This is a genomic window from Vibrio sp. 1457 (assembly GCF_033340195.1).
Taxonomy (GTDB): Bacteria; Pseudomonadota; Gammaproteobacteria; order Enterobacterales; family Vibrionaceae; genus Vibrio; species Vibrio alginolyticus.
Genome location: NZ_JAWOWA010000008.1, coordinates 173015 through 230685 on the forward strand (window position 1 = coordinate 173015; position 57671 = coordinate 230685).

Annotated in this window: 56 protein-coding genes and 4 pseudogenes (2 of these 60 running past the window's edge); 21 read left to right on the plus strand and 39 right to left on the minus strand. The window is 46.6% G+C overall.

Features of this window, described 5'->3' with window-relative positions; all coding sequences use genetic code 11:
- From R7Z41_RS11065 to R7Z41_RS11085, 5 genes are all read right to left on the minus strand, one after another.
- On the minus strand, window positions 1–1135 hold the 5' portion of the coding sequence (locus tag R7Z41_RS11065; protein WP_005380131.1) for a NupC/NupG family nucleoside CNT transporter. It extends 149 nt beyond the left edge of the window; only the first 1135 of its 1284 coding nucleotides appear in the window; the start codon lies at window positions 1133–1135; the stop codon falls past the left edge of the window.
- 204 nt (window positions 1136–1339) lie between these two features.
- Complete coding sequence (locus R7Z41_RS11070) at window positions 1340–2113, minus strand: TatD family hydrolase (RefSeq protein WP_005380129.1); 774 nt, start codon at window positions 2111–2113, stop codon at window positions 1340–1342.
- A complete protein-coding gene (locus tag R7Z41_RS11075) occupies window positions 2100–2297 on the minus strand; it encodes a DUF5363 family protein (RefSeq protein WP_005380125.1) in 198 nt (65 codons plus the stop codon). Before R7Z41_RS11075 ends, R7Z41_RS11070 begins: the two co-directional genes overlap by 14 nt.
- A gap of 94 nt (window positions 2298–2391) precedes the next feature.
- Complete coding sequence (gene prfC, locus R7Z41_RS11080) at window positions 2392–3981, minus strand: peptide chain release factor 3 (RefSeq protein WP_005391671.1); 1590 nt, start codon at window positions 3979–3981, stop codon at window positions 2392–2394.
- A gap of 256 nt (window positions 3982–4237) precedes the next feature.
- Window positions 4238–4885 (minus strand): LexA family protein, encoded by a 648-nt coding sequence (locus tag R7Z41_RS11085; RefSeq protein WP_000854920.1) that lies wholly within the window; start codon window positions 4883–4885, stop codon window positions 4238–4240.
- 117 nt (window positions 4886–5002) lie between these two features.
- On the opposite strand from R7Z41_RS11085, the gene R7Z41_RS11090 reads away from it, so the two are divergent.
- Genes R7Z41_RS11090 through eexR form a run of 7 tightly spaced genes read left to right on the plus strand, consistent with a single transcriptional unit; the run spans window position 5003 to window position 8678 of the window.
- The gene (locus R7Z41_RS11090; RefSeq protein WP_000451746.1) at window positions 5003–5254 is read left to right on the plus strand and encodes a helix-turn-helix domain-containing protein; all 252 of its coding nucleotides are present in this window, start codon (window positions 5003–5005) and stop codon (window positions 5252–5254) included.
- Window positions 5255–5309: 55 nt separating this feature from the next.
- Window positions 5310–6179 (plus strand): hypothetical protein, encoded by an 870-nt coding sequence (locus R7Z41_RS11095; protein WP_318136361.1) that lies wholly within the window; start codon window positions 5310–5312, stop codon window positions 6177–6179.
- Complete coding sequence (locus tag R7Z41_RS11100) at window positions 6166–6828, plus strand: DUF6475 domain-containing protein (RefSeq protein ID WP_318136360.1); 663 nt, start codon at window positions 6166–6168, stop codon at window positions 6826–6828. Before R7Z41_RS11095 ends, R7Z41_RS11100 begins: the two co-directional genes overlap by 14 nt.
- Window positions 6815–7363, plus strand: coding sequence for a lytic transglycosylase domain-containing protein (locus R7Z41_RS11105; protein WP_318136359.1), 549 nt, complete (start codon window positions 6815–6817; stop codon window positions 7361–7363). Before R7Z41_RS11100 ends, R7Z41_RS11105 begins: the two co-directional genes overlap by 14 nt.
- A complete protein-coding gene (locus R7Z41_RS11110; protein WP_000210563.1) occupies window positions 7360–7659 on the plus strand; it encodes a flagellar transcriptional regulator FlhD in 300 nt (99 codons plus the stop codon). Before R7Z41_RS11105 ends, R7Z41_RS11110 begins: the two co-directional genes overlap by 4 nt.
- Window positions 7656–8189: a FlhC family transcriptional regulator gene (locus tag R7Z41_RS11115; protein ID WP_213916420.1), complete on the plus strand. Its 534-nt coding sequence runs from the start codon at window positions 7656–7658 to the stop codon at window positions 8187–8189. The genes R7Z41_RS11110 and R7Z41_RS11115 overlap by 4 nt, the downstream gene beginning before the upstream one ends.
- A 57-nt stretch (window positions 8190–8246) precedes the next feature.
- Complete coding sequence (gene eexR / locus R7Z41_RS11120) at window positions 8247–8678, plus strand: entry exclusion protein EexR (protein ID WP_213916419.1); 432 nt, start codon at window positions 8247–8249, stop codon at window positions 8676–8678.
- A 32-nt stretch (window positions 8679–8710) separates the two neighbouring features.
- Here eexR and R7Z41_RS11125 read toward each other — a convergent pair whose 3' ends face one another.
- The 4 genes and pseudogenes from R7Z41_RS11125 to R7Z41_RS11140 form a co-directional block, all read right to left on the minus strand.
- The gene (locus R7Z41_RS11125) at window positions 8711–12280 is read right to left on the minus strand and encodes a conjugal transfer protein TraG N-terminal domain-containing protein (RefSeq protein ID WP_213916418.1); all 3570 of its coding nucleotides are present in this window, start codon (window positions 12278–12280) and stop codon (window positions 8711–8713) included.
- Window positions 12281–12283: 3 nt separating this feature from the next.
- Window positions 12284–13672, minus strand: a complete 1389-nt coding sequence (locus R7Z41_RS11130; protein ID WP_064376462.1) for a conjugal transfer protein TraH — start codon at window positions 13670–13672, stop codon at window positions 12284–12286.
- A gap of 2 nt (window positions 13673–13674) precedes the next feature.
- Window positions 13675–14619 carry a thioredoxin family protein gene (locus R7Z41_RS11135; protein WP_064376461.1) on the minus strand — a complete coding sequence of 315 codons (945 nt, stop codon included), beginning with the start codon at window positions 14617–14619 and terminating at the stop codon, window positions 13675–13677.
- A 290-nt stretch (window positions 14620–14909) separates the two neighbouring features.
- Window positions 14910–15814 (minus strand): annotated as a pseudogene (locus R7Z41_RS11140) (IS3-like element ISVpa2 family transposase); the annotation flags it as partial.
- 36 nt (window positions 15815–15850) lie between these two features.
- Between R7Z41_RS11140 and R7Z41_RS11145 the strand changes: the two are divergent.
- The 9 genes and pseudogenes from R7Z41_RS11145 (at window position 15851) to R7Z41_RS11185 (ending at window position 25311) form a co-directional block, all read left to right on the plus strand.
- Window positions 15851–16609, plus strand: a complete 759-nt coding sequence (locus tag R7Z41_RS11145; protein WP_236716940.1) for an MIT C-terminal domain-containing protein — start codon at window positions 15851–15853, stop codon at window positions 16607–16609.
- A 932-nt stretch (window positions 16610–17541) separates the two neighbouring features.
- A complete protein-coding gene (locus R7Z41_RS11150; protein WP_064376459.1) occupies window positions 17542–19125 on the plus strand; it encodes an L-lactate permease in 1584 nt (527 codons plus the stop codon).
- Window positions 19126–19256: 131 nt separating this feature from the next.
- The gene (locus R7Z41_RS11155; RefSeq protein WP_064376458.1) at window positions 19257–19976 is read left to right on the plus strand and encodes a (Fe-S)-binding protein; all 720 of its coding nucleotides are present in this window, start codon (window positions 19257–19259) and stop codon (window positions 19974–19976) included.
- A 10-nt stretch (window positions 19977–19986) separates the two neighbouring features.
- The gene (locus tag R7Z41_RS11160) at window positions 19987–21402 is read left to right on the plus strand and encodes a LutB/LldF family L-lactate oxidation iron-sulfur protein (protein ID WP_010447336.1); all 1416 of its coding nucleotides are present in this window, start codon (window positions 19987–19989) and stop codon (window positions 21400–21402) included.
- Window positions 21403–21412: 10 nt separating this feature from the next.
- On the plus strand, window positions 21413–22168 hold the full coding sequence (locus R7Z41_RS11165; protein ID WP_064376457.1) for a lactate utilization protein C: 756 nt from the start codon (window positions 21413–21415) through the stop codon (window positions 22166–22168).
- 139 nt (window positions 22169–22307) lie between these two features.
- Window positions 22308–23210, plus strand: coding sequence for a LysR family transcriptional regulator (locus tag R7Z41_RS11170; RefSeq protein WP_010447341.1), 903 nt, complete (start codon window positions 22308–22310; stop codon window positions 23208–23210).
- 73 nt (window positions 23211–23283) lie between these two features.
- Window positions 23284–23451, plus strand: a pseudogene (locus R7Z41_RS11175) (carboxymuconolactone decarboxylase family protein); the annotation flags it as partial.
- A gap of 51 nt (window positions 23452–23502) precedes the next feature.
- Entirely contained in the window at window positions 23503–23838 is a 336-nt protein-coding gene (locus R7Z41_RS11180; protein ID WP_064376456.1) for a zinc ribbon domain-containing protein YjdM, read from the plus strand.
- Between the two features lie 147 nt (window positions 23839–23985).
- On the plus strand, window positions 23986–25311 hold the full coding sequence (locus tag R7Z41_RS11185; RefSeq protein ID WP_064376455.1) for an IS4 family transposase: 1326 nt from the start codon (window positions 23986–23988) through the stop codon (window positions 25309–25311).
- Window positions 25312–25352: 41 nt separating this feature from the next.
- Here the strand turns inward: R7Z41_RS11185 and R7Z41_RS11190 are convergent.
- The 11 genes and pseudogenes from R7Z41_RS11190 to R7Z41_RS11240 all read right to left on the minus strand — a co-directional run.
- A pseudogene (locus R7Z41_RS11190) lies at window positions 25353–25715 on the minus strand (Crp/Fnr family transcriptional regulator); the annotation flags it as partial.
- Between the two features lie 842 nt (window positions 25716–26557).
- Window positions 26558–27727 (minus strand): annotated as a pseudogene (locus tag R7Z41_RS11195) (hypothetical protein); the annotation flags it as partial.
- Window positions 27728–27796: 69 nt separating this feature from the next.
- On the minus strand, window positions 27797–28237 hold the full coding sequence (locus tag R7Z41_RS11200) for a hypothetical protein (RefSeq protein ID WP_032469941.1): 441 nt from the start codon (window positions 28235–28237) through the stop codon (window positions 27797–27799).
- Window positions 28238–28298: 61 nt separating this feature from the next.
- Window positions 28299–29252, minus strand: a complete 954-nt coding sequence (locus R7Z41_RS11205; RefSeq protein ID WP_064376454.1) for a DUF3150 domain-containing protein — start codon at window positions 29250–29252, stop codon at window positions 28299–28301.
- Window positions 29253–29350: 98 nt separating this feature from the next.
- Complete coding sequence (locus R7Z41_RS11210; RefSeq protein ID WP_064376453.1) at window positions 29351–30118, minus strand: hypothetical protein; 768 nt, start codon at window positions 30116–30118, stop codon at window positions 29351–29353.
- Window positions 30118–31077 (minus strand): AAA family ATPase, encoded by a 960-nt coding sequence (locus tag R7Z41_RS11215; RefSeq protein WP_001959209.1) that lies wholly within the window; start codon window positions 31075–31077, stop codon window positions 30118–30120. The genes R7Z41_RS11210 and R7Z41_RS11215 overlap by 1 nt, the downstream gene beginning before the upstream one ends.
- Window positions 31078–31286: 209 nt before the next feature.
- Entirely contained in the window at window positions 31287–32303 is a 1017-nt protein-coding gene (locus tag R7Z41_RS11220; RefSeq protein WP_064376452.1) for a YqaJ viral recombinase family protein, read from the minus strand.
- A 60-nt stretch (window positions 32304–32363) separates the two neighbouring features.
- Complete coding sequence (locus R7Z41_RS11225) at window positions 32364–32507, minus strand: hypothetical protein (RefSeq protein WP_173646013.1); 144 nt, start codon at window positions 32505–32507, stop codon at window positions 32364–32366.
- Window positions 32508–32589: 82 nt separating this feature from the next.
- The gene (gene bet / locus R7Z41_RS11230) at window positions 32590–33408 is read right to left on the minus strand and encodes a phage recombination protein Bet (RefSeq protein WP_064376451.1); all 819 of its coding nucleotides are present in this window, start codon (window positions 33406–33408) and stop codon (window positions 32590–32592) included.
- Window positions 33409–33486: 78 nt separating this feature from the next.
- Complete coding sequence (locus R7Z41_RS11235; RefSeq protein ID WP_078456759.1) at window positions 33487–33906, minus strand: single-stranded DNA-binding protein; 420 nt, start codon at window positions 33904–33906, stop codon at window positions 33487–33489.
- Between the two features lie 15 nt (window positions 33907–33921).
- Window positions 33922–34248, minus strand: a complete 327-nt coding sequence (locus R7Z41_RS11240) for a plasmid-related protein (RefSeq protein ID WP_138942752.1) — start codon at window positions 34246–34248, stop codon at window positions 33922–33924.
- Between the two features lie 367 nt (window positions 34249–34615).
- Between R7Z41_RS11240 and R7Z41_RS11245 the strand changes: the two genes are divergently transcribed.
- Window positions 34616–35218, plus strand: coding sequence for a hypothetical protein (locus R7Z41_RS11245; RefSeq protein WP_064376448.1), 603 nt, complete (start codon window positions 34616–34618; stop codon window positions 35216–35218).
- Window positions 35219–35311: 93 nt separating this feature from the next.
- Here the strand turns inward: R7Z41_RS11245 and R7Z41_RS11250 are convergent, their stop codons facing one another.
- The 9 genes from R7Z41_RS11250 to R7Z41_RS11290 all read right to left on the minus strand — a co-directional run bounded on the left by R7Z41_RS11250 (window position 35312) and on the right by R7Z41_RS11290 (window position 46337).
- Window positions 35312–35974 (minus strand): hypothetical protein, encoded by a 663-nt coding sequence (locus tag R7Z41_RS11250; protein WP_138944027.1) that lies wholly within the window; start codon window positions 35972–35974, stop codon window positions 35312–35314.
- A 30-nt stretch (window positions 35975–36004) separates the two neighbouring features.
- Window positions 36005–36337: a hypothetical protein gene (locus R7Z41_RS11255; RefSeq protein WP_064376446.1), complete on the minus strand. Its 333-nt coding sequence runs from the start codon at window positions 36335–36337 to the stop codon at window positions 36005–36007.
- A 230-nt stretch (window positions 36338–36567) separates the two neighbouring features.
- On the minus strand, window positions 36568–40260 hold the full coding sequence (traN, locus tag R7Z41_RS11260; RefSeq protein WP_318136358.1) for a conjugal transfer protein TraN: 3693 nt from the start codon (window positions 40258–40260) through the stop codon (window positions 36568–36570).
- A gap of 2 nt (window positions 40261–40262) precedes the next feature.
- The gene (locus R7Z41_RS11265) at window positions 40263–41291 is read right to left on the minus strand and encodes a TraU family protein (protein WP_262678502.1); all 1029 of its coding nucleotides are present in this window, start codon (window positions 41289–41291) and stop codon (window positions 40263–40265) included.
- Window positions 41275–42399 (minus strand): TrbC family F-type conjugative pilus assembly protein, encoded by a 1125-nt coding sequence (locus R7Z41_RS11270; protein ID WP_136250077.1) that lies wholly within the window; start codon window positions 42397–42399, stop codon window positions 41275–41277. Before R7Z41_RS11270 ends, R7Z41_RS11265 begins: the two co-directional genes overlap by 17 nt.
- A 10-nt stretch (window positions 42400–42409) precedes the next feature.
- A complete protein-coding gene (locus R7Z41_RS11275) occupies window positions 42410–42922 on the minus strand; it encodes a S26 family signal peptidase (RefSeq protein ID WP_188708039.1) in 513 nt (170 codons plus the stop codon).
- Window positions 42906–43253, minus strand: coding sequence for a hypothetical protein (locus R7Z41_RS11280; protein ID WP_001044650.1), 348 nt, complete (start codon window positions 43251–43253; stop codon window positions 42906–42908). The genes R7Z41_RS11275 and R7Z41_RS11280 overlap by 17 nt, the downstream gene beginning before the upstream one ends.
- Window positions 43246–45645: a type IV secretion system protein TraC gene (gene traC, locus R7Z41_RS11285; protein ID WP_262678507.1), complete on the minus strand. Its 2400-nt coding sequence runs from the start codon at window positions 45643–45645 to the stop codon at window positions 43246–43248. The genes R7Z41_RS11280 and traC overlap by 8 nt, the downstream gene beginning before the upstream one ends.
- The gene (locus tag R7Z41_RS11290; RefSeq protein WP_001228924.1) at window positions 45645–46337 is read right to left on the minus strand and encodes a DsbC family protein; all 693 of its coding nucleotides are present in this window, start codon (window positions 46335–46337) and stop codon (window positions 45645–45647) included. Before R7Z41_RS11290 ends, traC begins: the two co-directional genes overlap by 1 nt.
- Window positions 46338–46678: 341 nt before the next feature.
- Here R7Z41_RS11290 and R7Z41_RS11295 point away from each other — a divergent pair, with 341 nt between their 5' ends.
- The 3 genes from R7Z41_RS11295 (at window position 46679) to R7Z41_RS11305 (ending at window position 48950) form a co-directional block, all read left to right on the plus strand.
- Entirely contained in the window at window positions 46679–47617 is a 939-nt protein-coding gene (locus R7Z41_RS11295; protein WP_168710937.1) for an Abi family protein, read from the plus strand.
- A gap of 569 nt (window positions 47618–48186) precedes the next feature.
- A complete protein-coding gene (locus R7Z41_RS11300; protein WP_000212004.1) occupies window positions 48187–48453 on the plus strand; it encodes a DUF1778 domain-containing protein in 267 nt (88 codons plus the stop codon).
- Entirely contained in the window at window positions 48444–48950 is a 507-nt protein-coding gene (locus tag R7Z41_RS11305) for a GNAT family N-acetyltransferase (RefSeq protein WP_055464769.1), read from the plus strand. The genes R7Z41_RS11300 and R7Z41_RS11305 overlap by 10 nt, the downstream gene beginning before the upstream one ends.
- Window positions 48951–48990: 40 nt before the next feature.
- Here the strand turns inward: R7Z41_RS11305 and traA are convergent, their stop codons facing one another.
- The 6 genes from traA to traL form a co-directional block, all read right to left on the minus strand.
- On the minus strand, window positions 48991–49377 hold the full coding sequence (traA, locus tag R7Z41_RS11310; protein ID WP_136249862.1) for a TraA family conjugative transfer protein: 387 nt from the start codon (window positions 49375–49377) through the stop codon (window positions 48991–48993).
- The gene (gene traV / locus R7Z41_RS11315; protein WP_213916552.1) at window positions 49374–49946 is read right to left on the minus strand and encodes a type IV conjugative transfer system lipoprotein TraV; all 573 of its coding nucleotides are present in this window, start codon (window positions 49944–49946) and stop codon (window positions 49374–49376) included. Before traV ends, traA begins: the two co-directional genes overlap by 4 nt.
- Before the next feature lie 74 nt (window positions 49947–50020).
- On the minus strand, window positions 50021–51310 hold the full coding sequence (locus R7Z41_RS11320; RefSeq protein WP_262678516.1) for a TraB/VirB10 family protein: 1290 nt from the start codon (window positions 51308–51310) through the stop codon (window positions 50021–50023).
- On the minus strand, window positions 51310–52209 hold the full coding sequence (locus tag R7Z41_RS11325; RefSeq protein ID WP_262678632.1) for a type-F conjugative transfer system secretin TraK: 900 nt from the start codon (window positions 52207–52209) through the stop codon (window positions 51310–51312). Before R7Z41_RS11325 ends, R7Z41_RS11320 begins: the two co-directional genes overlap by 1 nt.
- Window positions 52193–52819 carry a TraE/TraK family type IV conjugative transfer system protein gene (locus R7Z41_RS11330; RefSeq protein ID WP_119908964.1) on the minus strand — a complete coding sequence of 209 codons (627 nt, stop codon included), beginning with the start codon at window positions 52817–52819 and terminating at the stop codon, window positions 52193–52195. Before R7Z41_RS11330 ends, R7Z41_RS11325 begins: the two co-directional genes overlap by 17 nt.
- Window positions 52816–53097 carry a type IV conjugative transfer system protein TraL gene (gene traL / locus R7Z41_RS11335; protein WP_000433891.1) on the minus strand — a complete coding sequence of 94 codons (282 nt, stop codon included), beginning with the start codon at window positions 53095–53097 and terminating at the stop codon, window positions 52816–52818. Before traL ends, R7Z41_RS11330 begins: the two co-directional genes overlap by 4 nt.
- 233 nt (window positions 53098–53330) lie before the next feature.
- Between traL and R7Z41_RS11340 the strand changes: the two genes are divergently transcribed.
- On the plus strand, window positions 53331–53627 hold the full coding sequence (locus tag R7Z41_RS11340) for a HigA family addiction module antitoxin (protein ID WP_262678522.1): 297 nt from the start codon (window positions 53331–53333) through the stop codon (window positions 53625–53627).
- Between the two features lie 194 nt (window positions 53628–53821).
- On the opposite strand, the gene R7Z41_RS11345 is transcribed toward R7Z41_RS11340, so the two are convergent.
- The 4 genes from R7Z41_RS11345 to traD form a co-directional block, all read right to left on the minus strand.
- Window positions 53822–54928: a Fic family protein gene (locus R7Z41_RS11345; RefSeq protein WP_262678524.1), complete on the minus strand. Its 1107-nt coding sequence runs from the start codon at window positions 54926–54928 to the stop codon at window positions 53822–53824.
- A 137-nt stretch (window positions 54929–55065) separates the two neighbouring features.
- Window positions 55066–55701 (minus strand): DUF4400 domain-containing protein, encoded by a 636-nt coding sequence (locus R7Z41_RS11350; RefSeq protein ID WP_262678526.1) that lies wholly within the window; start codon window positions 55699–55701, stop codon window positions 55066–55068.
- Window positions 55688–56248 carry a conjugative transfer protein gene (locus R7Z41_RS11355; protein WP_262678528.1) on the minus strand — a complete coding sequence of 187 codons (561 nt, stop codon included), beginning with the start codon at window positions 56246–56248 and terminating at the stop codon, window positions 55688–55690. Before R7Z41_RS11355 ends, R7Z41_RS11350 begins: the two co-directional genes overlap by 14 nt.
- Window positions 56249–56257: 9 nt before the next feature.
- Window positions 56258–57671: the 3' portion of a conjugative transfer system coupling protein TraD gene (traD, locus tag R7Z41_RS11360; protein WP_213916557.1), read on the minus strand. 407 nt of this gene lie beyond the right edge of the window; 1414 of the gene's 1821 nt are visible here — the last part of the coding sequence; its start codon lies off the right edge, out of view — the gene reads right to left on this strand; it ends in the stop codon at window positions 56258–56260.

A 57671-nucleotide genomic window follows, 5' to 3' on the forward strand; every position in this document is an offset into this window, starting at 1 on the left:
CGATAGAAGAAAGGTTCGCGAAACCACATAGTGCGAATGAGATGATAGCTGTTGTCTTCTCAGACATTACTTCACCAGTTGCCGCGATTACTTGAGCGTTTTCACCTAGATATGGTGTGAAGTTCAAGTAAGCAACGAATTCGTTCACTACGATTTTCTGACCGATGAATGAACCAGCTGTTACAGCTTCTGCCCATGGAACACCGATTAGGAATGCTAGTGGAGAGAACGCGTAACCTAGGATTAGCTCTAGTGTTAGTTCTGGCATGCCGAACCAACCACCGATGCCACCTAGCATACCGTTGATTAGCGCGATTAGACCAACGAATGCGATTAGCATTGCACCTACGTTAAGCGCAAGTTGTAGACCAGAAGCCGCACCGCCCGCAGCTGCGTCGATTACGTTAACTGGTTTGTCGTCACCGCCGTCCATCGCTTCTTCGATACTTTCGTGAGGCTGGTCAGTCTCTGGGTGAAGGATTTTAGCGAACAGTAGACCACCTGGTGCTGCCATGAATGATGCCGCAACTAGGTACTCTAGTGGAACACCCATAGATGCGTAACCAGCTAGTACACCACCAGCAACAGAAGCTAGACCACCACACATTACCGCGAATAGCTCTGATTGAGTCATTTTTGGAACGAATGGGCGAACAACTAGAGGTGCCTCAGTTTGACCTACGAAAATGTTAGCTGCCGCTGACATTGATTCCGCACGAGAAGTGCCTAGCGCTTTTTGTAGTGCGCCACCAAGAATCTTGATAACCCATTGCATAACGCCAATGTAGTAAAGAACTGAAATCAGTGCAGAGAAGAAGATCAGTGTAGGAAGAACACGGAATGCGAAGATGAAACCGCCGCCGCCGAATACTTCGAACATCTTGTCAGAAACAAGACCACCGAACAGGAATGATGAACCATCGTTACCGTAGTTGATAACGTTAGAAACACCTGAAGAGAAACCGTTTAGTAGATCACGGCCCCAAGGTACATACAGAACAAATGCACCTAATGCGAATTGGATAGCGAATGCGCCACCCACAGTTCTAAAGTTGATAGCTTTTCGGTTGTTAGAAAATGCCACTGCAATCGCAAGAAGCACTACCATACCGATTAGGCTCATAAACAGGCTCATAGTTTATGACTTCCTTATAAGTTATTTATTGGCGTGTTACAAAATGGAGCTATAAAGCGGGGGCAATTATACTCATGCAGAATCAATTAAAGTAATGCCAGCCTCACACTTTCCTATAAGATTCATGATTGATTCAACCAGCTTTGTGAGTTAATTCACAATAAGCAGGAAAACGTTTTCGATTTCAAACCACATCTTTAGATTTTATTCACATATCGAGAAAGCAAAATTGCTATTTTTCCACAGTTGAGAGGCAATCGATTGCTTTCGGCCGTTATGCAACTCTACGAGCTCATTAAAGACGTGAATGAGTTTGGCTGGGTGATTTGACTCCCCTTGATATCCAAGTATAGGCATATCTGGTGCGTCTGTTTCGATTACTAAGTTTTCGAGTGGTAATTTTTGAATTGCGTCGCGTGTTTTCTTGGCTCTTGGGTAGGTAATCGTTCCTCCTACACCGATAAAAAAACCTAATTTGACCCACTCCATGGCTTGCTGATAACTCCCAGAAAAAGCGTGTAGCACACCACCTCTAGGGAGATTCGCCGCTTTCACCATTTGAATGAGGCGATTGTGCGCTTTTCGGCTATGTAAAATAACTGGGAGTTCGAAGCGTCTAGCCAGCTCAAATTGAACTTCAAGTATCTTTTCTTGCAACTGTGGATCAACATCAATGGCAAAATCTAAACCACACTCTCCTATTGCCACGCACTGCTGCCCTTTTTGATTTAGATAGCCTTCTAGCTCTGTAAGGTGCTGCTCAACGTTATCTTCAAGAAAATACGGATGAAAGCCGAGCGCATAATACAAATTGGCATGTTGCTCTGCCAAAGTTTGAATACGAGCCCAGTTTTGCGGACCGACGGAAGGAATCAAAATTCTTGCGACGCCTTGCGTTTGAGCAAGCTCAAGTTGATGTGCAAAGTCATCTTGAAACACATCAAAATCAAAGTGGCAGTGCGTATCAAAGAGCTTCATCTTGACGCTTTTTATCTGTATCTGCGGGCAGAAAATCAGAGGATGGTTGGGCTTCACTCTTCTCTTCAGTTTGATGGGCTGGGTCTTTTCGATATGGGACACAACTGCGTTTCTGATCGGGAGTTAACCCCATCTCTTTACACCAGTTGTCGTAACGCTTTAGCCCACGTTTAAACCAATTCATATCTTATCCTTATATAAAAACGCCCTTGGCTAAGTTTATAGCCAAGGGCGTTTTAAAATCTAGTTTGCGTTAAGGCTTACCCTAACCGCGCAAATTAGTGCTCACGCGTCGCACGGAAATCAACGTCAGGGAAACGCTCTTTCGCCAAGTTTAAGTTAACCATTGTTGGAGCGATATACGTTAGGTTATCACCACCATCCAATGCTAAGTTCGCTTGATTCTTGCGTTGGAACTCATCCAGTTTCTTCGCATCACCACACTCAACCCAACGAGCAGTTGCAACGTTAATGCCTTCATAAATCGCTTCAACGTTATACTCAGATTTCAAACGAGCCACAACAACATCGAACTGAAGTACACCAACGGCACCAACGATCAGATCGTTGTTCTGTAGAGGACGGAATACCTGTACCGCACCTTCTTCTGATAGCTGAACCAAACCTTTGAGAAGCTGCTTCTGCTTTAATGGATCTTTCAGGCGAATACGACGGAATAGTTCCGGAGCGAAGTTCGGAATACCAGAGAACTTCAGTGATTCACCTTGCGTAAAGGTATCACCAATCTGAATAGTGCCGTGGTTGTGTAGACCAATGATGTCACCGGCGTAAGCGTGTTCTGCACGTGCACGGTCACCAGCCATAAAGGTTACTGCATCAGAGATACTCACTTGCTTGCCAAGACGAACGTGGTTCATCTTCATACCTTGCGTGTAAGTGCCCGATACAATACGCATGAATGCGATACGGTCGCGGTGTTTTGGGTCCATGTTCGCTTGGATCTTAAATACGAAACCAGAGAACTTCTCTTCAGTCGCTTCAACTTCACGTTCAACCGCTTGACGAGTTTTCGGCGCTGGAGCCCATTCAGTTAGACCGTCTAGCATATGATCCACACCAAAGTTACCTAATGCAGTACCGAAGTAAACTGGCGTAAGATCACCGGTTAGGAACATTTCCAAATCAAACTCAGGGCAAGCACCCATGACAAGCTCAAGCTCTTCTCGAACACTTTCCGCAAGGCCTGCACCAACTTTTTCATCAAGCTCTGGGTTATCGAGACCTTTGATGATTCGAACTTCTTGAATCTCATGACCGTGACCTGATTCGTATAAAATCGTTTCATCACGGTGAATGTGGTACACACCTTTAAATTCTTTACCACAGCCGATTGGCCATGTAATTGGCGCACACATCATGCCCAACTCGTTTTCTACCTCGTCCAATACTTCCATTGGATCACGAACGTCACGGTCAAGTTTGTTCATGAAGGTTACGATTGGCGTGTCACGCAGACGCGTTACTTCCATCAGCTTACGTGTACGATCCTCGACACCTTTCGCCGCATCAATAACCATCAAACACGAGTCTACTGCCGTTAACGTACGGTATGTATCTTCCGAGAAGTCTTCGTGTCCAGGCGTATCAAGTAGGTTTACCAGACAGTCATTGTAAGGGAACTGCATTACAGAAGTGGTTACCGAGATACCACGTTCTTTTTCCATTTCCATCCAGTCTGATTTTGCGTGCTGTGCGTTACCACGACCTTTAACCGTACCTGCTTTTTGGATCGCGTTTCCGAATAAAAGGACTTTTTCAGTAATGGTGGTTTTACCCGCATCCGGGTGAGAGATGATAGCAAAGGTCCTTCGCTTATTGATTTCATTAAGAAAATCTTGGTTTGCCATGTATAAATTCTTTTAGTTTGTACACGGATTTGTACACACTTTTGGAAGTACTCTCTTTTCAGTTCTTCGCTTGTCAAATCCGTCGTGTTAATCGTAATTGGCCGCTATTTTCGCTGATCTTGACTTTATAAACAATCAATGGTTATCTAATCGGTTACCATTTACTCTCAGCGTGCGCCAATGCTCAGTTGTAGCTGTTTGCAATCGTTGCTTCTTCAGCTCATGAACAACTGTGGCTAAACCACAAATTCCTTCGCTACCAAAAATCGATGATAGCTTGTCGTACTACACCAATGATGGTGCAGTTGCCGTTGATCGGTATTGCAGGGTATTGGGGGTTCAAAGGTTTTAGGTACTTCTGTTCACCGTCAATGACCAACTGCTTAAAGGTTGCTTCTTTCGAATCATCCAAACGCGCAACAACCAATGAACCTGAAGAGTACGGTAACTCGGGATCAACAACGATCACTGCCCCCTCAGGTATGGATTTTTTCCCGCTTGGATTTTCCATACTGTCGCCTTTTACGCGAAGTGCGAAACAACCCTCATGTGCTTTCCCAGTGACTTCACGCCACTCTTCAGCATCTTCATGGGCAAATCCCTCCGCTATTTCAGTCCAATCACCAGCCTGAACCCAGTTAATGAGAGGAATTCTTCCCTTAATGTCAGGCCCAACTTCTACATTACCGACCCCCAAGCCAATCTCGCCATCACCTGTGGCGAGCCAATGAGCATTCACGCGAAGCGCCTCCGCGATCTGCATGGTGTAACGAGACCTAGCCGATTTACCAGAGCAAATCTGGCTGATCGACTGCTGTTTGATACCAATGCGACGAGCCAACTCAGACTGAGTCACCCCAGTAAGCTGCAAGGCATGGTTTAGTCGTTCGGATAAAGTTTTCATAAACCCGTATTCTACAAATAAAACTGTAGCCTTTCAACAATTTTAACTGTTGACTAATCTACAGTTTAAACTGTAACATCCAATCTTGTAACAGTTATTATTGTAACAGGAGACGGTATGGAAGTGTTCAACACAACACAAAAACATCTCCGCCGTGCCATTGACTTGGTAGGCGGGCAATCAGCATTAGCACGAGCCATCAACTCAAAACAGCAAAACGTCTGGTTTTGGTTGAATAAATCAGGGCGTGTTCCCGCTGAATTCGTTTTACCCATCGAACAAGCTACGCAAGGACAGGTAACCCGATCCCAGTTAAGACCGGACATCTACCCCGAATGCCCAAGCGAGCTGAAAGCCAGTAACCAGTAGGATTAAGGGCAAATAATGGTCAGCATTTTACGTAAACACAAAAGCGAGATCCTCCATGCGTGATTATGGAAAGGTCTATACCCGCTTTTGGCTAAAGCAAAACGTTTTGTCTTGGAGTGACTCAGCGAAGTTGCTAGGACTGTATTTGCTTACATGCCCACATTGTAATTTGCTTGGCTGCTTTCGATTGCCGATTGGTTACGTTGCTTCTGACTTGAACTGGGATGAGCAACAGGTTGCCAAGGCTCTAAATGAGTTAGAACAAGATCAGTTCCTCATTCGTTGCGAGGAATCCGGTTGGACTTTGATTCGGAGCTTTCTGAAGCACAACCCAATCGAAAACCCAAACCAAGGTAAAGCAGCCTTTCGGTTGCTTAAAGATGTACCTGCCGACTTCATTGGTATGGCATCGCTTTTGAAATCTCTTGCCGCTTTTCAAGCTCGGCTACCAGAAGAATTTTCATCATTGTTTATGCCTGATGGCAACCCGGTAAGGGACTCTCAACGGTCGGATGACTCTGAGAGAAGCAATAAACCAACAGTTAAAACTGTTAACCACATACAGTTTGAAGACTTCTGGGATGTACAAATACGCAAAGAAAAAAAAGCGAAAGCCAAAGAAGAATGGCTACGCATGGGCCTCAATGAAGACCATGAACTCGCCTTGGAAGTGCTAACACGCTGGAAAGAGCAACGAGACAACCGATTGCAGTATCAAGATCGGACTAAGACCCCTATGCCACATAACTGGCTTTTAAACCGGCAATGGGAAGACGAGTACGTTCGCATTGATGAAGTACAGCAATCATCGACGAGCCTAAAAAGCAGCAATCACCAGTTGAACATTGAAGAAAGCAATCGCCGCATTGCTGAAAGCTGGGCCGGACCAGGTATTCGGGAGGTTCGTTCAAGTGCAGGAGGTTGATAAACGCGAGTTTGCTGAAGTTTGGGGAGCTGCTTGGGCCATGTATGGCAAAAGCGTATCACCACAATTGCTATCCATCGCATTTGAAGCCCTTCGTGCTTATAGCATTGAAGAAGTGCGAATCGGTCTGACTCGGCATATTCAATCACCGGATACTGGGCAATTTTTTCCAAAGCCCGCTGACGTCATCAAGCATATCGATGGCAACTCGGGTTCAAGAGCCATGGTTGCTTGGAACAAAGTTGACAAGGCTGTTCGTCAGGTTGGCGCTTGGACATCCGTGATGTTTGACGATGCGCTTATTCACCGCGTTATTTCAGACATGGGGGGATGGGTTGAACTCTGCAAGGTAGATGACAGGGAATACCCCTTTAAACAAAAAGAGTTTTTAACACGCTACCAGGCTTACTTGTTGCGGGACGAAGTGGGTGAATACCCAAGGCTATTACAAGGTATTGCAGACCATCAGAACCAGCAAAAAGGATTTGATATGCAAGCGCCGGTTGCCGTGGGCGACTGGTCAAAAGCAGTACAAGTTTATACAAGAGGCATCACCGGCTTTAGCGCAGTGCCTTTGAAAAGAATAAGCCCGAAAGCCATTCAGGCGCTTCTCGGAAATCAATTAGAGGACAAAAATGAAAACGATTAAAGCAAAAACCTTTGCCCTAGTGATAGCCATGTCCGCAAGCACTTCAGTCTATGCGTTTCCGGGCTATCAGTGGGAAAAAGCAGCACAAAGCGTTGGTATTGATCCAGTCATGCTCTACGCCGTTGCCTTGGCTGAGTCGGCCTCACATCGTGGTCTCAACATGACCAGTCCATGGCCATACGCAATTCGCAATGGTTCAAACGCAACCTACGCCAAATCTAAGACAGAAGCAGAGCAACTGTTAAACCAGGCACTGCAAGAGACTGAAAAATATCAGCTCGATATTGGCCTTATGCAAATCAATTTGCATTGGCATGGGCATCGGGTGAGCTCAGCAGCAGAACTGCTAGACCCCATCACCAACCTTAAGGTCGGCTCAAGTATTTTGGCCGAAGCAATCAAGTCTTCACCAAATGATTTAGAGCTTGGCATAGGCCGCTATCACAGTTGGAACGAAGAGCGTGCACGCTGGTATGGGCAAAGAGTGCTTTCTATCTATCGCAATATTTTACATGAACTGGAGGTCCGTCAATGACAACCAATCAACAAGACTTCTATCAATTAAATTTGGCGTACCTACACGCAGCACGAGAATTAGCGCGAATTGATCCGCAAGAGGCCGTCTTGCGCTTTGGACTTACACGCGACGTGGTTGATGCTCTGATTAATGCTGGTGTTGATGACCTGCAACGAGTGGCGACCTCATCATTCATGCTGTTTCAACCAAGGGGTAACCAAAGCCAACTGATTGAGATGGTGAAGAGCAAAGGCACAGGTATCCCAAGAATCGCTTATTTATTATCAACCCTAAACAACAAGGGGGATGCATGATTGATAACCTGTCCAAAAGTGAGCTATTTACCCGAGCCTCGATGCTTATTAAATACGGGTTTCGAACAACCATTATCGCGCTCGATACAGGTTTGCCAATCCACATTATCAGAAGGCTGCACAAAGAAGTGACTGGTAAGTCACCTTGTCCTGGTCAATTACCAGAATCTGATGCCATTGTTAAAAGCAGAAGAGCCCTAGTTGAAGGCTCCCTGCTGATGGCGCTTTATGTCAATATTGGTGGTGATAATGTCTACAAGCAATTAAATATCGATGCTTTGATGAAGGCTTACGATGCGTATTTGGTTGCAAGAGAAGAAGCAGATCTTCCAGCTGAGATCCCCTGGAAAAAACTGACCATCAATGAAGGTTGGGTTCTAGCTCGTGATTTAAGATCACAGCTTGCATCCTTACACCGGTGTCGATGCGGCAGTCTGTATTTGACGGTATCACAACAGCGCATTCAGCTTAAATGCCCTGTGTGTGAGATTATGGCCGAGCAAACCACTAGAGCACTTTTTGAGAACTAACATGCTGATGCATGATTTGATTGTGCACCGTCTGTGCACTTTGAGAGTACTAAGAAGATGACAAACTTACTTAAATCTTTACCAGCACGCTGCTGGTTTATATCACTGGGGCTTTTTCTGGCGACTTTGGCAGCGGCTCATTTTTTTCCATCAGAAATATTTACGGTATCTGCCAAGTTAGCGGCTTTGCCATTTCTGATTTGCACCATCGTTTTTTTCAGCTACTTGGGATTCAAAGCAACTGCTAGTCCTATCGGCCTTATAACCATCACCACTATGTGTTTAGCAATCGCATATTGGCAAGCGAGTTGGGCAATTTTATGTGTCGGTTTAGCTTTCTTAGGCTTAAGCGGACTAATCCATTTATTTCAAAGACAACTGAAAGATACCGGTCGAGAACTAAGCCTGAGCGAAAAAAAATATTGGTACTGGGTAAACGAATTTGCAGACGGTCGCTCATCTATCCTCCCCAAAAGGCCAAAAAAATAGCCAGCCCATCACAAGCTGGCTACCTTCTGTTTTTAGTTCCTTCCTGAAGCCTGGTTATAGGCCCTAATATCGATCAAGTTGTTCTGAGCATAATCTCCAGCAAGGGATGCATTTGAGATCACTGCAATCTGCTTATCCACAAATGCTTTATCTTCTTCGGACACACTGTCAGGAATGTAAGCACCGCTCTCATCTTTTTGACGATACTCATTTAGCATTTGCTCCCTTAGACCAAGCATTTCAGGCGACCAACTCGATGAGTCTTCAGAGTTGAAAACGCGCCCCGCCAAACCTTCATTGAAAGCTTGAGCAAACACTTGACTTTGAATCGGGGTCAATCCCATTCTCTGCCCTTCGCTGTATGCTTCCTGTTTAAAATCATCGGCATACTGTTCTAAGAACTCACCATATCGATTGTTAACTGCCGCACCGAATGCCCCAGCCAACATGGCTTCAGACTTAGTACCCCAGTTTACTTCGGAGGCATACTGCGAACTCGATCCACTGTATGCATCATTAAACGCCGTCAATGGGTTTTCCAAAGAGGTTCCGGCGTCAACGGCTGCTTTTAAGCCATCCCAGGTTGATTTGCTGGCCACCGTTGCATTGTGCAAGAAACCTCGTGAGCCAGGATCTTCAAGCGCTTGTTCTTTGTAACTCTCATAGTCTTCGCCAAAGTGATTCAAGGTATGTAGTGCTGCATCAGTATGCTTGCCACTGAAATCACCAATAGCACTGGCGCTGTTGAAGAACATTTCAGCACCAGAAACTCCACTATCATCAGCCATAATGCGAGATCGCCACTGAGAGCCAGCTTCACTGTTTAGTCCAGATTGATAGGTACTTGTGTCAGAAGCTACGGCCTGCTGGGCTTGTTGCTGATGCGCATTCAGCTGTCCATCTACACCAGACAGATTGGCTTGGTAAGCTGATTGAGCTGCGTTGAACTGAGTTTGAACAGTTGCAGCATCCTCGTAGCCGCCCAATACCCCCGATTCCACTTGGCTTTGAGTGCCGCCAAAAGTAGGTGCAGCTGATGACAAGCCTTCATTTGAGCGCGGTTGAATTGATCGTAAATCGGCTCCAGTAGCCATGGCCATAACAGTCATTGCTGCTTGATAATCATTGTCTCGTTCAGCGGGCGTTGAGGAGTTTCTATAGGTTAAAGACTCCATAGCTGCGGCCACATACGCCTGATTATCATCAGGTAGCAAGCGTTGATACATTGGAAGGTTTTCACGTAATCGGTTACCGGCTTCAACATGCTGGTTCATATAGCGACCCAAATAATCCATGACTTCAGGATTATCCGCTGCTAATCGAGTTAACGTCGCACCATCCGTATTCCTTTGTCCTGATAGACTGTAGCTGGCCTGATCAAGCTCACTAAAGCGGTTTGATGCAGTGATAACGTCTTGTGCTGAACTCTGAAGAGACTGATAGTCTTGGTTAGACAAGGACATCTCAACGCCAGAACGTCTTGAATCTGAAAGGTCCTTAACCATTGCATCGCGATACTCAGCACGTCGTGAATCACTTGATGCCAAGCTTTGCATCTCCCCAGTGAGCGTATTTGCGGTCGTTGACCGAGAACTGCCCTCTGATGACTCAACTTGGCCACTAAAGTTACCACCTAGATCCAACCCAGCTCGTAACCGTGATATTTTTGGCACTCTTGTGGATTCAGGCTTATCGACTCCAGGCAAGCTACCTTGTGGGGAGTCATTCCCCCCTGTACCAAGTAATCTTCCCAAGAACCCTTTGTCTGCTACTTCTTTATCACCGGTATTTGTAATAGTTCCATCGCCACCGACCCTTAGGCCTCCCGATAACACGCCAGATACCAAGCCACGTACAGCGTCTTTTTTATCGTCTCCGAAACCATACCGTGTTTGCAGGTCATCAGTAACCTGATTAACAACGGCGCTAGAAGCGGAATTAGAAGAACCGATCTGACGTCCAACCGAAGAAAGGTTGTCGTAACTTAGCTTTTCACCAAAAGTTCGACTCATGGTATTGCCAACCTGACGGCTAAAGGCTTGAGTTGCCTGAGTCATGGATTCTTTTGCAGAGCCGACCATTGAACCCACTGCGTTTCCGACAGAGAAACTGCTTAGTAAGTTTGACGCACCGGTCATTGCAGAACCCGTAAGGGCTGAATTTTGGAACATTGACTGTGATTGCATCACCGGGGCATTTTTCGCGACATCTGGACTTGCCATCTTTTCATCAATGGCATCACCGTTTTGAAGACGTCCAGCCAAGTGGGTAGCGGTTATTGCTGAGCCATACACAAGCATGAGCGAAATCGCCGGAACACTCGACGCCAACATGCCGCCAGTAGCTATCCAGGTTTGCAGCACTGAATCCATCTGCATCATCCCAGCAAAAGATGGCACTTCTGTACCTGCAAAGGCATCAAGAGCCGACATTTTCCCTGCAACGGTTAAATGAATATACAGGTTAATGATGGCCATGACAGGCATCCAAAGTTGAATCCAAAGCAGGATTAACAAGTACTTCCCGGCCATTCGCATCCCGATTTGGCCAAGAGCTATCACAAAGGCCATCAAAGGGGTGATGGCGTAAATGAACCCCTCAAAAAACGTCATCATCGGACGAACGATACTTTGGAACAGGGTCTGCTCCGCCGCCCATTGCGTATTGCGCTGCTCAATCGCTTGGTTAACCATGACGGCTGCGGTGAAAGCTTGATCATCCATATACTTGCCCGTCACGCTTTGCTCATAAATAGGTAAAAGCACCGACGCGGTCATGTATTCTTGGGTGTTAACTGAAGCCAAACCAAGGTTATTCAGTGCATTTCGGATCACGTCATCAGTGTCCGTTGCTGACGAAGTCCCCAATGAGGCTGACAGAACCTGTTTAAGCCTTGGAATGAAGGTTGATTCTGTCATGAGTTTCAGTTGGCTGTAGGCGTCGGTGCAGTCCAGATCGCTACTGCTACCACTGAGCATGATTCGAGTGCCATAAATGCGCGAATCAAACCTAATCGCAGTCATCGGGTTAGGATCACTCAGCACCTGATCGAGGTTCTTTTGGCCAATGTCGATACCAATCAAGGTGCACTCTTTGATGTAGTTAAACCACGATTGCTCGATGTCCGAACCGGCGACACGATTTGCATCACCCAAACCAGAGCGATCCATCACCTGTTTTCTCACTTTAATCAGTGACTGTAAACTGGATGCAAAGCCGTATTCCGTCATGGCGGGAGTTGAGAACGCCGTTTCAAACAATCGCGTGATTTGAAAGCCAACAGTCGAAATCGTACTGCCTGCGGCAGCAACACCGATGGGCACATTATCAACCACTCGAACTTGTCCCGTGTACGCATCCTCAATGCTCACTCGGGTACTGGGCCCAAACATGGTTGCAAAGACTAGCCATGAGACTAAAACGTGTTGAAAGTTAATCCCACGACCACCTTGCATTAAGGCCTGAACAGAGACCATCAATACCCCAATTAGCAAGCCAATCCGAACCATTGAAGTAAAGTCGCCTGTACCAGTGATCATCGCGACAGCATTCAGGACCTGCTCTAAAAAAGCCGAATCCCCGATGGAATAGATTTCCCACATTATCTATTCCCCCAGCGCCGTAGATTTAACGGTGTAATAACGCTGTTTGCGAATGGTCTGAATCACCTGATTAAAATGCGCCAGTAATTCTTGCTCTGAGCCGTATCTTCGCTGTAACGCGGCGTACTCCTCATTGATTTGGCGACGTGCACGTTCAAGGTCTTCGGTTAACAACTTCGCATAGGCATGATCTTCGACACCAGAGGTGCTTCTAGCTGCGTTGAGCATGTCTTCAACCAATGCTCGGGCCATCTCAACAGCAATAAATGGTGCTGCTCGTGAAGCAAACGACCTAGCGGCACCTTCATTTAATGCAGAAAGTGTTCGAATCATGCCGCCAATGCTCGCGGGAGCCGAGGCCATAAAAGCCTTTTCGGTGGTGCTAGCTGCCCCAGTATTTCGAGCAAACTTAAAAATAATGCCGTTACTAGAACCTGTACCAAGAAGTAAATTTTCGACCTGAGTTGATAACCCGGTTAGGGTCACGTTAGTGATTGTCGGATTTAGACAGCCGTCTTGTGTCACTGTGTCACATCGGTACATAGCGACGTTACCGCCATGAATTAGATGCTCAATAGTCACTTTATTGCCATTCAGTCTGGTCAGTTTTGGGGCTTTACCTTGACCATCAGCCGCATTCGCTAAATCACCAACGATGATCGAGCCCGTCACGGACATAACCGCTTCAAGAAAACGGTCATCCCCAGATGCAAACCAGCTTGATGCCGAGTGACGTTTCAATGCTCGCCAAACCAAATTACCTTTAATCGTTTTGTTCACATCAGATGCCGCGACACTTGAAGCGTTCTCATATGGGTTCTTACCATTGGATTCACTCCAACTGGTAAAAACGTCTCCAGCCCCTTTAAGTGAGCTCAACATGCTGGCTTCTGTTTGCCCCTTTTTACCAAAAGCAGCCAGGGTATCGTTCACGACTCCCTGAGCCATTTGACAGGAATTGCCAAAATACTCGTTCAACTGCTGGATTTTCTTTTGCAGAGTCTCCATGTGCTGGGAACATTTCTCACACATAGCACTGAGCGCCAATTGGAATGCGTATCCCTTGGCGTTTGCAGCAACAGAACGAAGTAATTGAACAAACTGATCTGCATTAACAAATGACAAACTTCCAGCGAACATATCAATGCCGCCACAACCGGCTTGGAATGACGGAGGCACCATAGAGACGAGGTTCTCGTTCATGATCCTGTTACGAACAACAACGCTTCCGCCAGATATCACACCACGCCGTTGACTCTCGAATACACCAGGCGCAGTGGTGTTGGTCATTGAACCAAACAACTGATTCATCTCCTGTTGCAAGCTTGCTTGGCTCATAGATGAAAAACCAATCGCACAGGCGATTAGCGATACTTGGAATACTTTTTTCATCGTTATAACCCTCCTTGTGCACGCAGATAGCGAACAAGGAACTCAGGGTCCTGTAATATCTTTTCGTTAAGCTCTTGGGCTGACATCGCAAGTGACACGCCGGGTTGAACAGGTCTGGTGGCATAGTAAGTTTGATCGTCAATCCAACCGGCTTGATGGGCTGCGAGAATAATTCGATTATTGAGCTCATCAAGGCTCATTGCACCTTGGCCAATGGGAGTGATGACATTAGGTGGATCAACTAAGAACACGGCAGGGACAGTCGTAACGGACAATGATTGAGCTTGTCCTGAATCGACTTTGAAATTGGGAAACTCTCCACCCGGTAAAGGCAAGCCATCGACAGCAATAGCAAACACCTCGAAACCGTAGTTCAAAGCCATGGATTCGATGATAGGCGCTTGAGCATGGCAATAAGGGCAATCCGAACGATAGAAGAAGAACAAGCCAGCCCGTTTTGCTACTTCACCTAAAGCTACATCGCGTTGAGCGCCAGCTTCTCGATCCATCCGATTGGCAGCATAGGTCGCCAAGGGTCTGCGACTGATTTCATCCAAAACAGGATCGCCCATGACCACCTGCTGACTAACATTAGCAAATAGTGAGCCCTTATCCATCATGACGCGCTGAAGATAAAGATAGGCTCTGACATTCTCACTCGTCGGCTCATCTATTGCCTTGTCCATAAACGATTGCATGTGCTCACGAAACCAGGCAGCACTGAAGGGCTTTAGCTCGCTCTGAATCGACTCTGCCGCACCAGATTCCGGCTTAATAAGCTCTTCAGCCTCCGCTGGCTCAGGAATGACCTGATACCAAAACCAGCCTTCCTGACCACGCTGATAGAATTGCCCATCACTAGCACGGGCGGGCAAGATGAATAGAAAGAGAATAATGATTGGGATGGTCACCCATAGGATGAACCAAGGTAACAAAGGGGTTCTCATTGTCAGCTCCAGAAAATTTCACAGAGCTAACATGCTAAAGAACGCCGTTAAGGTGATTGACCAGATAGATGAAGGAATTGTGTGTGTTTCTGACTAGCTGTTGTGACCAGTAACAGTAACAACAGCTAAATTTAACGAGCCAAATTTATGATTGGACCGCTTTGAGCGATAAGTGGTCGGTCAGATGAACTCGTTTTTGGACAAAAACGTTTTAGTGACTTTGCAAATCATGGATAACTTCAGGTATGGGAAGTCGCTTTTCTTGTGTCCAGCATTGATGGTGCCGAACAGTCTCGATAGTCTTTTGAGCAATACTGGCTACCTCGATCACTGTGAACGATAACTTGCTCAGGGAATCCGCGACGGAACAAGGCCATTGATAGCGCATCGCAGACCAGCGTAGCAGTCATTCTGGTATCCATAGACCAGCCGACTACTTGTCTTGAGTAAAGATCAATAATTACCGCCAAGTACAGCCAACCTTCGCTTGTGGCAACGTAGGTGATGTCACCCGCCCACTTTTGATTCGGAGCCGCTGCGTTGAAGTCCTGAGCCAGCAGGTTCGGAGCAACAGGCATTTTATGCTTGCTGTCTGTTGTACACTTAAACTTGCGTGCGGCTTTCGGAGTCAAATCCTGACGCTTCATGCTGGCTGCAATGGTTTTAACATTATGACTATTACCGTTCTCAGCCAGTTCTTTTTGAATGCGCCTCGCACCATCTCGGCCTTTGCTGCTGTCAAACGCCTCCTTGACCTTGATATCAAGCTCTTGGCGACTTGCCTCGCGCTGGATAGCCTTGTGGCGGTGCTTAATCCAGTAATAAAACCCACTTCGAGATACCCCGAACACCTTAGCCATACGGACAACATTGAAGCACAGCAGGTGTTCGAGCATAAATTCGTAGCAATCTACTTTAGATTTTTCGCGAAGTAGGTGGCGGCCTTTTTTACTATATCTAGCTCTTCAGCTTGCTCAGCCAATTGCCTTTTAAGCTTGGCGACTTCAGCGGCTAGATCTTTTTCCCGCTGACTGGTACTAGTGTCTTTCTTCGCGGCCTTACGCCAACCGTAGATCTGAGATTCGTGTAACGAGAGTTGCCTCGCTGCCGCAGCGACTCCCACTTTATCTGCTAACTTCAGTGCTTCTGCTTTAAATTCAGGAGAATGGATAATACGTTTTTTCTTGCTTGTCATGCTTCACCTCGTTAGTGATTGTACTCACTTAACTCGGTGTCCAAAACTGCTGGTGCGGATCAGCGAGTCAAAGACCAGCTGTTTAGGATCGATAGTACTTATGCTGATGTTAACTTTGCCTATAGTGGCAAAGCTGGTAAAGAAGTTCCTGTACAAACTTTAGAAGAGTTGCAATACCCTAACTATTTCAACAAAACTGTTGGTGATGTTGATGACATTGGCATGCCCGAACCAGAAGTTTCTTCAGTTCAGCCTAATAGTGAAAGTTCTAATCCAAGCTCAGAGGATGCTGGAGATAAAGAGCTTAAAGAGCAGCACCTAACGTTTGCAGAGAATCAACGAGGTGTTAGTTATAACGGTTTGATAGGCCCTTACCTGAAAGGTGCTAAGCATATTACCATCACTGACCCATATATTCGTTTGTTTTATCAAGCAAAGAACTTGATGGAGTTGTTAGAAACTGTTGTTAAGCAAAAACAAGAAGAAGACGAAATTGTTGTTAGCTTAATAACTGTTGAAGATGAGTTCAAAGGCGAGCAACAACGTGAATATTTTGAGAAGATTCAAGCTTCACTATTTGCCGTTGGCGTTAAATTTGCTTATTCATTTGATACAACGGGTAGTCAACATGCAAGGCACATCACCACTGATACTGGGTGGGAAATTTCACTAGATCGAGGCCTAGATATTTACCAACAGTATGATGTAAATGATGCTTTTAGCCTGACGAATCGATTACAGAAGCACAGAGCATGCAAGCCATTTGAAGTTACATTCATTAAGGTTGAACAGTAAGCGATAAAAAACTGTAGGGTTCCTTATGATGAAATTTTTTAATATTTTTTGTGATTTTTGTAGCAAAAATAACATGTATGACAGAGTGTATATTCGTGAAAGTCGACTTGCTATAATTTATTTAATTTCAATAAGATAGGTTGGAAGTCCGATTTCCTCACTCCCGCCACATTCTAAAGCCCCGGCAGAAATGCTGGGGCTTTTTCGTTTTAGGTCAGTTTTGAACCCTGTTGAGTCGTGAATCAAAGCAGTATCTATGCTTTAGGGGATTGTTTTCGCAGATGTCGATAGATCTATTCGCTAGCAAAGAAGAGCAAACTAACCGATAACCATCAACAGTAGTCAAATGTTATTACTTGGCAATTATTCAGCACATCGCCTCTATCCAAAAGGGGCACCATTCTGATTTATCGTGACTGTAAGTTACTAGTGTGATTCGTTGATTTAATCTGATCCTAATGAGGCCATACTGAAGTGAGCAAAACTTCAATAAAAAGGAAATGTCCTTTCTATTAATATCTTTTCTTTTTCTCTCTCTTTTTAATATCTCCTTTTATAGTCAATTTATAATTTAATATAGTGGTTTACTATATTAATAGTATTGATGAGAATAATTCCTATGCCTGTTTTTCTAGCCTTGTTTATTAGTTGCTAGTTTGCACTTAATTGTTTCCAAAATAGGTCTAATTAAACTACTCACCATTATTGGTTTGCTTTTAAGTTATTGATATTACATGGGTGTTGGTAAATTTAATTTAAGCTAACTAGTAGCATGTCACAGATTTCCTTTTACGCAAAACTTGTCTTATTTAAATATCAATAGCCAACTCGAATCCTCTCTCTAAAATAACCACAACAATTATAAGCTTTACCCTAAGCGACAAAAATCAAAATAAAAATAACGATTCCAATAACGAAAACATGGAGGCCCAATGGCCAACTTATTGATATCTATTGCCCCTATTATTTTACTCATATGGATGATGACCAAAAAAAAGGCCATCCCTTCAAATATTGCTTTGCCGCTAACTGCACTTTTAGTCGGTGTCATTCAACTGTTTTACTTTAACGCGCACATCACGCCACTTGTGGCCAGTGCTATTGCAGGTGCGCTATCTGCCATCACACCAATTTCGATTATCGCCGGAGCCATACTTTTAAATAGAACCATCTCTTTATCCGGTGCGGAAGCGGTCATCAAGCGTTGGCTAGAAGGCGTCAGCCGCAATCAAATTGCGCAGCTTATGATCATTGGTTGGGCGTTTGCCTTTATGATTGAAGGTGCATCAGGGTTTGGTACACCGGCGGCAATTGCAGCGCCAATCTTGGTTGGACTTGGTTTTCCGGCGCTTCGTGTGGCTATGTTGGCGCTTATTATGAATTCTGTGCCTGTCTCTTTTGGTGCGGTGGGTACGCCAACTTGGTTCGGCTTTAGTGGTCTTGGGCTAAGTGAACACGATCTACTCGAAATTGGCCGCACTTCTGCATTGCTGCATACGGTCGCTGCTGTTTTTATTCCGGTAATTGCGCTGAGCTTTGTCGTAAGCTGGAAGTCCATCCTACGTAATATCATCTTTATTCAGCTCAGCATTTTTTCCTGCACATTGCCATACCTTGCTTTCGCGCAGTGGAACTACGAGTTTCCAGCACTGATTGGTGGGGCGATTGGTCTCACCATTTCAATTGTATTGGCGCGGTTAAATATCGGGATGGAGCCAAAACAGCCAGAGGAAAATGAGCAACAAGCGCAGATTCCAAGGGCCGAAATTATCAAGGCAATGAGTCCAACATTACTGCTTATCGCCATTCTCATTATTACTCGTATCCAGCAGCTAGGGATAAAGCAGCTCTTAACCGATTCGACTCAGCTATTCACCGTTCAACTTGGTCATTTTGCGGAGTTTAGTGTCTCGAATGCCTTAATCTTAAAGCTGAGCCAGATACTGGGAACTGATACGTCATGGGCATACAAAACCTTGTATGTGCCTGCTTTAATCCCTTTTTTATTGGTGGTGCTCGTCAGTGCACTCGTCTTCAAAATGAGTAAACAGCAGCTAGGCCAAGTGTTTACTGAAACGGGGCAGCGAATCAAAACACCTTTCATTGCACTGGTGGGAGCTCTGATCATGGTGAAGTTTATGATGATGGGAGACGCAAACTCTCCAATCATGACAACTGGCCGAGCGCTGTCTGATCTGTTGGGCACCAGTTGGCAGTTCTTTGCTTCATACCTTGGCGCATTGGGCGCGTTCTTCTCTGGCTCGGCGACCGTTTCTAATCTCACATTTGGTGGCATTCAACAAACCATTGCGCAGACAGTTGGCTTGCCACAAAACCTTATTTTAGCACTGCAATCTGTCGGCGGTTCGATGGGCAACATGGTCTGTATTAATAACATCATCGCCGTTTCAACCATTTTGGGAATCGCCAATAAAGAGGGTTACATCATCAAACGAACGGTGATCCCTATGGTTCTGTATGGGGTGATTGTCGCCTTAGTGAGCAGCGTTATTTAAACCAATTATGCCTACCTGCGCTGTAGTAAGGGCTTTGGGAACAGAGTCATGCAGGTGGGCAAATTATAAAAAATCACTGGATTTAGGGCGTATGCCGAGTAATCAAAGTCAGTGAACACTGGAGCATAAAAATGAAGGTTAACTTTTTTGTCACTTGTTTATGTGACTCTGTGAAATCGGAAGTCGCCAAAAAGACGGTGCTACTTCTAGAGCAGTTGGGCTGCGAGGTTCTATTCCCAACTCAGCAAGGTTGTTGTGGTCAGCCGTCATTAAACAGCGGCTATATTGAGCAAAGCAAACCAGCCATGAAAAAGTTGATTGAGAGCTTTGAAGGCAATGATTTCCCAATCGTGACGCCTGCAGGATCTTGCGCAGCTTCTATCAAAAAATACCCAGAATACTTAGCCTCTGAACCTGAGTGGGCTGAAAGAGCACAAAAGGTTGCGGATCGCTTATTCGAGCTGACTCAGTTCATCGTTAACAAGTTAGATAAAGTGGATGTTGGCGCTCGTCTTAACGGCCGTGCGGTTTACCACCCATCCTGCAGCTTGATTCGTAAATTGGGTGTGCGTGAAGAGCCGCTCAAGCTACTAGAAAATGTAGAAGGGTTGGAGATGTTGCCGATCAAAAACCAAGAAACGTGCTGCGGTTTTGGTGGGACGTTCTCGGTCAAAATGTCAGAAATTTCCGGCGAAATGGTGAAGGAAAAAGTCCGCCATATCAGTGATGTCAGTCCAGACTATTTAATTGGCGCTGATATTAGCTGTTTGATCAACATTGGTGGTCGTATTAGCCGTGAAGGCAAGCCTGTCAAAGTGATGCATATCGTTGATGTGCTGTTGAGTCGTTAAGGAGAAGAGTATGTCGATGAAAACCAGCGATGTGAACTTCAAGCAGCGCATCAAAGTAAAAATGCAAGATGAGTTTATGCGTCACTCTGTGGCGAACGCTCAGGAACGTATGTTCAACAATCGCCAAATTGCAGCGGACAAGCTCGGCCACTGGGAAGAATGGCGTGATATGGGCATGGACATTCGTAATCATGTATTAGAGAACCTAGATTACTACCTGCATCAACTGAGTGAAAACGTGGTTAAAAACGGAGGCAGTGTGTTTTTTGCTTCGACTGCAGAAGAGGCAACAGATTACATCGAAACCATCATTCAGCAGAAAGAGGCCAAAAAAGTCGTCAAATCCAAATCTATGGTGACGGAAGAGATTGGTCTAAACAAAGTGATTGAGCGTAATGGCTGCGAAGTGGTTGAAACCGATTTGGGTGAATACATTTTGCAAGTGGATGACTGCGATGCGCCTTCGCATATCGTTGTGCCGGCTCTACACAAAAACCGTACGCAAATTAAAGCGATTTTTAAAGACAAGCTCAACTACCAAGGCTCGGAAGATCCAGAAGAGATGACGCGCTTTGTACGTGATTATATTCGCCATGATTTTTTAGAGGCGGATATTGGCATTACCGGTTGTAACTTTGCTGTCGCGGAGTCGGGCACGGTTACTCTAGTCACCAATGAAGGTAACGCCCGTTTGGCGACAAGCTTGCCAAAAACGCATATTGCCGTGATGGGGATGGAGCGTATTGTTCCAACTTTTGAAGAGCTGGATATTGTGATCAGTTTGCTTTGTCGCAGTGCGGTCGGTTTACCATTAACCGGGTATGTCACCGCCTTAACTGGCCCACGTGAAGCAGAGCATTGTGACGGCCCTGAAGAGTTCCATCTAGTGATTGTCGACAATGGCCGATCAGATATTTTGGGCTCTGAGTTTAAAGACATCTTGCGCTGTGTTCGCTGCGCGGCTTGTGTGAATACGTGCCCGGCTTACCGTCACATTGGCGGCCAATCGTACGGCTCTATCTATTCGGGCCCAATTGGTGCGGTCCTTTCCCCACTTCTTGGTGGGTACGATGATTTTAAAGATCTGCCATACGCATGCAGCCTATGTAAATCTTGTCATGACGTTTGCCCAGTTAAGATCCCGCTTTCTGACCTACTTATGAAGCATCGTGAAAAAATGGCTAGTGACAAGATCACGCCTTTTAGTGAACGGGCTATCGTTTCTGGTTTCAACCTAATTAACGCTAAACCGCTTTTGTGGGATATGAGCATCAAAGTGGGTGCAACAGTCGCTAGCGGTTTGATCCGAGATGGAAAAATGCCACTCAGTGTCGGCGCAATTAAGCAGTGGAATGAATCAAGAGATCTTCCAACTCCAGATGGCCAGTCGTTCCGTAGCTGGTTTGCCAATCGAAAACAGAAATAAGGATCTCATGATGTCTACGTTAAAAGATAACAGCCAGGCAGCAATTCATAATCGCGATCAGTTTCTGCTTAATATTGCCAACAAACTTGGTAGAAGCGCTCCGTTAACACAGGTTACAAGGCCTTTGCTTCGTCACTCATGCCACCAAGAGGTGATGAAAGGGCTGAGTACCGAACAGTTAAAGCAAGTATTGCAAGAGTATGCGCACACCTCGTTAGGGGCTGAAGTGATTGAGACGACAAAGAGCCAGCTTCAAGCGGTGTTGGGTGAAGTCTGTCAGTGTGCTTGCACCGCCGAACAAGATACAAAGAGAGTCGATACGATTTTTTCAGCGTCTCCTGCTTTATTGGAACTTGTCACGCCATCGGAGCTCGCGAACGAACAGCACCACGTGCACATTTGGGATAACGCCTTAGGTTATGAAGCGAATATCACTATTGCGGAGCGCGCTAAGATTGGTGTCGTAATGGCGGAACAAGCACTCGCTGAGTCAGGAACCGTAGTGCTTTATAGCGATCCGAAACAAGGTCTATCAATTAGCTTATTGCCAGAAAGTTCTGTCTTCGTGATTGCCAAAAGTACGCTGCTAGCTCGTTTAACTCAGGCGACGATGACACTGCATAAAAAAGCTCAAAAGGGTGAACGCATTCCTTCATGCGTTAACTTTATCTCAGGGCCAAGCTCTACTGCTGATATTGAGCTGATCAAAGTGGTGGGAGTGCATGGTCCTGTCTCAGCGACTTACATCATCGTTGATGACATGTAATTAGAATTCAATTTGCTCTATGGGAACAGGGCATCAAGGCACATCTCATGTGGCTGTGCCTTTCTTCTATTAATGGCTCGTCTCTTATTAGGTGAACCGTTATAATCCTTTCATACTCTTGCTCTTTAGAGGATCTCCTATGCCGCAAGTTGATGATCTTATTCTGTTTACGCAAGTCGTTGAACACGGCTCTTTTAGTAAAGCTGCGGAACATAACCACACCACCAAGTCGATGATCAGCAAAAGAGTGAGCAAGCTTGAAAGTGATCTTGGGACGCAACTGCTTTATCGCACCACTCGTAAACTGACGTTAACAGAGGCAGGAGAGGTGCTTTATCATCGCTCTAAAGATATCTACTCCACAGCCAATGCCGCGTTTAAGTCGATAACGGGTTACAACGAATCTTTAGCGGGTCATATTAGAATGTCGGTGCCAACCATTTCTGGCGAGTTGCTACTGGCTGAGTCTATTTCCGAGTTTTGCAATAACAATCCTGGCCTGACCGTTGATATGTCGATGGATAACCACTTCGTTGACTTGATTGAAGATAACTATGATTTAGTGATCCGCACTGGCTATTTAGAGGATTCAAGTCTCATCGCGCGTTTTATATTTAATTCTCGCTGGATGATTTGCGCTTCTCCGCAGTACCTTGAAAAACACGGTGAACCGAAAACACCAAAAGCCCTTCAAAGGCATAATTGCTTGGGCTATACCCATGAAACAGGCGGCACCTTTAACTGGCAGTTCAAATGCAACAGTGACAATTACACCTTGAAAGTATCGGGTAATTTCTCTTCTGACAATGCCGCTGCACTGCGTAAAAGTGCGATAGCTGGCAATGGTCTCGCTTACTTACCGACATGTTTGGTCTATCAAGATCTTCAACAAGGAAAACTGGTTGAGGTGCTTTCAGAGCACACCAGTAAAGTGGTCGGCATTTATGCGGTTTATCCATACACTCGCAATCCGGCGAAACGAATTCAAGCATTGATTGAGCACATCAGAGAAAGCTATTTGTCTATTCAAGAGTGTTTTTAAACAGGCGAATTCGTTTGGCTGCTATGCCTGCTCAGATAGAGCACATTCAGCTCCGCACCAACCACTGAGATGAAAGGTTCACCTTCATGCGGCTCTTAATGTGGGCTGCAATGAGGAAGAAGTGAAAGAGGTTATTTTACAAATGTCTGTTTATGCCGGATTTCCTGCAGCATTAAATGGTATGTTCGCTTTTAAAGAAGTTCTTGAAGAAAAGAGCGAGCGTATAAATTTACTCGATTAGACAAGCAATACCCATTACCATAGTGCTAAATTCATTAGCTAGTAATTACTTATGTCTCTACCTCCTTGCCCAAACTGTAACTCAGAATACGTTTATCCAGACCAAGACCACCTTGTTTGCCCAGAGTGCGCTCACGAATGGAACCCGACTCAGGCAGCAGAAGAAGACGTCGTAAACGTGAAAGATGCCAACGGCACTTTGCTGCAGGAAGGTGATAAGGTCATGTTAGCGAAAGACTTAAAAGTAAAAGGCAGTTCGCTGGTACTTAAGATCGGCACCAAAGCAGTGATTCGTCGTATTAAAGACGGCAAAGATCATCAACTAGATTGTAAAGTCGATGGTGCTGGTGAAATGATGGTAACTGCGCAGTTTGTGAAGAAGGCTTAATACCTGCACTTAGATATCGCTTTCAGAAGCAACAAAAACAGCTCCCTAGGCGCTAATGCCGATCAGTTAAGACTTTAATCGGCAGATCAGTTGAATGATCCTACCAACATGTAACAATCCGATAGACCCTGTTTATCGGATTTTTTTATGCACGTTTCTCAAGCCCTCGACATCATCAATAACTACAAACCGAATCAAGTCGAAACTCTCGCAGACCTCCTACCTATAGAGCTAATTAATGATGCTTACGAACTGACTGATACCGTCACCCTTCGAAAGCGAAAACTGACTTTAGAATCTATGGCGTGGTTGTTAGTTGGAATGGCTATATATAACGATAAATCCATGGCTGATATTGTAAATATGCTCGATATTGTTGATCGCTCAGGTAAACCATTTGTCGCTCCAAGTGCATTAACGCAACGAAGAAAAAATCTCGGTGAATCAGCAGCTAAAGCTCTTTTTGAGTGTACGCAAAGTCATTGGTTTAAGCAGGCTAATTTACCAAACTGGAACGGACTCACTCTTCTTGGCGTTGATGATGTTTTGTGGCGCACTGAGGACTCGAAAGAGAACGCAGAAACGTTTGCAAAGCCTACCAATCGTGACGGTAAAGAAACACAGTACCCACAAGTACGCATGGTATGTCAGATGGAGTTGAGCAGCCATTTAATCACAGGCAGTGCCTTTGGCTGTTATAGCGTCAATGAAATGAAGTTAGCAGAGCAACTTATAGAGACGACACCTGATAATAGCTTAACCCTTTTCGACAAAGGCTTTTACTCCCTTGGCCTACTTCAAGCGTGGAGCTCACAAGGAATAAATCGACATTGGCTTATCCCGATGAAAAAAGGACTCACTTACGAAGTCGTCCAGTCGCTTGGCCGACAAGATAAACTGATCAAACTGAAGAGTAATCCGCAAGCGCGTAAGAAATGGCCAGAGCTAGAACAAGAAGTTGTTGTACGTTTAATCACGAGAGTCAAAGATGGTAAGCAGTACGATGTTCTCACCTCAATGCTTGATCCTATGCTCTACCCAAAGTCAGATATCGTGGGCTTATATGGGTATCGTTGGGAAATTGAACTCGGATACCGTGAGCAAAAACAGTACATGCTTGGTAACCGACTCACGCTTCGAAGTCGACTCCCTGAATTAGTGAAGCAAGAGCTCTGGGGAATACTACTGACCTATAACTTAATCAGGTATCAAATGGTGCAGATGTGTAATACGTTGAAAGGAGATTACTTGCCATATCAACTTAGCTTCAATGGGGCATTAGCTCACATCATGCGCCTGATAGTGGGACTTCCATACTCGTCACCAGGAGCAATCCCGAGGCAACTCCAAAACTTCTACTCAATGAGTGAGAGTTTAATACTAGAACCTAGACGAGAAAGATCCTTCCCTAGAGTCGTTAAGAAAAAACCAAGCCGATACCCTAGAAAAAACAATGCCGCTCACCTTAAGTGAACGGCATTACTCCCTAGGCGCTGTTTTTTGTTTTAGAGCGTTTAAGTTAAATCTCGCTGGAATATTTTTGGTGCTAACTCCACCATTTCGCACATGGCAGGAATCTCTAGCAACGTGATATGGCTTTCGTACTCAGTAATAAAACCATCTTTTTTCAGTTTTTTGAACGTTTTAGAAAGCGTCTCTGCCGTCATTCCTAGCTGTGTTGCGAGCAGCTTTTTTGCCACGTGTAACGTGATATTCTCTTCGCTTCTTGATTGAGCACGATAGAAGTCAGCCAATTTCATCACCAGTCTTTGGTTCGCGTTTACTTGCGTCAAAATGTTCGCGGTATCCATCAGCTGGTGGATGCGATTGGTCATGTAGTTCATTACTTTTAATTAAGTCTGCGGAGACTGAGTAAACCCTTTCTTGCTTAGATGAAACTAGAAACTTCCGTTCACGTAAGAAGTCTCAAAGCGTCACCTTGGTTTCCGATGGCAGAAAACTTTCGAAAGACCTATCTCCCCACCTAACAGTTTGGACAGCAATTAGTTTGGAGGGTGACATTAGCGCTAATATTAAAAAGGGATTCAACACGTTGCAGCCAGTTTACGACTGGGTGGTAGCAAGTTGCAGCTAACTTGCTTGTGTCCCAAGTAGACCGGAAGGTCATAATGAAGAATGACTGCGAGTAACTTTAGGTTGGTAGCTTAGCCCGTAATTCTAGTTCTGAAAAATCACCATACTTATCTAAAGCCATCGTCAACTCGTCAGATAGTGGCAAATCATAACCCACACGAGGACTATCAACATATCGGTCATACCTATCTCGAAAGCCTTTTAACGAGTTTGCTGAACAACCTATTATACCCGCCAAGCTTTTAATCGTTCTTGTCTGGTTCCCAAAACCCAATCGATTAAGATGACCAAATTTTGCCAAATAAAGCGCCGATATTAACAGGTCTGTTCTATTAACTTCTGACGTGTGCATAGGGGTACGCAAAGTGTCTTTCTTAGGAGTGAATATTTCTGACTCATTTCCTTGTAGTTGGATATTGAAGAAAGGTTCTATCAATTGCCAACTGCGTAAAAACAGTTCAGATGTATCAGCCACACCATTTCCCAATGACAATAGTGGTTCCATCACTTCTGATTTGAATTCGGATCTTGTGAGAACAAAATCAAAGTTTATCTTTTCATCATTCGCCGATATTTCTTGGAGTTTATCCTTCACAACATCAAGTTCAGAACAAACATTCGCGTTACCCATTGAACCCGATATATCGACCAGCAAGTGCACAGCAGCATTAGGCGCAATGCGAGGTTGCCTTTGAATAAACAATCTCGACTCACCAGCTTGTGAAGCGGCAAGACGATGGGTTGCAACTCGAAGACCGTGCCTCTTGGCATGATTCCGATTGTCCTGACTGGACTGAACCATACCTCTAAGTCGGGCTCGAATTTGAGCGGACTCAGACGCCGACAAGGTCAAGATGGCCTCGTCACCCAACATAGCTTGCTCTGCTTGGGGCAAACTGAGTGGAGTGACGCCCTGATGTCCTTCAGCTTGTTCCGACAACACTTCTGCCACTTGGGCAAAGGTATCGGATTCAAACTGAGCGGCACTGGCCTCTAGGGCTTGTCGCAAATTGTCAGCTTGATCAGGGTGATCTGAATCCCCCGCTTCAGCAGCATCCCCCATTGCAGACGAACCAGTTTCCGGGGTTTGACTGTCACTACTGTTATTGCTGTCATTACTCGCATCTTGTCCAATGTCATTACCGTTATCAGCATCCGACTCATCCTGTGGTGGACGAGATTCTTCTTCCAACATGGCAACGATGGCATCGACAAGTTTTAGCACTTCACCTGTAGACGCTAGGCTAGGCACTGCTGTCAGCATGGCGCTTAACCGGCTCATCGCTGCGGCAGGAAAGAGTTGTCTCACTCTTTCATCGACTGCTTGATACAAAGGCGTCAGCGCTTTCTGGCCCAGAAAATGGCATCTCAAGCGGAACAACAACCATGCTTGCAAGTTAGATGCAGGCTCAAGCTGTTCAGGTACACACATTTGCTGTGTGTCCACCATGTACTCAATCACTTGCGAAATACTGCGCCGGGTTCCGGGGTAATCCTTTGCCAATTCGTTTTCAATGCGAACATCCTCAATGATATTGAGAAGTGCCTTTCGGATCGGCTTGGACGACGCCTTCTGCACCATGTCAAAATTGGTATGCCGAATATGCGCCGCTTCATGAGCCAGATAACCCCAAGCTATTTGTTGATAGTGTGGGTCGTCTGGGTTTGCTGTTGGGATCACAATCCGCTCACCATCTGTAAACGCATCTTGTCCTTGAATAAGCACCTTCACACCAAACTTTTCGCCATAAGCGGCGGCAACGATTGGCAGTGCATTTTTTAATGGATGATTCATGGGAGTCTCCTAATCATTAGGGGGAATACTCCCTCAGCGGGAGCGTTTCCCCGCTGGGAATATGGATGTTTAAACCTGTGCTTTTAGCTTATCCAGGTCGTATTTTTGACCTAACCAAGCCACCAATTGAGCTGGACTCTCGTGCTGCTCAAATGACGTTTTAAGCTGGTCTAAACTCAGGATGTCATCCAATGTCAGACCGTACTGATCTTGTAACTGAGTAGACACCTCGTGTTGATATTGCAGCCAGGCCCGCTCAAAAGCGGTTTGCTGCAATGCCATGTTTGGAACAAACACCATGGCCGTTACCCACGCTCCTTGTGCGTCCGCATCTGCGATCAGCACAGGGTTCTTTGGGATCACGACACTATGTGTTGAGTACGACCGTTGTACTAACGTTCGACAACACGCCACTTCTGGTATCGATTCACTTTCAACCGCATCAGTCACACCACGAAAATGTGCTTCAAACTGCTTCAGTTGGCTGGGGTTATGGATGGTTGATTGCATAATTTCCTCTTACATAGTTCAGAGGACATGCGCCCTTCAGGGCAACATGCCCTCAAGGACGTTAAAAATAAAATGAGTTTGGTACAGTCGAACCAAGGTTTGGTCTGACGGTTGGTTGTGGTATTGCACGTAAGTTATCTGGCTGAGCAGATACTGGCTGTGCGGGTTTAGGTTCAGGTTTGGGCATCAGTTGTCTGATATCCAATTGACCTTCACCGTGCATTCTCATCTTGTCTGGATCAGACAAAATTAAAATGGTCGCCATCAGTTCGTGATAGAGATTGTCTGTCACAGGGCCGGTCTTCGGCAGACGAACAAATAAATTGTCCATCGCTTCGACCATCGGCTGGACTCGATGATCCAGGAATGACAAACCATCCAACTTGTCTCTTAACCGTTTGAGAGGGTTAAGGGCTCGCTGACTGATTTGATTCTTACCTGCAACGGAACGCTCAAACAGTTCATTGGCATCACGAGCCACCTCCCTAAAGAGGGTGTGTCCCATACCATTGACCTTGTCATCTAAGCCACCAGCTTGGTCAGCCGGTTGCATTCGATAGATGGCATAATCGAACTGAAGCCGTTGTTCCACGTCTTCGATGGGTGACAGCGCACGCCGGATTGCATCTGCAAATTCCGGGTGTTTTGCAACCCAGTTAAAAGTCACCTGATCATAGTTGTCCAAGAACAACTGCTTGCACTGCGCAAACTCCTGACCTATACGGTCAAGTTCTGGAACAATCTGATCAATTCGGTCCTCAGGGACGGCATAGCCACCTAAAAACCGCACACCGACTTGCTCACACAAGCGCTGCGCTTCTTTCTTAAGCCTTTCAAAGTTCGCCAATGCCTCTGGGTCGCAAATTTTTTTACTCCCTAAGCTGGCAACATCCTTCGGTGGAAGTTGGCTGCCATTGGCTAATCTGAAATCTTCAGGCCTTAGTTTTTTTCTACCGCTCCAGATGGAACAGTCGATGTGACAAATCAAAAGTTTGTCGAGGGTTTGAATACTCATAGTGCATCCTCATGCGAGATGGGGACGCACCACTCCCAACAGGAGCAATGGCCCCCGTTTGGGTGGTAGTAGTTGACGCGCTAATGGCAATACCACTATCAGAAATAGTAATTTTGCGAATCAGGCGACGATTGGTTGACATCGATTTTAGCAGGCATTAAGTCCAGTGCTTCAGCTATCGGGCGAACCCGCTCTAAATCACTGCCTAGCAACCGCAATACATCTTTTTCCAACTTCAGTTGGTCTGATACTTCTATCCCTTCAGGACTCGCTACTGTGAGCGAACACAGAGGTGGTAATTGACGCTTAAAGGCCAGTAACAGCAACAATGGCCACGGGCCATCATCCGTGTTAACAATGCCAGCGCCTTCACCTGACACCATGCTGATTTGATTGGTACTAGGTAATCCGCTTTTGCAAAACCCCAATGACCATTCTCCAATCCTGACCTGGTTATCATCAATAACAGCCAAGCCATAGGCTTCAAGCAGCTTTGCCATATCGAATAACGCTTTTTTCGCCAGCGAAATTTGGCCATTGACGTCCTTGCGAGTACGAAACTCCCAACTGACGTTATTGGCGCACGCGACGCTATCTAGCGCATTTGAGAGTTCAAATGGCCGCCCTTGATGATCAATACCGACATGTCCAACAAATCGGTAACCCTTGTTGATTTTCTCATTGATTCGTCGGTCTGCTTCAGCGTTAGGATCAGTCGAGTCAATCAATCGCTGCTGCGACAATTGACCGGCTTTTCCAAACCGAACTTCAATCTCCTGGTTATCTGATCCAACATAAATGGCCCATTCTTTGGCTGTCCCATCAGAATGACTGTAACGGTAAAGAGCAAAGCACTTTTCCATCATCAATCCTCCCAATGGTCACCGAAGACATCAGCGGCAATACGGTGAATAGCTTCTCGTTGCTCCAACTCAGCACGAGCCGTCAAAGACCGAACCAGTGCATACTCCACTGCGTTAGGAGCACCTTTAAAAGCAAGTGTTAACTTTGCCCAGCGCACCAAGGTCCGAGTGGACATGGTGATACTAAGCTCCGCACCGCCATCCGCGCCCCCAATAAAAAGACGACGAATGTCACCAGCCACCTTCACCATTTTTTGGCGAAAGACCTCTGGCAAGCCCGGCGCAACATTCTCCAGAATGGCTTCCTCTACAGAAGGCTCTGCATAGGTCGCTTCGATGATTCTAAAGCGATCAAGAAAAGCCAAATTCTGTTGAAGCACGCCTTGATACAAGCCCGTTTGGTCACCGCTGCCCGCACTGTTGCCGGTAGCGATAAAACGAAACTTGTTATGTGGCATGATGATCTCACCGCCATTTTGTGCGATGACCAACGGGGCACCTTCCAAAATGTCATTGAGCCCAGCCAGTTCAGCAGGCTCAGCAAGATCCATTTCATTAATGATCAGCAAATGGCCATGCTTTACAGCCAGTGCCAGCGGTCCATACACAAAGGTCATGTTGCCATTAACCAGCGTGTGGTGACCGATAAGATCGGACAACTCCAATCGACCGTGCGCAGTAATTTGCTGAACAGGCCAATTCAATCGAGAAGCAACTTGGCAAATTAGCGAGGTCTTACCGCATCCAGTGGGGCCAGTAATATACAAACCGTCACCGTCTGGGTTAGACAAGAACGCCAATACGTCACGTAAGTCTTCTTTTCTAAAAACATACTCGTCCTTGCGAACGGGAATGTTTGGATGGGTAGTGTCGGCACCAAATCCTTCCAGAACGAAAGCATCAGGAGCCGGGACATTAAACGCTTGATTCACTTGAACCAAAAATGGGGATTGTTCAGTCATGGTAAACCTCATCTGTTTTGACGAGGCCCCATGCCCCAACAGGGAATGAAGTCCCCGTCGGGTGGTGTGTTGATTGTGGTATGGCTGTGTATATAAGAGTTCAGCTCGCTCTATCATTCGTACCCAGCATTGGCTACGAGTGAAACTGCTTTCTGATGCACTCGATGTAAGCGCATGAGAAAGGAGCCGAAATCGGCTCCAAGTGAACGTTAAAAGTAAAATGAGCTCGGCGAGTCACCTGGCAGAACCAAGTTCTCTTGCTCAAGGCTGATTTTGATTGGTGTTTCAACGGGCTGCTCTGGCTTATTGGTGCTAATGCGCAACCGCTCTTGTGGCGCTTTTCGGTAAGCGGCTAAAACCTGTTCATCCAGCTCGCCTAACTTATCGGTGGCCAATTGCTTATAGTCCACCGTGCCCGCCATCATGTAGCGGCTGAGTTTGACCCCAGCATAGTCGGCATGAGCGTAGTTACCCATCATGGCGACCAATTTTGACTGGGCGTCTCGCATTTCCTCTTTCAAAGATTTAATGTGATTTTCCAGTCGGACCACTTCGGCATGTGCTGAGCAATACTGTCGAGACAGCGATGTCCAACGGTATTGGGCTTCACCCTTGGGAACAAAACAATCTTGCTCAGGGCATTTTGACGGTTCTTTTTTGGTCTGAACTAACTCCCAAAACTGAAGCGCTGTTTCTTGCAACTCAGTTAAGAACGCCGCGTCTCGTTGTATTTCAAACTCAATCAGTTGATCCTCAAAATAGAAAACCAACCAACCACGCGTGCTATTGGCGACCAGTATTTGATGCTGTACTTGTACCCAATACAACTGGTACGCCTCGCTTTGTTCTCGGTGAGCTTGCACATCCTCATAAACTGACTGGCAAGGACATTTCAGTTCAACGGGTTCGCCCGCATCGTTGATGCCATCAAAGCTGGCTCGAAAGATTGCGTTATGATCGGCTTCTGCACATAACGGCAGAAGAAAGTCATTATGCGCATTCTCAAATGCTCGCCTTGCTTGAGGCTCCAACCGTATACCGCGAAGCACATTTGGATTATTCGACAGGTCTTCCGGTAATACGAATCCGGTTTTTTCTGCCCATAATCGCCAAGATGTTTTGTAGGGTGAACGCCCCATAATAATTGGGGCTTCGGATGCCGTAACCCCTGCAATGCGCCACTGGTGCCATGCAGGAGTACGTTGTGATAGGTCGATAACCTTCATATTGCCTCCTTTGAAGGGAGACTCCCCCGAAGGAGAGAACTCCCCTTCAGGGTTAAGTGGTTACTTTGCAGCTTGTGCTAACGCTATTTGGTGCTGAACAACACTTGCTTGAACCGAATCAATTGCCGCTTTACCGGCTTGAATCGAGCCTACGACAAGGGCAACAACCAATACCAAGCGAAAAAGTGAGACTGATTTAGTCATGGAAGATCTCCAAAAAAAAGACGAGACCTTCCCCCTGACGGGAGAATAATCCCGCCAGGGTTAGTAAAATGAATGCGTTGTGCTAAGAAGCTAAAGGCTGTGTGAACGCTTTGGCTGCTTGTTGCTGTGCATTAAATATTTCTTGTTTCGCAAACGTCAGCTCTACACCTTGAAAATGTTCATTGGCATATTCCAATGCACTATTCCAAGCGTTTGAAGCTTCCGCCCGCTCGATAAGCTTGTAAACAAGCCCTCGGGTTCGATCATCAACTTGCTCGGGTGGAATCACCGATGGCTCAACAACATGTGTTGCTTGGCCTTCGATAATTCGCTCCGCTTCGTCTTGATCGAAAATTCCCACAAAACCAAACGCAATGCGGGAACACTGGATCATGGATTTATGTCTTAGCATTCGCTTAGTGTGCGTCTGCCATGGACCATCTACACGATAAGGGCCATTTTTGCCGTTACCTTCAAAAGGCGGTCGATAGACTTCATCCAGATACTCAGTGATTTTGACTGGGTGCGAACGGTCGCGCCGATAGATGATGCATTCCATCCATTCCGGGCATTCTTTCGCGCCATCCAGTGAGACTTTGTTTTCTGAAGTCTTAAACTCCATGCCATCAAACTGGTCGTGTTGATTGATGATGCGAGACCATCCATCGACACCTACCACTGGGATAATCCCAGCTTGCTTATCAGGGAACGCAAAAATCTCTTTGGTGAAAGGGTTCAAGCCGTACTGATCTGCAACCACCAAGAGCGCCATCATCTGCTCATTGGTCGGTGCACTACCGTCACGTTGCTTGAATGCTGTTGCTTTTAGGGTATCGAACAACTTGTTTGGATCGACACTAAAGCGCTCAGCAAAGCGTTGGATTAGCTTTGGTTTTTCCATTTGGACTCCGACAATCAAAGTGGGAGTCTGCCCCTGACGGGAAAGTACTCCCGGCTGGGTTAAAGCGTTCTTGCTCGGTTAAAAATCTGGTTCAGGATAAGTTTGTGCCCAATTAGCTTGGGAGCCCGCATCATCCGCAGATGATGGCTCAGATGCTTTGTTCACACTATCAAGAAGCAGAAACTCGTCCGCGTCCACTTCGGTCAATCGATGCTTAATACCATCTTTCTCCCATGAGCGCGTGCGCTGAGGCCCTTGAACAAAAAGCTTCGCTCCTTTTTGGATTAAATCTTTTGCTCTTAGCCCTAACTTAAATCCACCACGATCTCGAAAAACGACCCGATGCCATTCCGTATGCTCTTTGAGCTCATTGGATTGACGGTCGCGCCATTTCTCAGAAGTGGCCAGCGAAATGCTGGTCACTAAATCACCTGATGGATAGGCTCGCGTCTCTGGCTCAGAGCCAACGTAGCCTATGAGTGTTACTTGGTTTTTCATGATGTTCTCCTCGTCTTAGTTGAACTCTGTGCACACAGTCGTTTCTGCCCGGCTGGGCAAAGAAGACTGACGACGCAGATAGGTTGGTATTTCGAGTAAAGCCATGTCGTACTGATGTGGCTCTTTGTAAAACGCAGATGTCAAACGGGGCATACCAGGAGCTTTAGGCACTGCCATTGGACGACGTTTTGGTGTTGGTGTGAGCAATCGCTTGATTTGAGTAAGTACAAATCGAAACGGGCGCACGCTTTGACGAGCAAGCAATCGCAAAAGCGACCAGCTCAGTTTTGCAAGCAACATAATGCCTGCGATTTGGATAATAAATCCGAAGATATATTCCATTGGTGACTCCTTAATTTGGTTGTGAAGGAGTCACCCCCAACTGGGGAGAACTCCCCCAGTTGGGTGGTGAAAAGGCGAACCGCAAGGAACGCATGGTTGAGCATGTAAAAACATGCAGGCTATTTGTTTAAGGAGGCTAGCTACCTCTTAGTACCACTGAGAAAACTCAGCGGCGGGCTTCCTTTGAGCTCATGCTCTCAGGCGCGGATATCACTGAAACAGATCAGCAATATTTGGTAGTCAGTGTAACCGTCTTATCCAGACAGGATAGTTAGAAAGATGCTCAATTCTTCCACCTAGCTGAAAGGCCATTACCTCACAGAGGATTAGGCTAGGGACTGATTATTGTCATATCAGGAGCAAACTTATGGCCCAAGCAAAACCCAATTACTCAAAACCCATCTTTGAACAATCATTCACAATTAATAGCTTACAGGCGCAACGTGTCGTTGACCGTGTTTTTAGACGGACGGTCAGTGCGCTTTATGGAATCGATGTTATCTTGCGCATCATTGGCGATGAGAACGAAATTGATGAAGTGGAACAGATCATTAGCCAGTTGATCGAGGATTGCGCTAAGGCGGTAGACAGCGAACAAGCTCGTTTGGACAAACTGATGGAGTCCAACGGCATCGATGAAGTACCTGACTACACCGACCCGATAACCTTCAACGCTAAAATCAGCTCGCCTCAGGTTGGCCAGTTTGTCGGCTTAGTTCGCAAACTCGATGCGTTGATGATCTCAATGGACACTCTCTGGTTGTCTAGCGTGCTTAGCAACAAGCAACGTGTTGATGGCAACTACGCATGGCAACAGCGCATTATCAAACTTGCACGTCGCATTATTGATATCGAAATTCGAGCCCGAAAATCAGCTCAAGCTAAGGGTAAAGAAGCAGAAGTTGAACAAGCGGTGCCGTCAACCGATGACGAAATCACTGAAGAGGAAACAGATACCCCCGCCAACTAGCCAACTAGGCTCCCATCACATAGCCCCTCTCGAAGGGGCATTTTTCAAGATACGACGCAAGGCTTGCGCTGCATATAACTATTCAAGCATTGGTTATACATGATTTTTGTAAGCGTGGTAGTTATCGAGTACTTGATGATAAAGCATTGCCGACTTTTTTCTTGCGGCAGGATGGAAGGCATTGATGAAGACAACCCCGTCATTAACATGCACTCGTTCGCTAACTTTTTTAAGCTCAGGGAATACGTAACGTTTAACTTGATTATATGTGCCGCAAAGTACAACAATGTCAGGGTTAATCAACTCAATTTGCCTTCTAACAAAAGGGGCAAATTCTCTGGCATGGGCGTCAAACGATTTTTGGTCGGTTCGCGCACTTCCCGATGTTTTCCTTATGTTTATGTATGCAATACTCTTAACGGCAATTTTTTCATTTAATTTAGCATCTCTCAGGGACGGCACAGCCCCATCATATTTTTGAAGTCCGTAAGCCCAACGACCCACCCGACGGAGAACCTTTCCTCGCCACCATCCACTTGCCTTCACTTCAACAGCTCTATTAATAGCGTTGACAATATTTTGCTTTGCTTCATTTGTTTCCTTTAAAACAAACAAAACTTTTTTACCACAACTATCCCAGTCCTCAGTTGAAATCACTCCATCGTAGTTGAAATACCAATCCTTCGGGAATGCCTCTTCCCATGCAACCATCAACTTATCAAGACAGTCTATTTCTGAAACAGATTTATCATCCATAGAAAAACTCAGGCAGGTTCTTATGAAACATCATTTGGATAGATGGGTAGTTCCATTAGGTAGCCATTCGATATTTAAAGTGCCACCACCGAAACGTACAATCCCTTCCTTTTTCGGAAGCTCGTTACATTGACCTCGGTATTCTATGAAATTATCCAGAAGCTCAAGCAAGTGTAGTTTGAAGCCTGATTCGGTAACCTGATCAAAAATGTCATCTTCAAGAGTCCAAGATGTTCCGCTTAGGCGGTCTTCATCATCTTCCGCACGAAACACTACCTCACCCGACACCTTCACAATGTCAGGGTGTTGTTTTGAAAGCATAGCCAAGCGAGTAGCTTCAAAGTTTTGATCGAAATTAGGCATTATTAATTTTCCTTTTATCATAAATTTGATATGTGCCAGACTATCAGCTTTTCCTTTTTTCAGCAGCCTACTAAGTCTGAAAATAGTAAAAAATCAGAGCAAATTGCGCACACGCTGAACAGTAAGCATAAGAGGAACAAAGTACCAAATTGGTTACCTTAAGGCGCATTACGTTCTTTAAAGTAACCAAAATGGAACATTATTGGCGGAGCTATTTGAGAAGGATACGCTCAATTATTCCCCGAAATTTCTTCTGTCGCCTCCTGACGCAATTTCTGGGTATCCATTCCGTTTAGCCGTTCAATGGCTCTGTCTGCGGCACTTTGACGGTTTCCATTCACGTTTAGCTTGCTTCCTGAGCCTGTGAGTCGTTCCAGATCGAGTGACGGTACTTCGGGTAGGTTGCCTGTTATCGACAAGATACCTATCCATTCATCCAGATTGACTTGGCTCCAATCCACCTGGTTTAACTGACTCGCGGTCAAACCTTCACAGTTTGGAGACTTCGCACTTCCCCAACCAAGGCCCAATTGTGGACGCACTTGCTCTTGAATGATTCGCGAAAGCGGCGAAGTAAAGCAGCAATATGACTGCCGTTTCTCAACACAGGCACCCAAGAACTTAGACTTGCAGTAAGAGCCTACGTAGTGGCAACTCTTCAATACCCGCTTGGCGTTCATTTCAAACTCACTCTGCTCACATTTCCAGATAAGCTGAATGAGGATCATGGTGACTGAATAAATCATGTAGGCCGTCATAACCGTACTCAGAACCGCGCCCGCAGCGCCTCCCAGTGCAAAGTTACCACCCGAAACAACACCATCGGCTCCAACCGCGCCACCAACGTTACTAAACAGTGCCGATTGCGCCCCCGAACCAAAGGTAGTACCTACCCATTCAGCCGTTTTGTTGGTCAACACCTGCATGAAGCCAGTCGCAGCTTGCTCCGCTCCCGCGCCAGCAGCAGTTGATGGCCCTGCCCCCATTAGAGAGTCCCATGCAGACACAAAAGGCTCTTTAACCGCACTCCAAGTACTCGTTATCGGTTCCCTGAGCGTATTCCACGAACCATAGATTGCCGACGACGGATTCATAGCCATGACTGCTGTATCAAGCTTGTTAACTGCCACTATCATCGCGATATAATCCGATAACGACACGCCACTTGGCTTTTCACAGCAATCCACTATGCCGCCAACGGCTTTTTTGCACTGGCCAGCATTACCTTTAAAGACAGTACACTCGACGTTATCTTGGCCATCAGCTCCCGTACATGACATATCATTGGTCATAAACTGCGCCGCATTAAGCATCGCAGCGGCCTCTGCAAAGTTAGCCTGCTTGATTGACTCTGGCTCTAAACAATCTGTGCCCATACAGCGAACTGGCCCCTCACAGTTGTATTGAGTTTCCATTCGAGCGTTTTGCACTTCAACGCTTTGTCCGCAGTCATACACCAAACTTTGGATATAACAGAAGCCTTCATGACCAGCCCCGCCTTCAGTGCATTCGGTTCTGACATATTGGCAAGCCAGATTTTGCTCTAGCGCGGCACACGTATTGGTGGTCGTGTTTTGTCCGTTATTGACGATAGTTTGAGTATTACCATTGGCATCTACCCAGCTATCTGAGCTGCCCATGTTGAACTCAGGATGAGCAGTCGAAGCATTGTAGGTCGCTCTTGCCCTCCAGCATGAGAGTCCCAGTCCATCAGAACTGCCGCGACTGGTTAAATGAGCAGGAGACGAAACAACCGCCGGATAAAGGCTTCCAAGATTAGCCAACTCGCCACTACCAACCGTTAACCCGTCGATTCGTTTTGTGCCCGTATCCAAACACTGCCACTGCACCGCAGTAAACTGATCCGTTTGCATCAAGCATTGGTCTATGCCCGGATCACTTGATTGATGAACAACGTCCTGCTCTAAGTACTTGCCGGAGAAGGTCAAGGAAGCACTCAGTTTCGCAGGAGCCAAGCACTTCTTAACTTCTCGGCTGCAAGTGTCGAAATCGACTTTGTTCCAGCCGGAATCGCATCTGGAACGAGTGACCTCCTGGGATTCATGCCACGAAATAATCGACCCATTAACGACCTTGCACAATGAGCCAACCAAGGTTCCTTTTGGACAGGTCATTTCAGGGTACTTAATGGACGGTTTCGTCTCTGTGACTGCTTCTTTATTACCCGTCAGTGAGAGTGTCGTTTTCCAACCATTTGCCTTTGACGGCGACTCGGTGATTTTTATCTCAGTATTTTGATTATCAAAAACTCTCAGCGTCGCGTTTCCAGTTTGCATGGTGTTGCTGTGCTGTGGAACAAAGCTGAGCGTTTCAGAGCTAAAGCAACCGCGCTCAATGGACCAGCTTTGTTGATGGGTTTCAGCGGATACGCGCCGCTCTAACTGACACTGAGTAAGCGTGCTGATCTTTTCGCACACCTGGTAATCCGGTACATGCTTGGTTTCAGTAAATGGCGTAATCGTCTGAGTAGGCTCACAGGCCTCAAAACTACTCGGCATAAGATTGGATACCACGCACTTTGGATCGCTGGTTTGTAATCCACAGTCATAGGTATCGGTAAAACGCATGCATTCACCTTTATCATTGGTCCCGGCACATTCTGACGACATGAAGCTACAGAAAGGATTCGCTTCAAGCACTTGGCAGGCCTGATTTTCAATCCCCTTATAGCTTTCGTCATCCACACTGACTTGTACACGCCGACATAAAGGCGATATGCCAGTCACAGGGCTTGGGGCAAAGTAGGATTCACAAACTGAAACACCATTGACCACCGTACATCCGTTGGTTGAAGAAGGCTGATCCGTGCATTGAATGCTGTAGTCTGAAAACTTCGTCGGAATATCCGCTGCTTGCTCGATACAGGATTGCGGCGACCAACTATCATTCATCACCACCTTGGTTGGATCAAAGCGCACCTTGATGCGTGCATACCCCTCACCACTCCCCGTAACCGATACGCGAATTTTTACCGGCACTTCTAAACCCGGTTCTACCGCTTTTAGCTTGGCAGTGAGATCGGTATTTGGATTGCGCTCCCAACTGGTACTGAGCTCGCAGCGACCTGCCGTTTCTGGTGGAAAGTTATTGTTCGGCCCAGACCAAACTTTCTGATCGCCAAGCCAAACTTGCATGTAGTCATCCCATTTGGCGTACTCAAGAACGGCTGAGGTAATCGCATCGGGGTTCACGACTTTGAGCGTGATGGCCTGTTCAAACACTTTACAACGGCCACTCCAGTAGTTGTCGCCAATTCGTCCTATCCAAACTTCAAGACATCCCTCACCACAAGAGCGAAGGTTCATCGGTCCTGAAACATGCTCAATAATGCCTGCCGTGTAATCGTGAGTAATAGTGCAGCTGTTAACCGCTGTATTAAGTCTGTCACATTGCTGGTAATTTGGGCTGCCTTCACCTTGAGACTCACAGCCGGGGAAGCTTTGCGTCAATAGATTAGGGTCAGTTTGAACCGCATCAGTTAATGCCCAAAGCGGATCATTGACCATATCTGGCCGAGACCTGTCTTTGATTTGCTGTAGCGAGCGAAACGCCTCACCCGTAGCGCCACTTTCGGATACCATGCTCTCTTGGCGCTGCGTCCCCAATTGATTCATGCTGGCATCAGAGCCATAAACGCCCGTTAAGACATCCAATGAGCCCTGATCCATACCAGGGAAAAGCTCTTGCAAGTTAATGGACTCATTACCACTGCCATTCGGCACCGACAATGTATTGCCATTGAGTGCGGGCATCGTCCAGTTTTGCAGCAATTGCTTACCTTCCTGTTGTCCGCTTAGGCCGGATTGGCGCTGTACATCAGCGGCCACACCATGTAAGGGCAAGCACGCCATAGTGATAGATAAAATACCCGCTAACACTCGGGTAAAAAATGTTGGTTTCATAGTTAACCTCCCGAGTTACAGCAGTCTTGCCAGCGCCACAAAATGTAGAGCGCATCTTCTCCGGCACCGGGGATCGTTCGCCACTCTCCCCATTTCATGGTGTTTTCACCGATGACATGCGCACTTTCAGTTTCCGGTACTGGGAAGAACATACTCATCTTGTATTGAGATTTCGGCAGCATGGGTTCGATAACAGGTCGGCATAGCGCACTGTTCCCCATTGTTCGCCTTGCAAGACCACGCCTGTGTTGAGCCGCGATTGCACGCGCCGCTAAATGGCTAGTGTTTTCTGCTAATGAGCCAAAGGCTAAGGTGTGGCCAGATAACGGGTAGAGATGGCCCCAACTGCCAGCACACCAAAAAAACTGATCGATGGGTTTACCAAGCGTTGATGAAGCAGCATCAGCGGTACAAGCCGAAATAGCCAATGGATTAGCAACAGCAGCCGCTTCAGGCTGAGTAAAAAAGGCCAGTTCATCGTTCAGCCATGTTGGGTCCAATTCCGACAAATACATCAAGTCAAAGTCCATGTAACCATCGGCATTGCAATTGCCATCCATGAACAAATCGAGCATGACCAAAAGCGGAAAGGCGTAATAATGGTAATGGTAGAACGCAAGATCGCCGGTATCGTATTCACCTTCACCATGACCACCTTGCAGTCGTCTATCACCTAACGGTAAACGGATCCCTCCCAGGGAAGGCGAACAACCCGGCGTTCTGACCAATTCAATCAGACGCGCTGGCTCCCACATGCTGGTAACAATACCTGGCCTTGGCACGCCTAAGTTGTCTTCACACAAGCAAAATGACTTGTTTGATGCGCCGCTTGGGACATTGCCAGAGCCAAGAGGAAGCCCTGCAACCCGGATAGGAAAAATGCATGACCAGCAAACATCCGTCAGCAACTTGCCCGATAATAAACCCGCGTCTGGGCAGGTCAGTTCGGCTTTAGCAGGAATAGATGCACCCAGGACAAGCATGACAACGAGAGTACGCAACCGACGATACGTATTATTGAGCTTTTTCATGAACAAGCTCCTTTGCTGGAATTTCTTCTATTTCAAACGCGAGCCCCTTTGCTTGAACAAACGACGGGGTGACTTGCAAATCAAAGCGCTGCTTTAGCGAGGCATTGAGAAGGTAAACCGGACTGTCCAATGTCTTTTCAAGCGCATTGAGGCGATTCCAGCCTTGGGCACGGTCGAGCTGCGTGGTGATAAGCGTAATGCGGCGCAGTGTCCTATCTTGCGTCTCAAGCCAATGCGCTACTGCGTCCACTTCTTCAGCGTTCGACGCATTAAACACCACGAGCTGCTGAGTAAATGGCAAGGCTTTTAGCGGGTTAATACGCGTTCCTGCTGGGATCAATGTTCGGCCATTGGCATCCAATAGTGGCCGCTGCATGACGATGGTTGGATCAACCATTCTTATCCGATACTGCGTGGCTTTGGGTAAGTCAGTAAATGTTTGGCGAGACCAGAAACGCTCAATGGCTTTTTTCTTTAACGCGCCCAGGTCAAGCGACTGTAAACGCTGCATCGCCACTTGCATCAAATCCGGTTCTAAAATCGAATGAATTGGACCGCGTTGACCCAATGAACCGCTATTGCCAGTTTCAATTTGGCGCTGCAACCAGTCCTTGCTGTAAACCCCTAGTGCACTTGCAGTCACCTTGTCATCTTCTATGCGGAAAATGGCAGGCACGCTAGTCACCCGCCAGTGCACAAAGGCTTTCGGATCGATTCGAACCTGAGGAACAGGATCAAGTCCCGCCATCAGGGTATGCCAATCACGGATAGCCGCCCCCAAAGTCTTTCCTTCAGGAATGCCCCGAAACAACACAATAGCGCCGGTAGCACTGGCCTCTTTAAATAGCTGCTTCAGTGACGAATCACCCAATGAGGACGACGCAAATATCAACCATTCATCGCTGTGTTTGAGCGACACAGGTTGTTCAACCGGCGCAAAAGGCTCGATAAATTCAGATGAACCATCCACAGCACTTTGTAAAATGCTGCGGCTCATTTCGACGATCTTTTTGTCCTCGTCAGACAACGGAAAAGGCTCTTGTGCCCAGGAAACTTGCACCCAAGACAATGGAGCAACCAATAAAAATAAGAGACATAGTCTTTGCATCATCTACCTCCTACCAAAGCGGCCAAGCGCGACCGACAATCTGCTCGCGCTTAACGGCATTCCAATAGCGGGAGTCGAAACTTGTTGCAGCCTCGCCGGAAAACCAATATTCGTTTTCTTGCAGCGTCAATGAACGGCTAAATTGTGATTCCGCCACACCAAGACGCTGGGCTAATGCCATGCCGGTAGAGACTTCAGCACCGTTCACTAGCACATGCTCAGGCGTCACATTGACTTCATCCCCAGGCATCCCTGTTAGGCGTTTCAGCATACGAGTACCGTCGTTATATAACGGAGCGAGTCCTTTTGAGTGGAAGGCATACAAACCATCCTTAACGGGCTCTTTATTCCATAGGTCAATCAGGTACACCGTGGTATCAGGCAGGCAGCGCTCTTGCTGGGTATCAATACCTATTCGGTAGCGCATCATGGCGTAGGTGCCTACCAAGGCCATGATTAACGCAAGAACGGTCAACCGAATGAGATATGGCCGCCAAGGCATTCTTTTACGGAGTATCTGCATGAGACACCTCCTTTGAGCCTACTGGCACAAATACAGAATCATCAGCACCCACCACCGCTTGGGCATCCAGCACGATAAAACCGGCTGCTTTTAGCTTTTCAATTTGCTGATTGGTCTGAAGCAACCTGGATTCGATGTCTTGTTCGCTGGCATTGGGGCCCAGTGACAACACCGCCTCCCCAAAATCCACGACTGCAATGGGCGTACTTAACGCCAACTGGCTGTGGATAGGTTCGAGTGTTTTCATTAAGAGCCAGCTGGTCATTAAACCGCTACCAGCAATAGACAAAGTAATAGAAGCCATAAATGGCCAAAGCGTGGTCTTATTCATAGCCTCGCTCCTTTAACAACTGGGAGATGGCATCAGCAACAGAAAGGCCTTTGCGCGTTAACTGCTTAATCGCGTTTACATCTTCTGCACGGGACGAGTACAACAGCTTGTGAAACGGATCGACGATGAGGCGGCCAATCCCGGTGCCCATTTCGGTAATAAAGAAAATTTCGGAATAGACACCCGTGACGGTATGAACCGTTTTTAGGTATTCGTAGCCGCCTTCACCTAATGGCAAACGGCCTTCTTTTTTGAGCGCGTTGATGGTTTCAGCTTTTTGGCCAAGCAGGTACATATTGGCCGAGTTTTCAGCGATGGCTTTACCTGTAGGGCTGTCATACAAATCGTTGACCGACTGCGTTACCGTTACAGCACTGCCGCCATATTTTCGAAATCTACGGTAACCGGTTTCGATGAACTTACCGACATCACCTTGAGTCAGCAGATCCCAGGCTTCGTCGATGAACACAATCTTGCGACGATCCCGCTCACCTAAATACATCTCTTGTTGGATTTGGTAGATAAGCTGAAGCAACACCACTTGTTGCAGGTGCTTGCGCCCCTTGAGCTCTTCTAACTCCAGAACGGTGAAACGGTTTTTGAAGCGAATATTGTTGTGGCCATTAAAGAAGCGGCCATATTCGCCCTGTGTCGTAAACGGATAGAGCTGCTCACCCACGTCTTGCACACGACGGTCTTCATGATTTTTTACGGCCTCTGCCACATCATCAACCAACATGGCACGACCTTTTTTCTCCCACAGTTCACGGGTCTGACGCTTTAGGTTGGCCATCTGAAAATCAGTTAATGACTGCGTAGGCGCGGCCATTGCGGCCAATAATCCAACCAGTACATCCGCTTCTTCGTCATAGTCCTCAACGATTTCAAACGGATTTAAGCAAATGCCACTGTCCCGCCCGAACTGTAAGAACTCTCCGTCATAAACTTCACACAGCTTTTCATAGGAGCGGCCAACATCAATCACCCAGCATTGCCCGCCTTCTGATAAGTAGGAGGAGATGATTTCATTCACCAGGAATGACTTGCCCGACCCCGATTGCGCCGCGATGCAACAGTTGTAATTACTGCCCGAGTCATAAAGGGACACACTCATGATCTGGCCATTACGGGAAACAAAGTTAATCACTGGCGTGCCTGTACCTTTCCAATCCGCAAACAAAGGCAACAGAGGGATCACATGCCGTGTCGCCATGGTCTTGAATCGAAACAAGTCATTCATCGCCTGGCGGTCAGCGCCAAATGGCAAGGCATTCAGAAAAATGGGCAAACAAAAGTACTTGTCTTCCATCAGCTCAAATCCGAGTTCTTTGAAGTAAGTTCGGGCATTTGAAACAGAGCTGATCGACGCTTCTTCTGTTGGTGAAAACAGCGTTAAGGTCATGTTTGCCCGAATAGGACGATCACCTTCTTGCAAGGCTTCAAAAAGAACATCAAATCCCTTTTTCTTGGCTGCAAGCACCGGCACAAACTTGAGCATCGGGCCATAGGCCTGATTGACCGCCCATTGACGCTTCGTCTCTAAACGAGATCGCATCGCCTCAGCTGAAGGAAAGTGAATGGTGACATTCAGCAAAAAGCTTCCGCGTAAACCGCGACTGCCCGTCATCATATCGCCCGCAAAACTTGCGGCATGACCAAACCAGATCCGCTCAGGCAAGCGCTTAAACGATAAGGTTTTAACTCGGTAATCACCCAGCATCAGACCTTGGCTATCCACCTTGATAGCTCGGTCATAATCCAACACTTGCTCTCGAAGTGGTTTATCTGCCTCACTGCGGATTGGTGATGGATTGCGCCAAGAAGCATCTTTTCCCCAGTTAAGCTGCGCACTTAATGCCGCGAGCCAGTTCCGGTCAGTCATCTCAGTAACGCGAAAACCAACCGTTGCCAGCGCCTGCGAGAAAGAAGCACGAAGCGCGGATGCTCGACTTAACTCACGCTCGGTCGGTATAGGACTTTCCAAAGGCAATTTGCAGGTGACGATCAGTTGAAAGTTGCGTACCTGAGTCTGGGTCGATTCTTCTATCGGTTGAACCGTGCCCCCATCGAGGAAATCCGCACGTTTGCGTATCGACGCCCTAAGCAATGGATCGGATTGACGATGCCGTAAGCCCATCATGCGTTGAAGGTCGGTTTGAATATCAGGCGAGGCGTACAGGCCAAATTGCAGCAAAGTGTCTTTTGGCCAGTCGTTGTTGAGAAGAACATTAACCCTGTCTGCAACAGACTCATCACCACCGGGCAATGGGTCACATAGAAAACCAAAGCCAACACTCTGGTCTTCCATGAAAAACAGTTGCTCATCGTCTGAATAGGCCAAGACTGGCAACAGCTCTGAAGCGCGTTGCCCTGAATACAGAGAGGCTTTCATTAACGCCCCTCCAACCAAGCAGAAAGATCATAAGGACGGCCTCGGCTGATGCGACCATCATTGGCGACGATGAAAGGCACACCTTGAATGCCCAGGATTTGAGCTGTCACCAAGGTACGCTGCATTGGTTCTAAGTTGCAGGCATCATCCTGTTCTAGGTTACCAATCCGGCCATTCAGCAATGCATCGGTGGCCGCTTTCTTGTCACGCGCACAGCCAAGCTGGCGAACCTGACGCTCTGAATCAGGACCAAGTACTGGCACAGGGAGTATTTGGAAGGTGTATTCTTTGGTTAGCGGTAAAGCTTGTTTCAAAAGCTCATGGCAGTGCGGGCATCGTGGGTCAACAAAGACCACCACTTTCTTTTTGCCTTCGCCCAGCGTAAGTGGGTTCAAATCATCCATTTTTAAGCCAAGACGACTTAAGTCCAGCGTGTTCCCCGCTTCACGAATTTCTTCAAGGCTGGTAAGCGGCTTTTTCGACCAGGCATCATAGAGCGTGCCATCAATGACGAACCGGCCACTGTCTGACATGAAAACAATACGGCCATTGCTTTCGACCGCTTTCATACCCGTGACAGGTAAAGAAACCATGCCATCAATTTTGCCAACGGGCGACACTTCAGACACAGGTTCAGCTTGAACCAAAGGAGACAGCGCAAGCGCCAGAATGATTGGAGATAGTTTTCGCATGAGGAGTCCTCGTTAATGTAAATCGAGGCTCCAGTCTATGCAGTTGTCCTATGTGGACTCGGTTAGATAGATTGAAGAATTGGATGCCTTGCTAGGGTGCTTAACTATTTGGAAATAACTGTTAGAATTAGGAGGAATAAACAGTGTACAGCTTATAACGAGCAGAAATGAAAAAGGCCGCCTTTCAGCAGCCTCTTCAAATTCTTCTAGATTTCGCCAAAAAACCTATGATTTTAAAGCAATTTCTAGTCAGATTCTGCCCTAGAGCCATATCACGAGCCGATGCTCGGAGGGGGTGTATCTAGGACTTACAGACACAGTATAGGATTGGAGATAAAGATTTGCAAGTAGATCAAGCGTTCATCAACGCACTAGAGGTAACGCTTTCGAAGTCCCGATTGGACACCTACCGCAGATACTTCAGCTGTCAAAATGATGCTGAAGCTCTTGGAACGTATCTTTGGAATAAGTCCTTATCAACAGCATTTTACCCCCTTCTTCAGGCGACTGAAATTACTTTACGAAATTCAATTCATTCAGCTGCATCCGGCCATTTCAGTGGAAACAAAGAATGGTTTTTAATGAAGAAATTCCCCTCTGCGAAAAAAGAGGCTGAGAAGCAATACCTGAAAAAAGATCGTAAAACACCAATTACTCCCAGACCTTCTTCAGATACCGTTGTAGCATCTTTGAGCTTTGGCTTTTGGGTTAATTTACTTACGCAGAACTACGATGACCCAGTGAAAAATACCAAACTTTGGCCGACATTGATTCCACAAGTATTCCCAAATGCAAAAAGCACGAACGCAACAAGGACTGCATTACATCATCGATTTAAATTTATAAAGGACTTTAGAAACAGGGTTGGCCACTATGAACCCATCTGGAAAATACGTGATACTGTTGACGGTGGTGGAAATATTATTCGCTTAGGTCCTACGACCCCGGAAGAAAGCATCATTCGCTTAAACGAATACATTGATCTGATTGCAGAGAGTTTAAAGTGGATGAGCTTTGAACGGTATGATTTTATTGTTGGTATGGGCATCATAGATCACATAAGACAACTATGTTCTCTTGAGGCATTGAGCCATTTTCAGGGAACAAATCCAACAAAACTAAAAGTCAACAAGTTGAAACATGAACTTTCAAAACGCCATAAAGAAAATGGTTCCGTCTCTGGGCTTTATGAACTAACAACATCACCTAAAGGCGTACATAAAGGGAGGAGCATTGTGCTTGAAGTTAAACAGATTTACCCACCAAGACTGATCAAATAAGCCAATCCTGATAAAAAATAAGGCCCACAAAGCAGTGACTTTGTAGACCCAAACCTTTTAAAGGCATATTTTGAGTTTATCAGGTGCCCAGTAAAACAGCGCTGATTGCTGGAACTGTTGTGCCAATGACTTCTTGAGTGCTGGCAACAACAGGTAAGGTTGCAGACATAACACTTTTATCGCCGACAAGCGATGATAGAAACGCCGTTGCTAGCCAACCGGTTTAGCTGAGCCCGTTTTTTTTACACCTATGTGGACTCGGTTAGATAGATTGAAGAATTGGGTGCCTTGCTAGGGTGCCACTTGTTGTTACGCATTATTAGTAAAGGTATAGCTATCATTCTGAAAGTTGAAAGGTTCCTCCCTGCTAGACCCCTGGTTTACTTAAGTCTATTTTTTCATACTCTAGGTGTTAAATTTCACAATGGTTTAAACCAAAAATAGTTACATACCGTCGAAATACAACTAACCAACTCTCAAAGTTCCAAGAACAACACCGCGTGTATCTATTGACTACACGCTAAAACCGTTTAAACTGTGTATTAAGTAGATATACGGAGGATGGTGTCATGGCTACAAAGACAGCCCCAATCAACATGCGAGTACTGCCATCGGTAAGAGACATCATCGATGCCGCAGCAAGTTTAAAGAAAGTCGATAGAACCGTATTCATTCAGCAAGCAGCGCTCAATGAAGCGCATAGTATACTGGCAGAACAGCGGGATTTTGTTCTAGAAGCAAAGGCTTTTGAAGCGTTTGATAACGAACTTCGTGCGGAGCCACAGACTCTTGAAGGTATGAAAGATCTGTTTAAAAGGAAAGCGCCTTGGGAATAAGTGCACCAACCCTACTCACTGCTGATCACGAGATTAACGCCTTTCAATGTGGCATCGAAGAACTCGATACTTGGTTAAGAAAGCAGGCGTTAAAGAGTCAAAAGCGGGGAACCGCGAGAGTGTATGTGGTCAATGACACTGAAGTCCATCAAGTGATTGGGTACTATGCCATTGCCATGGGATCAGTTTCCAGAGAGCAAGCTTTCAGTTCATTAAGAAGAAATAGTCCAGATCCCATTCCCATGGTGATTCTAGCCAGGCTTGGAGTAGATAAAGCCCATCAAGGTCAAGGCATTGCAGCCGGTCTTTTAAAAGATTGTATCATTCGCTCAGTACAAGCAATGAACGCTGTCGGTGGAGCAGGAATCTTAGTCCATGCTATTGATGGTAGTGCGCAAACGTTCTACAAGAAATTTGGCTTCAAAGAATCGACGTTTGATCCTTTAGTACTCATGGCAAGGATCTGCGATATCGAAAAATCATTGTCGATAGACTGAGATGACGGCTCCCCTTGCACAAGAGAAGCCGTCTATATTATCAGGTGCCCAGTAAAACGGCGCTGATTGCTGGAACTGTTGTGCCAATGACTTCTGGAGTGCTAGCAACAACAGGTAAGGTTGCAGACATAACACTTTCAACGACGGTTGGCGTATTGTAGAGACCCATACCGCCACCAATGCCCAAGGCAAAAGCCATCAAGCTTTGGCGAGCGATACCGCCCACAATACCCACCAGAACCATGGCTCCCGCTACGATCCGTCCCAAAGTACCTTGGGTCCAATCTTTTAGGGTATCCCACACATCAGTGAAAGCATCACCACCGGTGCCCGCAAATGAGGGCTCCGAAATCATTAACGCCATTAAACCAAGCGCTCCAATGGTCATTAGGCGCTGAGTTTGAATGGTGCGAACTGCATTTGTCATTCGTTAGTTTCTCCGTAGATACTCAAGTTATCGCGCTTACCATCAGCTCCCGCTGAGGCTGAATCGCTTTGAGTCTGAAGTGGACGTAGCACTGGCGAAACCGTTCGAGGTGCTGACCCCCCAATATCCCACCGGCGCGGTTCAATTTCGGTAAACACGTAGCTGGATAAATTCAGATCTCCACGGTCATCCTCCCAAGGCGCAATCCAAATTCGCATCACCCTTGAAGGAATGCGAATAGGTGCAGATTGCTGCGTCTCAGGTAATGCTGGATGGCTCAGCAGTCCTGTCTCTAAATCAGATTGTGAATACCCAGAGGGAGAACCAATTCGAGTCGCCACAGCATCAATCGTCTTGGGTGCAGCGCCATTACTGGTAAGCTCATAGACTTCACGAGCGGATAAACAGCGCACACCGTCAGGCATACCTGGGCATCCATATTCACTACTCCCGAGACCCAATGAACTACAGCCAGACAATAAGGTTGAGCCGACTGCCAATAAAAGTAATCCAGCTTTAGACCACTGTTTTGACTGGTGCTTTGGGTTGTTCTGCATTGATGTCGTCATGGTTAACTCTCCTCTGGATACACATCTTATTGTCTGAAACGGACTTCGATCGGTTAGCAACATGCAGGATTTTTTCATCTTCTTGCACCTACCCCTTGTGAAGTGGCCAATGACAATGAGGCCCCACGAGTGACGATGACTTCAATTTTCCTTGCAGCGTCTACCTCTATGACTGGGAACATATTTTCAGCCATGTCCAAATAGAACTTGGCCACTCGATCCAATGCTTTACCAGTGCCTTTAATCGCAGCGCCTTGTAATGCTTCTTGGCTCATGACTTGCTGGTACAACTGAGTATCACCGGCATTACCCGTCTGAATCGTCGGTACAGGATTTACATCAAATGCGCCTGCCAAGCCCTGAAGGAATCCGGCCATCATTGATTTGGCCACCAGCTGGCCTTGTTTCGACACCAATCGGCCACGAATACCTGCTTTGCCGTCTTCACCCACGGCATAAGAATCCAGTCGCGTTTCAATGACGCCACCATCTTCTCTCACACATGAAATGGTCTCGCCTCGCAAATAAGCACGCTCAGAGCTCAAATCACCGTAACCTGCGGCGATCAAGAAACACTCTTTGATATCCGCTCTAAATCGGTTGGGTAAAATGGCTTCCTTTTGAATCCTCAGCAATGCAGGAAAAGGTTCACGTCTTGCAGACTCGTGAGTAGGAGCATCCAAACCCGTGATCAAAGTACCTGAGATGATGCTGCCCGCCGGTAAATACAAAGGCGGCGCTTCTTGCACTACAACTTCTGGTTCAGCAACCACTTCAGGCTCAATCATACGAATCGTGATTGGCGGCAATGGAACATCTCGTGCTCGTGTACCTTGGCCATTGGCTGGCTGCTGATAGAGCGGATCAGGCAGCGGCGCATTGGCAAAATAGTCGTCTGGGTTAGACGGCAGTGGCTTTTCTTCTTTAGGCAATTCCATGGCAGATAAAGGCACTTCAAAACGGCTATTTGTGCCTTCAGCTACTGAATCACCTCCAGCGCGAACATCATCAAGCTCCGCTCTAAGCCGAGCCAACTCCGCATTAACCTCACTTGGTATTGAAGGCGAACCTGGGCTTAGCCGTCCTGAATCGACGTCACGACGCAAGCGCTCAACTTCACGACGTAACTGTTCGTTGCGCTCACTGAGTAGTTTTAAATTTGCAGCCAAACTATCGACCCCAACATCACGAGTATTGGTATCCGTAAGAATGTGCCGGATCGTTTCCTGCCGGTTCCGACTGCTTGAGCCATCGTCAGGATTAGGTGAAAACACCATCACCATAAGGATGAGACCACCAGCAATACCAGCAACCGATAGACCCCGCTTCATGTTCGGGCTCATTTGTTCCCATTGTGCTTTCATCAAAGCTCACCTCCCACAAGAAGCGAAGGTCGCTGACTTTCCACCGCTTCTTCACGATGATTGCGAACAACCACATACAACTCAGTCTTTTCACCCGGCAACAAGATATTGCGAGGCCAGTAGGCGCTTGCCACTATATCTGGTGCATGACAAGCTATTTCACTGGCTTCTATCGGCTCATCGGCAAAGCTTTCAACCAGTCCTACATAGACGGTGAAGTAATGTCCCGTCACAATTTGCCCCTGCTTAAAACCAAACTTTAAGCCCGGCTGAAAACATTTCGGGCTTGTGTCAGTTTGGCCAGCCAAACGGATGTCATAGCCTTGTGGTAGTTCATTTAGTGCAAGTCGTCTGAGTAAATCACGTAGGCTATCGACGTATGGCTGAGCCGTTTCCCAAGTGGCGGCTTTTCGGTTCACGACGCCCTTAATAGGCCACTGCTGACCATCAATAGCTAAGGTGATTTCACGCGGTGGAATACGACGAGGTACTAAGGTGACAGATAACGCAGGCGCTTCCTGACCAGGCGGAGTGATGTAAAGTGAAACCGGTGATTCTTTGTCCGTGGCCACATATACAACATTCCCCTTGATTTGCGTCTTAGCATCACTGGTTGTTCTCACCTGAGGCGATTCAAACGGCGTCACAATCCGATTCAGATGGCCAAGTGCGACAGGGATCAGTTCATTAACCCCCGGTGTCATCAGTAGCGTTGCTGGCACATCCGTTGAAGCCGTATTGGTTTGAGTCGGTGGATTTGCTGTAGCGGACTGCTTCATCACACTGGCTGGCACAATCGGCAATTCCACGTCTGCATACGACGCTTGAGATAACAGGACGCCACTCAAGCTCATTGCGATTAAGCTTGGTGTCATCCATCGACTAATTTTGGTTCGCATCATTCACCCTCCGGTTTTGCTCTTGGGTCAACTTTTCACGAACTCGCTTCGTTCTAGCTTGCCCCTCATACGTATCCATCCAACTGAGCTTTGGACGGTATTGCTCAATATCGATGTCAAACTCATAGGTGCGAGTTTGGCGCTGTTCATCTCCAGATGGTCCAGAGACCAAGGAATAACCGGTCACAAAGACATGGCCGGTTTCATACTCATACTCCACTTGTCTGGGTTGGAATTTGAGCGTGACTCGGTCTTCCCGGATTTGTCTTGCCTGAATCTCCAGTGCATCGACCACTTGCTGGTACACCGCTGGAGAAAGTAGCGGCTCAATAGCAACCCGGATAAAAGACACATTACCCGGCGTCACGTTGCCCATAAGCTCAGCCAGGTAGAGCCCCCAGGACTCCAGGTAAGGTTGAGTAGCCTGGTTTCGTGACACTTCAGCCGTTTCAGACAAGGTTGGCGGTTGAATGGCCACTACGGTATTACGAGAAAATGCCGCAACCGCAAGCAGCAAGTTAGATAGCAGCAGCACTGCAATCAGAAACCGTTGCCATCGGTTCTCTAATTGCGTGCCTTGCCATGATTTTAAAAACACGTCGAACTTCACGGCAGATAGCTCCTGATAAATGGGTTAGGGATCGTCTTGGCTTTGGTTGGCAACAGTCCAGCCCAGTAGATGGCGTGAAGAATAAAACCATCTGGGCGACCATCACGAAAACGCCGATAGAGTTTGGTTGTCACCAACCCCAACAGGCATAAAACCAAGGCATTACCGGTAAAAATGCCGATCACTAGCCCCAACAGAATGGGAGCCATCTCATCGGCACTCCAAAGCAGGAAGTGCGGCGGGTCATCGATATAGGACGGAATACTCACAGGTTCCATAGTCACTCCTCGTTGTTTGAATTGAGAAGTGAAGGATGCCTCGGGATTGGCAGCTTCAGTGGTCAGCTAGATGCCGAATTCTTGAAGGTTTTGAGGTGGCTTAGTGATTCAGCTCTTACAATCATATTGATATCGCAACCTTAAGGGTTAGAATTAGTGCACGATAATTGGCACGTTTCGTTCAGATTCAATAGACTTGAGGCTGAAATTGTTAACTACGAGGATTATCACTCATGACTATGCATAACCCCGCTCACCCTGGTGAGATATTAAAAGAGTTGGTCATCGAGCCGTTAGAGTTAACGATTACCGGTGTTGCAAAGCACTTGAATGTAAGCCGTAAAACACTATCCAAGGTATTAAACGGACAAGGTGCAATTACTCCAGAAATGGCCGTACGCTTGGAACTGGCTTTTGCTAAACCCTCTGCTGAGCAATGGTTGCGCCTGCAAAATGCTTATGATTTATCAGTACTCAAAAATCAAAAGGCCTCGTTACACGTCCAGCCTTATGAACTAGCATTGGGATAAAATTGATGTCTCTAAAAACATTGAAAGGAAAGGCACTTAAAAATCAAAGTGTTGCACGTGAATATCATAAACTCAGTCACGAATTTTCACTCATCGAGCGTCAACTTACACACAAAAACGCTCGAACACGTAAACCTTAAGCTAGTACAAACTGTCACTAGTTCTATTGGCATATTTTCTCAATACTCGTGTTTTCAACTCAAGAGCGCCAGCTTATAACGAGTACTCCTGCCCCCAGCATCACTTTTTACCAAGCAACCAAGCTCGACCAACGCCGCTAAATGACGAGACGCGGTTGGTTTACTCACTTTCGCCACTTTATGATATTGCGACGTATTAATGCCTTGGTCAAAATCCCCATCAAGCATTCGATTGAGCACTTTTACTTGTTCCGAGGACAGTCGCGTTTGATCGACATTTCGCCAGAAGTTTGTTTTAAAAACCGTTTGGTCGATTTCTTCGAGCACATTGGTGAATGTTTCACCTAAGGTGTTTAAAAACCACATAAGCCAAGCAGTAATATCAAGTTCACCTTTCTGGGATTGCTCTAATATTCCGTAGTAGCTTTTACGGTTGGCTAAAATCGCCACTGACATTGCATAGAAACGGACAGATTGACGTTCAGCCTGGGCCAGCGCCAAATCAGTGAGTAAGCGGGTGATCCTCCCATTGCCGTCATCTAAAGGATGGAGCGTCACGAACCAAAGATGTGTTATCGCAGCTCTAAGCAATGGATCTAAAGCTGGGTCCTCACGAGAGTCATTAAACCAGCGAATAAACACGTCTAGTTCGGACTCAAGCACATCTCGGCTCGGCGCTTCAAAATGCACCGTGGGTTTATCAATCCTACCCGACACTACCTGCATAGGCTCTTCGCCGCGTAACTGCCCTCCTATCACAGGGTTGAACAAGGTGTAGCCCTCAGGAAACAGTCGTTTATGCCATTGTAATATTCTCTCAAGTGAGAGCGGCGAGTCTAAATTCTCTACCGCATCTAACATTATTTCTGCAAGGCCATCAGTGCGTTCAGTGGTTGGAAATGGTTTTTCTTCAGAAAGACCGAGCTTATTAGCCAAGGACGAACGAACAGAAAAAGCATTGAGCTTCTCACCTTCAATGGCACTCGAATGAATAATGTTCGCCAATAGCGTGTCTAACATACTTTGCCTTTGGTCTTTAGATTGGCTCGACATCTTGCCCAACAACATTCCTTGGTGAAAGCGAATGTCGCGTAACTTGGGTTCAATGACTTTTTCATCCCAGATAAAGTTCGGCCAGTCAGCTTGTTGCCAGATCCACATCTTGTCGCCTTTTGATTTAAATAACAGCCTATTCAAATCATAGCATGATTTGAATAAAACTCACAATCGAATCAAATCATGACAGGAATAAGCCAGATATTCATATCATGCTGTCTTGGCAACTATTAATTTAGATCTCATATCTTCTTCTGCAAGTGACTTAACGCCAACCCTGCCATCAATGCTAAACCGATGATCAGCGACGGTAACATCACAGGTGGAATGGCCAACGGGGCGAACAATCCCATAAACAGCAAAATGACGCCTGAGCCCAGGATGATCATGCTGTAGCGGTGAATGATAGGGCTCGAAAAATCAAAGGTTGTCTTCTTAATTTTCCAGGTCATCAAGCCGTCCCACAGCGCCGGTAACATGAGAATAAGCGCAAAGGGCAACCAGACCATCAGCAAAGCAAATCGAGTGAACACTTGGTACAACACATCAAAAAATGCCTGAATACGGTCTTCCACCCAGACAAACCAAAAGCCACCCATGTTCTCCATCCCTTTAGAGCGCAGTCGCTGCTCTTCAGTGGGGATTAGAAAATCACGCACAGATTGCTCCATCTGCGTATCCACAACCCATGATTGATACCAGCCATGGCTAGTTTGACCAATCCAATAGCTCGTTTGTGCGCCCAATTGATTTTGGATCATCTGCTTCTCTTTACTAATGACCCGGCCAGTCCAATCACCGGGCACTAACACGCCAATGGCAATAATCTCCAGCATCAGTGCCAGACACAGCAGCCAAACCGACTTATGCTTGCTCATGCCAAACATCCTCTTCTACTCGGGCCAGCATGGCTGAAACGGTTGGCGTCATAGTCCGGGCTTTAATCACTTGTTGAAGCCGCTTTGTCGTCGTATGGCCACTAACATAACGCACATCGATGTGTCCTTCAGCCAAATACGCCATCCGATTTGGACGATTACGAATCCAGGAGTAGAAATACACACCATCCACGGCGGCCCATTCGAAATGGTCAGGATCACGCAGGCGAATCCCCGTTAAAGCACTGGCGGCAGTCCAAGTCAGTGCCTCAATGAAATGCCACAGGCGCACACTGTCATCATCACAACTGACTTCTTCATAACTGCCTAAACCATTACACAGACACAAATCAAAGATGAAATGGCCATCTAACGTGAACGCATCCGTTAAATAGTCCGCCAAACAGTGCACTGAAGCCAAAGCATGAGGCCAGTCGGTTTCAAGTAGTCTTAAGGTTTCCTTGAACTGGGGGTTATGTTGCTGCCACTGAGCGAGCATTTCTTTACTGGTAAGTGTTGTCATTTTCAGACAGACAGAATGATGCATACAGACTCCTTATGCTGCCTGTGTAGAGCTGGTTAAAATAGGAATGCGGCCTTTGATCACGCGGCCACCTGAAAGCTTGGCGATGTACTCCAGGTTGGGAAGCTGGCCTAATAACTGCGGTGGAAACATATCGCCTTCTTCCTCCATCAAGCGCTCGCCATGATTGCCGGTAAACAACGCGGGGCTGTCCGAGTTGGACGACATACCTTGAGTTTGCATGATGTACTGCAACCGAGTCTTAGGCAGATTGTCGGTAATGTACTGCTGTGTTTCGGCATCCATCACCCGAAGGGCTATCAAGTTGTTGATGTTACCTAACACCTGGCGAGCCTTAGCTTCACTGCCTGTACGAGCGGCAAAGTCAGCAAAGGTCTGAGTAGCAATCACACAACGCATTTTTGCGCCACGGCCTTTGTTGAGCAGTTGAATGAAGGGATCGTTGACGACTTCAGCCGCCTCATCGATGAAGATATTTACGGGACGATTATCAACACCATAGTTATAGCGGTCACCGGCCACGGCGGTGAGATCGGATAAAAGCAACGAACCAATGGCGCTGCCAACCATGGCGTCGGTCAATGAATCCAAGCCGATATACGCCACTTGGGCATTGTTGATAATACGGCCAGAATCCGTAATTAACCGGCTGTCATCCACATCGTTTGCAATAGGTGATAGCAGTGGGCCAAGCTCACTTGAGGTGAGCATATTGAGCACCGGCATCAATGAGGCCACCATCTTTGAATAGTGGGTTCTGTCATGCTCAAACATGCTCAAAAGGCCTTCCAAATCAGTATTAGCGGCAATGGGCTGAATGCGTTCGTAGTAAAAAAGCAGCATCGCCATGGCTTGTTTTGCCAAGGTATTGGCCTTTTCGGTAAAGCGTTTAATCTCCACACTAAAGTTCGGATACACCTGCTCACCCCAAGCTGTGACGGCTTTTACTACCAAACCTTCTGGGCCACCTTCCAAGAATCGTCTCAGTGTTTTCAGATCAGGACGTTGTGAAGTAAGCAACAAACCTTGCACTATGTTATTCAGTGCCATTTGGCCAAAAGCTTTAAATGGATCAGCACCGGTTTCGGATGGGATTAAGGCCGCAATTCGGCTGGCGATTTCAGTACCCCGGTTAAAGTTTCTCAGGGGATTAAGGCGTACTGAATGCTCAGGAAAACCCGGATGAAAATACACAAAGCGCTCAGGACTACCGGCGGCAATACAGGCTCGCTGCGCATTATCCTTAAGTTCCTTGTCTCCCTTAGGGTCAATAATAATCACGGCTTCATTGCGCAAAATGGCCTGGGTGATCATCGCATCAAAGCATCGGGTTTTTCCGGCACCGGTCGTACCGACAATTAAGGTGTGCCCCTCAGTGTGACCAACTGGCTGATACACATCTTCTTCTTTGGGCTCGACACCATGA

What these genes read in the sequence shown, in the direction of transcription:
- R7Z41_RS11070 (WP_005380129.1), bottom strand. Translation starts at nt 2,113, where the DNA reads ATGAAGCTCTTTGATACGCACTGCCACTTTGATTTTGATGTGTTTCAA.
- R7Z41_RS11075 (WP_005380125.1), bottom strand. Translation starts at nt 2,297, where the DNA reads ATGAATTGGTTTAAACGTGGGCTAAAGCGTTACGACAACTGGTGTAAA.
- prfC (WP_005391671.1), bottom strand. Translation starts at nt 3,981, where the DNA reads ATGGCAAACCAAGATTTTCTTAATGAAATCAATAAGCGAAGGACCTTT.
- R7Z41_RS11085 (WP_000854920.1), bottom strand. Translation starts at nt 4,885, where the DNA reads ATGAAAACTTTATCCGAACGACTAAACCATGCCTTGCAGCTTACTGGG.
- R7Z41_RS11090 (WP_000451746.1), top strand. Translation starts at nt 5,003, where the DNA reads ATGGAAGTGTTCAACACAACACAAAAACATCTCCGCCGTGCCATTGAC.
- R7Z41_RS11095 (WP_318136361.1), top strand. Translation starts at nt 5,310, where the DNA reads ATGCGTGATTATGGAAAGGTCTATACCCGCTTTTGGCTAAAGCAAAAC.
- R7Z41_RS11105 (WP_318136359.1), top strand. Translation starts at nt 6,815, where the DNA reads ATGAAAACGATTAAAGCAAAAACCTTTGCCCTAGTGATAGCCATGTCC.
- R7Z41_RS11110 (WP_000210563.1), top strand. Translation starts at nt 7,360, where the DNA reads ATGACAACCAATCAACAAGACTTCTATCAATTAAATTTGGCGTACCTA.
- R7Z41_RS11115 (WP_213916420.1), top strand. Translation starts at nt 7,656, where the DNA reads ATGATTGATAACCTGTCCAAAAGTGAGCTATTTACCCGAGCCTCGATG.
- eexR (WP_213916419.1), top strand. Translation starts at nt 8,247, where the DNA reads ATGACAAACTTACTTAAATCTTTACCAGCACGCTGCTGGTTTATATCA.
- R7Z41_RS11125 (WP_213916418.1), bottom strand. Translation starts at nt 12,280, where the DNA reads ATGTGGGAAATCTATTCCATCGGGGATTCGGCTTTTTTAGAGCAGGTC.
- R7Z41_RS11130 (WP_064376462.1), bottom strand. Translation starts at nt 13,672, where the DNA reads ATGAAAAAAGTATTCCAAGTATCGCTAATCGCCTGTGCGATTGGTTTT.
- R7Z41_RS11135 (WP_064376461.1), bottom strand. Translation starts at nt 14,619, where the DNA reads ATGAGAACCCCTTTGTTACCTTGGTTCATCCTATGGGTGACCATCCCA.
- R7Z41_RS11150 (WP_064376459.1), top strand. Translation starts at nt 17,542, where the DNA reads ATGGCCAACTTATTGATATCTATTGCCCCTATTATTTTACTCATATGG.
- R7Z41_RS11155 (WP_064376458.1), top strand. Translation starts at nt 19,257, where the DNA reads ATGAAGGTTAACTTTTTTGTCACTTGTTTATGTGACTCTGTGAAATCG.
- R7Z41_RS11160 (WP_010447336.1), top strand. Translation starts at nt 19,987, where the DNA reads ATGTCGATGAAAACCAGCGATGTGAACTTCAAGCAGCGCATCAAAGTA.
- R7Z41_RS11165 (WP_064376457.1), top strand. Translation starts at nt 21,413, where the DNA reads ATGTCTACGTTAAAAGATAACAGCCAGGCAGCAATTCATAATCGCGAT.
- R7Z41_RS11170 (WP_010447341.1), top strand. Translation starts at nt 22,308, where the DNA reads ATGCCGCAAGTTGATGATCTTATTCTGTTTACGCAAGTCGTTGAACAC.
- R7Z41_RS11180 (WP_064376456.1), top strand. Translation starts at nt 23,503, where the DNA reads ATGTCTCTACCTCCTTGCCCAAACTGTAACTCAGAATACGTTTATCCA.
- R7Z41_RS11185 (WP_064376455.1), top strand. Translation starts at nt 23,986, where the DNA reads ATGCACGTTTCTCAAGCCCTCGACATCATCAATAACTACAAACCGAAT.
- R7Z41_RS11200 (WP_032469941.1), bottom strand. Translation starts at nt 28,237, where the DNA reads ATGCAATCAACCATCCATAACCCCAGCCAACTGAAGCAGTTTGAAGCA.
- R7Z41_RS11205 (WP_064376454.1), bottom strand. Translation starts at nt 29,252, where the DNA reads ATGAGTATTCAAACCCTCGACAAACTTTTGATTTGTCACATCGACTGT.
- R7Z41_RS11210 (WP_064376453.1), bottom strand. Translation starts at nt 30,118, where the DNA reads ATGATGGAAAAGTGCTTTGCTCTTTACCGTTACAGTCATTCTGATGGG.
- R7Z41_RS11215 (WP_001959209.1), bottom strand. Translation starts at nt 31,077, where the DNA reads ATGACTGAACAATCCCCATTTTTGGTTCAAGTGAATCAAGCGTTTAAT.
- R7Z41_RS11220 (WP_064376452.1), bottom strand. Translation starts at nt 32,303, where the DNA reads ATGAAGGTTATCGACCTATCACAACGTACTCCTGCATGGCACCAGTGG.
- R7Z41_RS11225 (WP_173646013.1), bottom strand. Translation starts at nt 32,507, where the DNA reads ATGACTAAATCAGTCTCACTTTTTCGCTTGGTATTGGTTGTTGCCCTT.
- bet (WP_064376451.1), bottom strand. Translation starts at nt 33,408, where the DNA reads ATGGAAAAACCAAAGCTAATCCAACGCTTTGCTGAGCGCTTTAGTGTC.
- R7Z41_RS11235 (WP_078456759.1), bottom strand. Translation starts at nt 33,906, where the DNA reads ATGAAAAACCAAGTAACACTCATAGGCTACGTTGGCTCTGAGCCAGAG.
- R7Z41_RS11240 (WP_138942752.1), bottom strand. Translation starts at nt 34,248, where the DNA reads ATGGAATATATCTTCGGATTTATTATCCAAATCGCAGGCATTATGTTG.
- R7Z41_RS11245 (WP_064376448.1), top strand. Translation starts at nt 34,616, where the DNA reads ATGGCCCAAGCAAAACCCAATTACTCAAAACCCATCTTTGAACAATCA.
- R7Z41_RS11250 (WP_138944027.1), bottom strand. Translation starts at nt 35,974, where the DNA reads ATGGATGATAAATCTGTTTCAGAAATAGACTGTCTTGATAAGTTGATG.
- R7Z41_RS11255 (WP_064376446.1), bottom strand. Translation starts at nt 36,337, where the DNA reads ATGCCTAATTTCGATCAAAACTTTGAAGCTACTCGCTTGGCTATGCTT.
- traN (WP_318136358.1), bottom strand. Translation starts at nt 40,260, where the DNA reads ATGAAACCAACATTTTTTACCCGAGTGTTAGCGGGTATTTTATCTATC.
- R7Z41_RS11265 (WP_262678502.1), bottom strand. Translation starts at nt 41,291, where the DNA reads ATGAAAAAGCTCAATAATACGTATCGTCGGTTGCGTACTCTCGTTGTC.
- R7Z41_RS11270 (WP_136250077.1), bottom strand. Translation starts at nt 42,399, where the DNA reads ATGCAAAGACTATGTCTCTTATTTTTATTGGTTGCTCCATTGTCTTGG.
- R7Z41_RS11275 (WP_188708039.1), bottom strand. Translation starts at nt 42,922, where the DNA reads ATGCAGATACTCCGTAAAAGAATGCCTTGGCGGCCATATCTCATTCGG.
- R7Z41_RS11280 (WP_001044650.1), bottom strand. Translation starts at nt 43,253, where the DNA reads ATGAATAAGACCACGCTTTGGCCATTTATGGCTTCTATTACTTTGTCT.
- traC (WP_262678507.1), bottom strand. Translation starts at nt 45,645, where the DNA reads ATGAAAGCCTCTCTGTATTCAGGGCAACGCGCTTCAGAGCTGTTGCCA.
- R7Z41_RS11290 (WP_001228924.1), bottom strand. Translation starts at nt 46,337, where the DNA reads ATGCGAAAACTATCTCCAATCATTCTGGCGCTTGCGCTGTCTCCTTTG.
- R7Z41_RS11300 (WP_000212004.1), top strand. Translation starts at nt 48,187, where the DNA reads ATGGCTACAAAGACAGCCCCAATCAACATGCGAGTACTGCCATCGGTA.
- traA (WP_136249862.1), bottom strand. Translation starts at nt 49,377, where the DNA reads ATGACAAATGCAGTTCGCACCATTCAAACTCAGCGCCTAATGACCATT.
- traV (WP_213916552.1), bottom strand. Translation starts at nt 49,946, where the DNA reads ATGACGACATCAATGCAGAACAACCCAAAGCACCAGTCAAAACAGTGG.
- R7Z41_RS11320 (WP_262678516.1), bottom strand. Translation starts at nt 51,310, where the DNA reads ATGAAAGCACAATGGGAACAAATGAGCCCGAACATGAAGCGGGGTCTA.
- R7Z41_RS11325 (WP_262678632.1), bottom strand. Translation starts at nt 52,209, where the DNA reads ATGCGAACCAAAATTAGTCGATGGATGACACCAAGCTTAATCGCAATG.
- traL (WP_000433891.1), bottom strand. Translation starts at nt 53,097, where the DNA reads ATGGAACCTGTGAGTATTCCGTCCTATATCGATGACCCGCCGCACTTC.
- R7Z41_RS11340 (WP_262678522.1), top strand. Translation starts at nt 53,331, where the DNA reads ATGACTATGCATAACCCCGCTCACCCTGGTGAGATATTAAAAGAGTTG.
- R7Z41_RS11345 (WP_262678524.1), bottom strand. Translation starts at nt 54,928, where the DNA reads ATGTGGATCTGGCAACAAGCTGACTGGCCGAACTTTATCTGGGATGAA.
- R7Z41_RS11350 (WP_262678526.1), bottom strand. Translation starts at nt 55,701, where the DNA reads ATGAGCAAGCATAAGTCGGTTTGGCTGCTGTGTCTGGCACTGATGCTG.
- R7Z41_RS11355 (WP_262678528.1), bottom strand. Translation starts at nt 56,248, where the DNA reads ATGCATCATTCTGTCTGTCTGAAAATGACAACACTTACCAGTAAAGAA.